A 56,590-nucleotide genomic window follows, 5' to 3' on the forward strand; every position below is an offset into this window, starting at 1 on the left:
CGGGGCGGGCGCGGGAGCCGCGGGAGCCGGTGCCGGGGCGGGCGCGGGAGCCGGGGCGGCCGCGGGAACGCCGCTGCCGATGACGCCGAGCTGACCGCCGACGGCGACGACATCGTCCTCGTTCGCGCTGATCTCGAGCAGCGTGCCGGCGACCGGCGAGGGGATCTCGGTGTCGACCTTGTCGGTGGACACCTCCAGCAGCGGCTCGTCGACCGCTACTGAATCGCCGATCTGCTTGAGCCAGCGGGTGACGGTGCCCTCGGTGACGGACTCGCCCAGCTCGGGCATCTTCACCGGGGTGCCGGAGGCGGCCGGTGCGGGCGCGGCAGCAGCGGGGGCCGGTGCGGTCGCGACGGGCTGCGGTGCGGGTGCGGGCGCCGGAGCCGCCGGGGCGGGGGCCGCCGGAGCCGGCGCGGGCGCGGGGGCCGGTGCGGGGGCAGCGGCCTCGTCGGCGGCGCCGATCACACCGAGCTCGCCGCCGACCTCGACGACGTCGTCTTCCTTGGCGACGATCTTGGTCAGCACACCCGCGGCGGGCGACGGGATCTCGGTGTCGACCTTGTCGGTGGATACCTCGAGCAAGGGTTCGTCGACCTCGACCGTGTCTCCTTCCTGCTTCAGCCACCTGGTCACAGTGCCCTCGGTGACGCTCTCACCTAGGGCCGGCATCTGGACGGAGAAGGCCATGTCCGTTGACTCCTATAACTGCTCGACGGGTTACAACAGTTGTCTCTCGGCGGACACCCACCGCGGGTTGCGGCGGAGGTCCGAGTCTATGCGGCAGGTGCGCCGTGCACAGGCCACCGACCGCCACCGAACATTGTGTGTGGCACCGGAGATCCGTGTGGGGTTCTTGTGTTCCGACTGTCCATCCTTGCACTCGTCGTTGCGGCGTGTACCACAGGGCGGGCCGTGTCCGGTGGTTGCGCCTCACGACTGCACCTCGCCGGCGCTCGGTTCCGTCGTGCGGCGGGCGAGCTGGCTCATGGTTCGCTCCGCTCACGGGTGCGAGCTCGCGCGGCCATCCGGGCGGGGTGCTGGCAGTATCGATGGATCGGGTGAGAAGGCGCCCGGGGGACGGAACAGGAGGTGGGCGGGGATGGGTTTGCTGGATCGTTTCCGTCAGTCGGCGGATCGTGTCCGGGGGCCGGGGGGTGCGGCAAACGATGCTCGCTATCTGGCCGAGTGGGTGCGGGGCCACGTCGGCGTGGAGGCGTACGTGGAGCCGAAGACGACGGTGACCGATGTCACCGTGGTGCTGGTGGCACACGACGGCGAATGGACCCGCAGGGTGGTGGGGGAGCGGGGTGCACGGCGGCTGTCCAGCTGGCTGGGCGTCCCCGTGTACGACGTGCGCCGCACGGGCTACCCCCAGCGCATGCGCGATCACAACGCCCGCAGTCGTATCCAGCGGCGGCGGGCCCTCGAGCAGGAGTTGCGCGGCATCGGGGACTGAAGGCTCGCGGAGTTCACAACTCCGCGAGCCCGTTTCGCCGTGCGGCTACTCGGCCGAGATGTCGTTCAGCACCGCGATCAGCGTGCGCACCGGAACGCCGGTGCCGCCCTTTGGGATGTACCCGAACGGGCTGCCGGTGTTGTAGGCCGGCCCGGCGACGTCGAGATGGGCCCACTGCACACTCTCGGCGACGAACTCCCGCAGGTACAGCGCGGCCACAAGCATGCCACCGAAGCGGTGCGGTGACACGTTGGCCAGGTCGGCGACCTTGGAGTTGAGGTCCGCGCGCAGCTCGGTGGGCATCGGCATCGGCCAGCCGTTCTCACCCGCGGCCTGCGAGATGCGCGCGACCCGATCGCGGAATTCGTCGGTGCCCATCACACCCGGGGTGCGGGTGCCCAGCGCGACCAGCTGCGCGCCGGTCAGGGTGGCCACGTCGATGAGGTAGTCGGGTTCGTCCTCGCACGCCCGTACGATGGCGTCGGCCAGGATCAGGCGGCCCTCGGCATCGGTGTTGATGACCTCGATCGTGGTGCCGCCGTACTGGGTGAGCACATCGCCCGGGCGCTGCGCGGTAGCCGAGGGCATGTTCTCCGCCATGGGCACGGTCGCGGTGACGGTGATCGGAAGTCCGAGCTTCGCCGCGGCGATGGTGGCCGCGATGACCGCCGCGGCGCCGCCCATGTCGGAGGTCATGTTCTCCATGTTGGCGGCGGGCTTGATGGAGATGCCGCCGGTGTCGAACGTGATGCCCTTGCCGACCAGCGCGACCTTCTTGTCGCCGCCGGCGTAGGTGAGGCGGATCAGCCGTGGCGGGCGTGAGGAGCCCTTGCCCACACCGACGATGCCGCCGTAACCGGCCGCCTCCAATGCCTTTTCGTCCAGGACCTCTACCCGCAGCCCGGCCGCCTCGGCCAAAGCCTTGGCGCGGTCGGCGAATTCGGCCGGATACAGGTGGCTGGGCGGGGTGTTCACGAAGTCGCGGGCCAGGGCGATGGCCTCGGCGACCCGGCTGTTGTGGCCGAGGTCCTTGTCCGACTCCGGATTCTCCACCAGCAGCTCCACCCGCGCGAGCGGCCCCTCGGTGGGCTTGGGCGCGGACTTCTCGGACTTGAAGGCGGTGAACGAGTACGCGCCGAGGAAGAAGCCCTCCGCGGCGGGACCGGGGCCGGTTTCCAGGCGGGACAGGGTGGTGGCAGCGGTGCCCACTCCGGACAGGGCCCGGGCCGCGACCCCGGCCGAGCGGCGCACCTGTTCGGCGTCGATGGAGTCCGGCGCGCCCAGCCCAACGGCCAGCACGCTCGTGACGGGCAGCCCGGCGGGCGCCGGGATGCGGGTGAGCTCCTCGGCCTTGCCCTTCGCGCCGACCGCACGCAGGTTCTCCACGATCGCGGCGAGCGCATCGGCGCCCAGGACGCCGGTGACCAATGCGTCGTCGCTCCCGGCCACGACCGGCCCTTCCTCGCCGGTGACGATGCCGACGACCAGCACATCGGTTCCGGGACTGAGGGAATCGACCAGAGCGAGATCCGGCCCGAGCGAACGATCTGCAACAGCTGTCATGCGGACCAATCTACTGGTGCCGCTCCCGATCCCGCCGCAGCACGGCACGGCCGCACCCCCGGCGGTGGCCCTGACGTGAGGCGACGTTTCCGGGACCGGGTGCGGACGACGCCCGTGCCATTTCGCGTACCGGCGGTCCGCAGGCAAGGAATGGTCGCCGCACCCCGTACTCGGGGCCGCACACGCCGGATGTGCCTGGCTGGACGGGGTGCGGATTTCCCTCACCGGTGCGGGTGTGCGCGGGACTGGACGAGGTGGGGGCGGCGGCGGTTAGGGTTGCGCCATGAGTGAGCCGGGCGACGCGAACCTGCTGCAGGGGCCGATCCACGATGTGCACGTCGAGCTGGGGGCGAAATTCGCGCCGTTCGGCGGGTGGGAGATGCCGGTGTCCTATGCGGGGACCGTCACGGAGCACACCGCGGTGCGCACGAGCGTCGGCGTCTTCGATGTGAGTCACCTCGGCAAGGCCACGGTCGCCGGGCCCGGTGCGGCGGCGTTCGTGAACTCGGCGCTGACCAACGATCTGGGCCGGATCCGGCCCGGCAAGGCCCAGTACACGCTGTGCTGCACGCCCGAGGGCGGGGTGATCGACGATCTGATCGCCTACTACGTGAGCGACGACGAGATCTTCCTCGTGCCCAATGCCGCCAACACCGCCGCGGTCGTCGCTGCGCTGCGCACTGTCGCACCCGAGGGCATCACGATCACCGACGAGCATCGGGAGTATGCCGTCTTCGCGGTCCAGGGGCCGAAGTCGACGCAGGTACTCGCCGCGCTCGGGTTGCCGACAGAGATGGAGTACATGGCCTACGCGGACTCGCAGTGGCAGGGCCATCCGGTCCGGGTCTGCCGCACCGGCTACACCGGCGAACACGGCTATGAGCTGCTGCCCCGCTGGGACGACGCGCCGGACCTGTTCCGTGCGCTCGTCACGCAGGTCCGCGCGGCCGGCGGCGAGCCCGCGGGCCTGGGTGCCCGCGACACCCTGCGCACCGAGATGGGCTACCCGCTGCATGGACACGAACTGTCGCTGGATATTTCGCCGGTGCAGGCCCGTGCCGGCTGGGCGGTCGGCTGGAAGAAGCCGGAGTTCTGGGGCAAATCCACACTGGAACAGGAGAAGTCGGCCGGTCCGCGCCGAATCCTGATGGGCCTCAGGGCACTCGACCGCGGTGTGCTGCGCCAGGGTCAGACCGTGCTGCGCGGCGACGAGACCGTCGGCGAGACCACCTCGGGTACCTTCTCGCCCACCCTGGAGGTCGGCATCGCGCTGGCCCTGCTGAACACGGACTCCGGTCTCGAGCCCGGCGACGAGGTACACGTCGACGTGCGCGGTCGCCGCCTGCGTGCCGAGGTGGTGCGGCCCCCGTTCGTCACGCCACATACGTCCTGATGGTCTGGAGCGGCAGTCCGGGCTCTGTGTTCGTGATTCCGCGTATGTCCTGATGGTCTGGGGCGGCGGTCCGGGTTCTGTGTTCGTGATTCTGCATACGTCCTGACGTTCGGGAACGGCGGTCGGGGCGCGTCGCTGACGCCATTGCCCTTGTCGGCGACCGCCACAGGGGGCCAGCGGCTCACCGCCGCTGGCCACTCGCCGAATACCGGGTCCGGTCGTGTTGCGGCGGATCGGGCCTCGGGCGTAGCGACATGCCTCGTGGCACGAGCGCCCGCTGGCGCCTTGCTGAGCAGTCTGCGCAGCGCCGGTCGGCGTTTTCGGACCTCGCGGCGGGCGGCCGACCGGGAGTTCTAGGATCGGGGACATGACCGTTGCCGCACAGTTCACCCGCGTTCCGCATCCCGCCCCCACCTCGGCGCAGCGACGACAGGAGATCTTGGCGGCACCGGGATTCGGTCGCTACTTCACCGACCACATGGTCACGATCGACTACGCGGACGGACAGTGGGGCGAGGGGCGTGTCGAGCCCTACGGCCCGCTGACGATGGACCCCTCGACCATGGTGTTCCATTACGGCCAGGCGATTTTCGAGGGGCTCAAGGCCTACCGGCAGAGCGACGGCAGCATCGCCACCTTCCGCGTCGATGCGAATGCCGCTCGTTTCCAGCGCTCGGCGCGGCGCATGGCGATGGCCGAGCTGCCCGAGGAGCTGTTCATCGAGTCGATCCGCCGGCTGCTCGAGGTCGACGCGGATTGGGTGCCGGCCGCCGGGGGAGAGGATTCGCTGTACCTGCGGCCGTTCCTGCTCGCCACCGAGGCCGGCCTGGGCGTCAAGCCGGCCGCGGCGTACAAGTATCTGCTGCTGGGCTCGCCCGCGGGCGCCTACTTCCCGCGCGGCCTCAAGCCGGTGCGGGTGTGGCTGTCCACCGAATACGTGCGGGCCGCCCCCGGCGGCACGGGCGAGGCGAAGGTCGCGGGCAACTACGCGGCCTCGCTGCTGGCGCAGCAACAGGCCAGCGAGAAGGGCTGCGACCAGGTCGTGTGGCTCGATGCCCACGAGCATCGCTATGTCGAGGAGATGGGCACCAACAACCTGTTCTTCGTCTTCGGCTCGGGATCGCAGGCGCGGCTGGTGACACCGGAGCTGTCCGGCTCGCTGCTGCCCGGCATCACCCGCGACTCGCTGCTGACGCTGGCCGCCGACGCCGGGTACGAGGTGGAGCAGCGCCGGGTTTCGGTGGAGGAATGGCGCAAGGGCGCCGAATCCGGGGAAATCACCGAGGTTTTCGGCTGCGGCACCGCGGCGGTGGTCATTCCGATCGCCACCGTCTGCTCCGAGGACGGCGAATTCACCATCGGCGGAGGCGAACCCGGCGAGGTCACCATGGCGCTGCGGGACACCCTCACGGGTATCCAGCGCGGCACTTTCGCTGACATTCACGGCTGGATGCGCACGCTCGCCTGAGTTTGCGGCGCCGGTGAGCGCAGCGAACGCGAACCAGTAGGCACTACGCCCTCGGGGCGCCGCAAGCCCGCCGGAGCGAAGCGGAGGCCATGTGACAGCTCAGCCCGGCATCAGCATCTGCCACTGGTCCAGGGTCTGCGGGCGCATGACGTAGTTCTTCTCGCGGACCTCGGACAGGGCGGCGCTGGGCTCCTCGGCGTACCAGTGCCCGGGATACACGACCGGATCACCCTGCAGCCCAGCCAGATAGCGCAGGCTGCGGAACATCGAGTCCGAGTCCCCGCCCGGGAAATCGGTGCGCCCGCAGCCCTGCACGAACAGCGTGTCGCCGGCGACGAGCCGATCCTCGAACAGGAAGCACATGCTGCCTGGCGTATGCCCCGGGGTATGCAGCAGTTCGATATCGAACGCGCCGACCGAGAGCTTGTCGCCGTGTTCGTGCCCGGTCAGCTCGCTGGGCGCGATCCCGGTGACGTTGGCGACCCACGGTAGTTCCTCCGCATGCACGTGCACCGGAACCTGCACCCGCTCCAGCAGCTCCCGCACGCCGTACAAGGTGAATCCGAGCATGGTGCCGCCCACGTGGTCGGGATGATGGTGGGTCGCCAGCACCCCGCTCAACCGCAGCCCGTCGGCCTCGGCGATGTCCACCAGATCGCCCGCGGCGTAGGCCGGATCCACGACCACGCACTCACCGGTCTCCCGATCGCCGATCAGGTACGCGAAATTGCGCATCTGCGTGGCGATCGGATCGCCTACGGCCCAATCCCGCCCGGCGAGCAGTTGTCGGAAGTACAAACGGTCGGATCCCATACCCACACCCTATGGGTCGCGGGCGAATCGGTCGCATCCAGGCAGTTGCGGAGTGCCCGTCGCTCGCCGGTTACGGCAGCAGCGCGCCGATCTCGGCGGCCACCTCGGCACCGTAGGCCTCGCGCAGCCGCTTGACCGCGACATCGCGGTCCAGCGTCCAGTCCTGCGGACCGATCGATTCCAGCACGAGCACCGCGACCAGCGAACCGAGCTGGGCGGATCGTTCCAGGCCGAGCCCGGCGGAGCGGCCGGTCAGGAATCCCGCGCGGAAGCCGTCGCCGACGCCGGTGGGGTCCGCTTTCGCGATGTCCGGAACCACGTCGACGTGCAGTTCGGTGCCGTCCCGGTCGACGATCTTCGCGCCCTTGGCGCCGAGCGTGGTGACCCGGATGCCCACGCGCTCACCGACTTCGGCCTCGCTCAGGCCGGTCTTCTGCAGCAGGATGCCCCATTCGTACTCGTTGGTGAACAGGTATTCGGCGCCGTCGATGAGCTTCACGATGGACTCGCCGTCAAGCAGCGCGAGCTGCTGGGACGGATCCGCGGCGAACTGGATTCCGGCCGCGCGGCACTGCTCGGTGTGGCGCAGCATGGCCTCCGGGTCGTCGGCGCCGATCAGCGCCAGCTCCAGATCGCGGTCCGCGGCCAGCGCGGTGATGTCGATATCGCGAGCCTCGCTCATCGCGCCCGGGTAGAAGGAGGCGATCTGGGCCATCGTCGTGTCGGTGGTGCACACGAAGCGGGCGGTGTGCGCCTTGGTGGAGACCAGCACCGCCGAGCAGTCCACGCCGCTGCTCTCCAGCCATTCCCGATACTCGCCCCAGTCGCGGCCGACCGCGCCGACCAGCAGCGGATTGCGGCCGAGCACGCCCATGGCATAGGAGATGTTGCCGGCGACGCCGCCGCGGCGGATGACCAGGTCGTCCACCAGGAAGCTCAGCGACACGTGCTCGAGCTGATCGGCGAGCAACACGTCGGAGAACTTGCCCGGAAAGCGCATCAGATGGTCTGTCGCAATCGATGCCGACACTGCGATGGTCACGAAACCCGGTCCTTCACTGTCGATGCGAGGTCGGCCCCCACCGTACCGCGATGATCGTCCTGCGTGGGCCGAGACAAGCGAGCGGCGCGTGCGTCACCGCACGCGCCAGTTCGCTACGGCGCGGAGCTTGGGCCCGCGCCGGTCAAAAGGTCAGTTGAAGCTGTCGCCGCAGGCGCAAGACCCGGTGGCGTTCGGGTTGTCGATCGTGAAGCCCTGCTTCTCGATGGTGTCGACGAAATCGATCGACGCACCCTGCACGTACGGGGCGCTCATGCGATCGACGGCCAGCTTGACGCCGCCGAACTCGACGATCAGGTCGCCGTCGAGGGCGCGATCGTCGAAGAAGAGCTGGTAGCGCAGGCCGGCACAGCCACCGGGCTGGACGGCGATGCGCAGCGACAGATCGTCGCGGCCCTCCTGATCGAGCAGCGCCTTGGCCTTCGAGGCGGCGGCGTCGGTCAGAGTCACACCGTGGGTGGTGGTCTCATTCTGCACAGACATGAACTCTCCTGGGGGATGGTGAGCCGACGTACCTTGCGGAGTCGGCGGGGTGGGTCGGCACAGGACCTGTGTTCAACCCGGAACAGCGCACGGCTCCTCAGCGGTCAACATCACCGGGCGGGGTGACTATTCCAATCTTGCCACTTGCGCGGACCCGACGTGGCCGTGCACCCCCGGAAACGCCGGGTTACCGGGGATTGAACGGTGCGGTATGACGCGAGACACAGCGAACTGGGCGGACCGCATTTCCCCCGAGGGTGGTCGTCGAATAGCCTGGTCGCGTGAAGTTCCTCCGCCGCGGCGAAGCAGCAGCCAGCAACGACCTCGCCGACGACACCTCGGCCGCCGAGGCCGGCGGCTCGGCCACGTCCACCACCACCACGGGTAAGGGGCGCCCGACCCCGAAGCGGCGCGACGCCGAGGCCAAGCGCCGCGGTCCGGTTGCGCCCGCCCCCATGACGCAGAAAGAGGCCCGGGCCAGGCGCAAGGCCAACCGGGGCACCAAGGCCGATCGCAAGGCCGCCTCCGCCGACCGCCGCGCGGCCTCGGCCGATCGGCGCGCCCGCATGCTCGCCGGCGAGGAGAAGTACCTGCTGCCGCGCGACCGCGGTCCGGTTCGCGCCTACGTGCGCGACCTCGTCGATGCCCGCCGCAACCTGGTCGGCCTGTTCATGCCGCTCGCGCTGGTCCTGATCGTGACGATGTTCCTCACCCCCGCGGTGCAGGCGTACGTCACGCTGGCGATGCTGGTGATGATGGGGTTCATGGCCGCGGAGGGCCTGATCATCGGCAGGACGATCAACCGCCGGGTGCGCGAGCGCTTCCCCGACAGCATCGATTCGGCGGTCTCGCTGGGCTGGTACGCCTTCGTGCGCGCGTCGCAGATCCGTCGCATGCGCGCACCCAAGCCGAGGGTCAACCCGGGCGACGCTGTCTAGATCGTCCAACCGCCGCACCCCATACGGGGATTCGCACTCGCTGATGAGGATGCGGATCCCGGTATGGGGTGCGGTTGTTTCTGCATGCGGATGTCAGCCGTGTTCGCGCGCGGCACCGCCCAGCAGGATGCCGAAGCGGGCGGTGTCGGAGGGGCGAATGCCGGGCGGTTCGGATGGTTCGTAGGTGAACATTCGGGCGGTGAGCTGGTCGACGGTGGCGTTGAAGTGGCGCAGGCGATTTCGGAGAGATATCAGCACGGCCGCCCTCACCGGTAATCGTGGATGGCGAGCAGGGCGCGCAGCTCGCTCTGGAGCCGTTGCGCGTCGCGGTCGACGACGTCCGTGGATCCGTTGAGCCCCACGCCGATTCGGCGGTACAGGACGACGGACAGTGCGGTGATGGTCAGGAACAGAAGCGCAAAAGTAAGCATGGCAGTAATTTTGCGCCCATGAACTTGGCGCCAACAGTGGCAGCGATGCCATTGTTCATAAATATTCAGCCACGTACACTGTGGGAGTGTTGTCCAAGGTTGCCGTCGTGCTCAGCGCCCCACTGGCCATGTTCGAATTCGGTGTCGTCTGTGAGGTTTTCGGCCTGGACCGCAGGGACGACGGGTTGCCCCTGTTCGACTTCCGGGTGTGCGGGGTCGAGCCGGGTAAGCCGCTGGCGTCGAGTTCGCCGGGCATCGCCGTCACGCCGGAGTACGGTCTGGATCAGTTGCGCGACGCGGACTTGGTCGCCGTGCCCGCGTTCCCCTTCGGGGCGGGGCGCGCCTTCGATCCCCGTGTGGTGCAGGCGGTTCGCGATGCGTCCGCGGCGGGTGCGACGGTGCTGACGGTCTGTTCCGGCGCCTTCCTGGCCGGCGCGGCCGGGTTGCTCGACGGCCGCAAGTGCACCACACATTGGCGCTATGTCGATCAGTTGACGCAGATGTACCCCGCGGCCACCGTCGATCCCGACGTGCTTTTCGTCGACGAGGGCAATCTGATCACCAGCGCCGGAACCGCCGCCGGAATCGACGCATGCCTACACCTCGTTCGCCGCGAGCTGGGCAGCGCCGCGGCCAACAAGATCGCCCGGCGCATGGTAGTGCCGCCGCAGCGCGACGGAGGGCAGCGCCAGTTCATCGAACGCCCGGTGCCGGAGTGCGATTCCGACAGCCTCCGCGAGACCTTGCGCTGGATGAACGAACACCTGGAGCTGCCGCACACCGTCGAGAGCCTGGCGGCCCGGTCGTCGATGTCGACCCGCACCTTCGCCCGCCGCTTCGCCGCCGAGGCCGGGACCACGCCGGTGAAATGGCTGACGAATCAGCGCATCCTGCAGGCCAAGCACCTGCTCGAAGACACGGCCCTGGACCTGGAGAGCATCGCCTCGAGGTGTGGCTTCGGCTCGGGAGCCCTACTGCGCCACCACTTTCAGCGACTGGTGGGTATCGCGCCGACCGAATACCGCCGCCACTTCGGGGTGTAGCACGTTCGGCCCGCAGGCTTGAGTGCCGGTTACTCGCGGTGATGGCGTGGCGCGCGAGATCGTCCGGCGCGCAGCGGATCCCTGGTGAGGCAGTACCACCCAACGGTATTCCGGGGCGGATCGGCGCCTACTCTTCGCCGGAGAATCGCTCCCAGGCGGATTGGCGAGTGATGCCGAGGGCGGCGCCGATGCGAGTCCAGGTGACGCCGCGGCGGCGCAGCTCCTGCACCCAGGTGCGCAGATTTTCCTCGACCTGATCGGCGACGGCGGCGACGCGGGGGATGTGCTCGAGCATCTGCTCCTCGGTCAGGGTTTCCCACAGCGGAAGGCGGGCCTGCGCGGGGTTCACCCCGTATTCCTCGACGATGGAGTCGGCCAGTGCGATGCATTCGTTGCAGATGTGCACGCCGGGACCGGCGACGAGCCGGTCTACCTCCGTATTGGCCTTGCCGCAGAAGGAGCACCGGGGAGGCTCGGGCGTGGTCGATGCGGGTGGGGTCATTGTCGTGCCTTTCGAATAGGGAGAGCTCCTCGTGTCAGGAGCGACCTGACACGAGGATAGGCCGTCAGGGGTTACCTGACAAGCACGAATCCGGACGTGATCGGTAGTGGTGCGTGGATGCTGCCATCGGCGCGTGATTGGTACCGTTCTGGCGTGTTGAACGATGCTGCGAGCGAGCTTGCGAGCGAGCCATGGGCACTGTGCGCTTCGCGCACGACGGAGCCGAGCGCTAGTGAGGTGGAGTTGTGAGCGGAGCGCAGCGGAGCGAGCCATGGGCACTGTGCGCTTCGCGCACGACGGAGCCGAGCGCTAGTGAGGTGGAGTTGTGAGCGGAGCGCAGCGGAGCGAGCCATGGGCACTGTGCGCTTCGCGCACGACGGAGCCGAGCGCTAGCGAGGTGGAGTCGTGAGCGAACGGCCCATGCGGGCGTTGGTGCTCGGTGGGACCCGGTCCGGGAAGTCGGCGTTCGCCGAGGAAATGGCCGGTCGGGCCGGGGCGGTGCGGTACATCGCGACGGCGGTGGTGGACCCGGCCGACGCCGACTTCGCCGAACGGGTGGCCGCGCACAGGAGCCGGCGCCCGGAGGGTTGGAGCGTCGTCGAGGGTGATCCGGTGGACGCGTTGAATGCGTCCGCGCCGATGACGCTCATCGACGATCTGGGCACCTGGCTGACCGCGCGGATCGACGCGCGCGCGGCGTGGGAATCGCCGCGGGGGATCGTCGCACCTGATGTGGATGCGCTGGTCGCGGCGATCGAGGGATACGAGCAGCCGCTGGTGATCGTCAGCCCCGAGGTGGGGCTGGGCGTGCTGCCCGCGACTCGGTCCGCACGGCTGTTCACCGACGAGATCGGGGACCTGAATCAGCGCGTGGCGGCGCTGTGTGACGAGGTGTATCTGGTCGTCGCGGGAGTGCCGACGCGGATCAAGGGCGCCAAGGTGGCGGCCGGAAGTGGTATCGCGGCACCGGCTTCCGATGCCGAAGCTACGACTGTGGCGGCGGCGACGGCAACGGCTGCGGCAGTTGCGGATTCGGCCCCCTCGAAAGGCGCGGCGACCCGCGTGTCCGAGCCGGGTCCGGCGGAAACATCATCCGATGTCACCGCGAACGGAACGCCCGCAACGGTTTCCGCCCCCGGGATTCCCTCCGCGACGGACCCGATGTACGACGTGTCCGGTGGCGCACCGGTTTTCGAGACGGTGACCCCGCCCGATCCGCACGTCCGGGTCCGGGCGCAGGAGCGGCAACTGCAGCTGACCAAGCCCGCCGGATCGCTGGGGCGGCTCGAGGTCCTGGGCAATTGGCTCGCCGCGTGTCAGGGGGTGTGTCCGCCGCGGCAGTTCGAGCGGGCCCGGGTGGTGGTATTCGCGGGGGACCACGGCATTGCACGGCACGGGGTTTCGGCCTTCCCGAGCGAGGTGACCGTGCAGATGGTCGCCAATTTCATGGCCGGTGGCGCCGCGGTGAACGCCCTGGCGCGGCTGTCGGGAGCGACGGTGCGCGTGGTCGATATCGCCGTCGATGCCGACACCGATCCGTCCGTCTCGGCCTACAAGGTGCGTCGCAGCAGCGGCGCCATCGACCGCGAGGACGCGCTCACCGAGGCACAGGTGCACGCCGCGCTGGCGGCCGGGCGGGCGATCGCCGACGAGGAGATCGACGGCGGCGCGGACCTGCTCATCGCCGGTGACATGGGCATCGGAAACACCACCCCCGCAACGGTTCTCATCGCCGCCATCACCGACACCGAGCCGGTGCTGGCCGTGGGCAGGGGCACCGGCGTCGACGATGCGGGCTGGATCCGCAAGACCGCCGCGATCCGCGACGCGATGTGGCGGGCCCGCCCCCATCTGAAGGACCCGGCCGCGCTCCTGCGCGTGGCGGGCGGCGCGGACCTGGCGGCGATGGCGGGGTATCTCGCCCAGGCCGCGGTGCGCCGCACGCCCGTGATCTTGGACGGCGTCGTGGTCACCGCCGCGGCCCTGCTCGCGGACGCGCTCGCGCCGGGCGCCAAGGCGTGGTGGGTGGCCGGGCACCGCTCGACCGAGCCCGCGCACCAGCTGGCGCTCACGAAACTGGGCCTGGAACCGCTGGTGAGCATGGACATGCGCCTGGGCGAGGGCTCGGGCGCGGTCACCGCGCTGCCGATCCTGCGCTCGGCCATCGCGACCCTCTCGGAAATGGCGACCTTTGCCGATGCGGGCGTCAGCACCAAGGACGAGCCCGCCACGGCCGCAACCGACGTCCCATCCTGACCGGGACACCGATGCCGACTACCCGGTCACCCATCGCCGCCGGCGCCGAGGATGCTGTGGACTCCATCGACGCTGATCGACCCCTCGCGGTGGGACATACGATAGGCCGGTCCGCTGTCAGGGGCATGGCCGATTACGGTGGTCGGCTGGGCGCGGTGCCGACGTGTGGTGCGCGACCGGCCGCACGATCGAGTGGTGTCGGTGCTGGCGACCGAGCGGTCCCGCAGCGGTGTGTCCGGCGCCGATGCGCTGACCGCGGCGATCGCCGGATTCGCCGTCGGCCCGCGGCGCAGCCGCACAGCGCGGGCGCGGTCTTCGGGGCCCGGCGACCCAGCCGGCCGCCGAGCCACCCGGCGCCGACGAGCGCGGCGCCGGCGGTGAGGCTGATGGGCGGTTGGGCGTGCGGCGGAGTGGAGTCGATGAGAGCGGCGCGGTCGGGCGGGGCGGGGGAGTGGCGCCGATGAACGGCGTGCGGCTGGCGTTCTCGTGGCTGACGGTGCTGCCCGTGCGCGGCCCGGACGACGTCGACCGGGCGGTGGCGGCGCGGGCGATCAGGCTCGCGCCGGTGGTGGGCGCCCTGCTCGGGGGCGGCGCGGCGGCGTTGATGTGGGTGCTGACGGCGGCCGGAATGGGCACCGTGCTCGCCGGATTCGTGACGGTGGGCGGGCTGGCGCTGGCCACCCGGGGCATGCACCTCGACGGCCTCGCCGACACCCTGGACGGGCTGGGCTGTTACGGTCCGCCCGAACGGGCCCGCGAGGTCATGAAGAGCGGCGGGGTGGGGGCCTTCGGCGCGGCTGCGTTGGTCTTCGTTATCGCCATTCAGGCGTTTTCATTCGGGGCGCTCGCGGAGTCCGGGCGCTGGCCCGCCATCGTGCTCGTGGTCGCTGTGGGCCGGGTCGCGGTCGTGCTGGCCTGCATGCTTCCCGCCGAGGCCGCCCCCGGCTCTGGATTCGGTGTGTTAGTCGCCAGAACCCAATCCGTGCCGATCGCCCTGGCCTGGGCGATCTTCGCGATGGGCCTGTCCGCCCTCGCGATCGCACCCTACTACTCGCTCGGCCCGCTCGCCGTCGCCCTGGCACTCATCGCCGCCCTGTTCCTGACCCGGCACTGTGTGCGCCGCTTCGGCGGCCTCAACGGCGACATCCTCGGCGCGGCACTGGAACTCACCGTCGCGATCGTCGCCGCCCTGGCCACTCTGCACCCCTGATCGCGCGCCGCGTCGGTCCTGGTCCGCGCGCGACGTCGGCTGCCGGGCCGTGACATCCTCGGCGTCCTGCGCTGCCGTCTGATCAACCGCCGCTCGGCCCCGCGGGGCGGCAATCATGGTGCGCGCCGTAGGTGAGCGTCATACCCACGCTGGCCCAAGTGCCATCATCGGCCTGCCGGAGGGGACGCGCGGGCCGGACGCGCGAAGGTAGTCGAATCCGTTCGGACCGCCGATGGCGCCCGGTCAGCGGTCGGAGCGGGGGCGGGTGAGGGTGAACTTGTCGACGACGGTCAGGTCGCTGGTAGGCCCGGTGAGGGCGTAGTAGGTGGCGGTGATGGTGGTGTTGCCGCCCGGGTGGCCGGGATCGACGTCGAAGGCGCAGAAGCCGTACGGGTGCTCGGCGTCCTTGAAGGCCGACCACGGTGCGTCCTCGAGCACATAGACCGCGGCCTTCTTGCCGGTGGCGGGATTCACGTCGCCGACGGCGGTGACCACGCGGCAGTGGTTGCCGGGGAAGAACAGCTGGTTCGAGGGCAGCGAGGTGCCGCCACCCCCGATGACCAGGTGCACCGTGCCCTTGCTGGTGTCGATGACATCGGTGCGCGTGGAAACCGGCTGCGGGGTGAGGGTCTCGGTGCCCAGGTTCCCGCGCAGCGGATGCGATCGCTCGTAGTGATGTTCGTGCCCGGCCAGCACCAGATCGACCTGGTACTTGTCGAACAGCGGCAGCCACTCCTGGCGGATCGCCAGGTCCGCGCCGTTGAACTTGTCGGCCGAGGAGATCGCGGTCTGATGCATGAACACCACCACCCAATCGATCCCGCGGTCCGCACGGGCCTTTGCCAATTCGGCCTCCAGCCAGCGCTTCTGGGCGCCGCCGGAGTAGCCGCGCACATAGCTGCTGCCCGCGTCCTGGTAGCAGATGTCGTCGTTGGCGACCGCGATCACCCGCATCCCGCCGACCGTGAACGAGTACCACAGCCCGCGTGCGAGATCCTCGCTGCCGGAGTCCGGGACGGTGAAATACGTTTGGAACGCCTGATATCCGATCGGCCCGTTGCCCAGCTCGTTCTCGTGATTGCCGGGCGCGGGCATCCAGGGCCGGTAGCGGGCCGACCGGGAGTTGTTGGCCCACCAGTCGTTCCAGGTGCGGACACGGTCGGTGGCCAGGTTCGCGTAGCACAGATCGCCGTTGACGAGGTTGAACAGCGGCGCCACCCGCTCGATCCCGGCGGTCACATCGCCCGCGAACGGGGAGCCCAGATTGTCGTTGACGTAGGTGGGCAGCGCGTAACCCAGGCCCGCATCGAACGCGGGAGTACCCTGCACCTTGCCCAGCGTGGGCGTGCCCTGATCGCCGAAGCTGGTGAACCGGAACGCCGCCCGGCCCGCGGGCGCGGTGCGCAGGGTGCCCAGATCCGGGGGCGCGCCGTCGTGCCCGGCCGCGTAGACGTAGTCGGTGTCGGGGGTCAGGCCGCTCAGCCGCGCGTGGTGGGCCTGAATCTCGATGCCGGATTTGGCATCCCGATACGTCCGGGTCTCCGCCGCCACGGTCGTGCCGAAACCCTGTGCCGCCGTGCCGTATCGCACCACTGGCTTGCTCACCGAGCCCACGGTGTGCCAGGTCACCACCGCTTCCCGCGCGGCGTCGGCCCCGAACTGCAGATGCAACCCCGCGACCCGTGGCGCACCCGCCTTGTCCGCGCCCACCGCCAGCTCCGCCGACCGCGGCCATATCTCGGACGCCCCGGTGTTGTTGTCCCGCAGGGCCACCGCCCCGCCCGCACCGACGGCGAGACCCGCCACCGCGGCCCCCGCCGACGCACCGAACAGCCATCGACGGCTCACCCCTCGCCGCCCGGACGAATCCGCCGCTACGGCATTGGCCCGGCCTGCGGAATCGCCCGCGCGATTCCCCTGCGCGCCTTGTGATTCACCGCCGCCACTCGAACCGCGACCACTCGGTTCGCTGGCGGCAACGCCCGCATCGCCGCCGCGACCCGGCTCGACCATGCTCGTCACGCCCCCTGGCTCGGGTTCGCCCCTCGCCTCGGCATCGCCGCCGCCGGGTTCGGTGCCCGCGTTCTCGACGGCGGGCCCGGTGCTTCCGCCCGAACCTGTTCCGCCCGATTCGGGTTCGCCGCCAGGCTGGGCGCCCGCTGCGCGATTATCCGGCTTGCCGTCGACGCCCTCGCCGAAATTGGGGGAATCCTCGCGGTCGGTCATGGGTATCACCTAACTCGCACACGGTTCTCCGAGTACGACGACACGGCAAAATCCAGATGAACCAACACCTGGCGATTGCGGACGGCTCGGCGCGGACCGGATCGGGCACCGCAGGTCCGGGTGCGTGCGCCGTACCTCCGACCGGCCGCGCGAGCCATCGCTCGCAATGACCACGGGAATTCACCCCCTTACCGGACAATGGGGATCGTTTGGTGATCATGTCCCGGATCCGATGGGAGCCGTCGTTATGCACGATGACCGCCGGTTGATCGAAGATCGTCTCGCCCGGGTGCTGAAGGATCGCATCACCCCGGCGATCTACCCGGAGTCGGTGCCGCTGCAGGCCTCGATGTGGGTCGCACCCGACGAGCCGGTGCCGGTTGCGGAGGGACTGGCCGCACCGCGGAAACCCGTCGAGCCGGGCGCGCGGTGGGGCGCGCCGTGGGGCACCAGCTGGCTCACGGTCCAGGGCACGGTGCCGGCGGAGTGGGCGGGGCGGACCGTGGAAGCGATCATCGACCTGGGGTTCGACGGGTCGATGACCGGTTTTCAATGCGAGGGCCTGGTGTATCGGCCCGACGGATCGCCGGTGAAGGGCCTGCACCCGCGTAACCAGTGGGTGCGGGTGGCGGCGCCCGCCGTCGGCGGAGAGCGCGTGCTGCTGCACGTGGAGGCCGCCTCGAATCCGATGATCCCGTTCTTCTCGCCGAACACCCTCGGCGACAAGGAGACCGCGACGGATGAGCCGCAATACCGGCTGGGTCGAATGGATCTGGCGATCTTCGACGAGGAGGTCTGGCAGCTGGTGCAGGACCTCGAGGTGCTCGGCGAACTCTCACACGAGCTGCCGGGGGATTCGGCACGTCGCTTCGACATTCTGCGCGCGATCGAGCGCGCGCTGGACAGCGTCGATCTGCAGGACGTGAACGCCACCGCGCCGGCGGCGCGCGCGTGCCTGGCCGAGGTGCTGGCCGTTCCGGCCGCGCCCTCGGCACATACGATCAGCGCGGTCGGGCACGCGCACATCGACACCGCATGGCTGTGGCCGTTGCGGGAGACGGTGCGCAAGGTGGCCCGAACCACCGCGAACATGACCGCGCTGCTGGCCCAGGAGCCCGAATTCGTCTACACGATGTCCCAGGCGGCGCAGTACGACTTTCTGAAACGGCACCGCCCCGAGGTCTACGCGACGGTGAAAGACGCGGTGGCACAGGGCCGTTTCGTGCCCAGCGGCGGCATGTGGGTCGAATCGGACACGAATATGCCCGGTTCCGAGGCCATGGCCCGGCAGTTCGTGCACGGCAAGCGGTTCTTCCTGCGGGAGTTCGGCATCGAGAACCAGGAGGCCTGGCTGCCGGACACCTTCGGATTCGCCGCGGGCCTGCCGCAGATCATCCGGGCCGCCGGGTCCAGATGGCTGCTGACGCAGAAGATCTCGTGGAGCCAGATCAACAGCTTTCCGCACCACACCTTCCTGTGGGAGGGCATCGACGGCACCCGGATCTTCACCCACTTCCCGCCCGTCGACACCTACAACTGCTCGATGCGCGGCAGCGAGATCGCGCACGCGGCACGGAATTTCAAGGACAAGGGCCGCGCGAGCACCTCGCTGGCCCCGACCGGCTGGGGTGACGGCGGCGGCGGGACGACGCGGGAGATGATTGCCAAGGCCGCCCGCCTGCGCGATCTGGAGGGCTCGCCGCGGGTGGCGTGGGACAGCCCGGGTGCCTTCTTCGCCAGGGCGGAGGCCGAATACGAGCATCCGCCGGTCTGGGTGGGCGAGCTCTACCTGGAGCTGCATCGCGCCACGCTGACCACGCAGGCGAAGACCAAGCAGGGCAACCGGCGCAGCGAACATCTGCTCCGGGAGGCCGAGCTGTGGGCGGCCACGGCGGCGGTCCGCAAGGGAGCCGGGTATCCGTACGAGGAGCTGGATCGGATCTGGAAGACGGTGCTGCTGCACCAATTCCACGACATCCTGCCCGGCTCGTCGATCGCCTGGGTGCACCGGGAGGCGGAGCGAACCTACGCGGAGGTGGCCGCCGAGCTGACGGCGATCATCGAACGGGCGCAGTGGGCGCTCGGCGGCGAACGAACGGGGCCGAACATCTGCAATCCGGCGCCGCATGCGTGGCGGTCGATTCCGGCGGGCGGCGCGGCCCCGGCGGACCCGCCGGAGCTGTGCTCGGTGGCCGAGCGTGCCGGCGGCGGTTTCGTGCTGGACAACGGCCTGCTGCGGGTCGAGGTCGACGGTCGTGGCCTGGTGGTATCGCTGTTCGAGGTGCGCACTCGGCGCGAGACGGTGCCGCCGGGTGCGGCCGCGAATCTGCTGCAGCTCCATCCCGATCTGCCGAATTCCTGGGACGCCTGGGATGTCGACATGTTCTATCGCAATCGCGTCGCCGACCTCACCGATCTGTACCTTCTTGCCGCCGTCACCGACACGCACGGCTCCCCGGCGCTGCGTGTGGGCCGGAAGTTCGGAACATCCACGGTCGTGCAGACCCTGTCACTCCCGCCGGGCGCGCGGGGCCTGGAGATCCACACGGTGGTCGACTGGCACGAGACCGAGAAATTCCTGAAACTGACCTTCCCCCTGGACATTCACGCCGACCGCTATGCCTCGGAAACCCAGTTCGGGCACGTATTCCGGCCCACCCACACCAATACCAGCTGGGAGTACGCCAAATTCGAGGCGTGCAACCACCGGTTCGTCCACGTCGCGGAGCCGGGCTGGGGCGTGGCGCTGGTCAACGACTCCACCTACGGTCACGACCTGACCCGCGCGGTCCGTGCCGATGGCGGCACGACGACCACCCTGCGCGCCTCGCTGCTACGGGCGCCGCGCTTCCCCGACCCGGAAACCGACCAGGGCAAGCACAGCTTCCGGCATGCCCTGATTCCCGGCGCGGAGATCGGGGACGCGGTGCGCGAGGGCTATCGCATCAATCTCCCGCCGCGCCAGGGGATCGCCGACCCCGTCGAGCCACTGTTCACCGTCGACAACGACGCCGTGGTGACCAGCGCGGTCAAACTGGCCGACGACGGCAGCGGAGATGTCGTGCTGCGCGTCTACGAGGCGCACGGCGGCCGCGCCTCGGCACTGGTGACACCGGGTTTCGGCACCACCGGATTCGAGGTCTGTGACCTGCTCGAGCGCCCGCTGGGGCAGGACGCGCCACCGAGTCCGGATGGCGCTGCGAGCCCGCAGGGTGCTGTGAGTCCGCAGGGTGCCGCGAGTTCGGAGGGAACTGGGGTCCGCCTGCGGCTGCGACCTTTTCAGCTTGTCACGCTCCGCTTCGCCCGCTCCGCAGAATCGCCTGCGGACTGATCCCGCAGCGGCGTAACGCAATCCGGCATTCCGATCTCGAGGTCATCCGGGCCGAAGCTTCCGGATGACCTCGCGGCGAAACCTACAGCCGCACCGGATACGTGGGCTGCTCGATAGCGGGCTTGATCCGGTCCTCGACGAAGATCCCGTGCCAGATCATGAAGATCAGCACCGTCCACAGCCGGCGGCTGTGGTCGACTCCGCCGGTGCGGTGCGCCTCGAGCATCGCCGAGACGGCCGCCTTGTTCAGCAGGTGGTCGGTCTGGGACTCGGCGATCTGCGCCGCGGCCCAGTCGTAGAGTTCCGGGCCGCGCAGCCAATGCCGCAGCGGCACGGGGAATCCCAGCTTGGGACGGTGCAGCACGTGCGCCGGGACGATCTCCTCCAGTGCTCGCCGCAGGGCGTACTTGGTGGTCTCCTTGGTGATCTTCTGCTCATACGGCAGCCGCTCGGCGACCGCGAACACCTCCGGATCCAGGAACGGCACCCGCAGTTCCAGGGAGTTGGCCATGGTCATCTTGTCGGCCTTGACCAGGATGTCGCCGCGCAGCCAGGTGAACAGGTCCAGGTGCTGCATGCGCGCCACCGGGTCCCAGCCCCGCGAGCCGGCGTAGATCGGCGCGGTGACGTCCCGGTGGGTCCACTCCGGGCGGAACTCGCGCAGCACCGAGCGCAGCTGGGCGTCGCTGAAGCTGCGGGCATTGCCGTAGTAGCGCTCCTCGAGGGGGAGCGACCCGCGGTGCAGCAGGCTCTTGCCACGGGTGCCGTCGGGAATCCGGTCCGAGAGCTTGCCCACGAGTTTGCGTACCCCGCCGGGCAGATATTCGAAAGGCCTGAGCGACAACGGCTCCCGATAGATCGTGTACCCGCCGAACAGCTCGTCCGCGCCCTCCCCGGACAGCACCACCTTGACGTGCTTGCGCGCCTCCTTGGCCACGAAATACAGCGGCACCAGCGCCGGGTCGGCGACGGGATCGTCGAGGTACCAGACGATCTCGGGGATCGCGGCGGCGTACTCCTCCGGGCTCACCATCCGCACGAAGTGCTTGGCGCCGATGGCGGCGGCGGTCTCGGCGGCGACGTCGGCCTCGGAGTATCCCTCGCGCTCGAAGGCGGAGGTGAAGGTGAGCAGGTTCGGGTTGTGCTGGATCGCCAGCGCCGCGGTCGCGGTGGAGTCGATGCCGCCGGACAGGAAGGCGCCGACCGTCACGTCCGCGCGCATGTGCTTGGCGACCGAATCCCGCAGCACCTCCGCGATCTCGTGATAGCGGTGCTCGGGGGAGTTGGGGCGGCCCGCGATGCGGGGTGCGTGCGCCGTCGCCCCGGACGGCTCGCCGAACGGCACCACGCGGAACGTCGGCTCGAAATACCGCGTCACCTTCGGGGCCTGGCCCGGCTGCAGCGTCGCATAGCAGCCCGACTCCAGCCGGCGGACGTCCCGGTGCAGCGTTTCGGGCTCGGGCACGTACTGCAGCACCGTGTAGTGCTCGAGCGCCCGCGGGTCGATCGCATCGGAGAGGCCCAGGGCGGGAAGCAGGTCCAGCAGGCTCTTCTTCTCGCTCGCGTAGGCGGTGCCGCCCGGGCCCGTCGCGAGGAACATCGGCTTGATGCCGAACGGGTCGCGCGCCAGCACCAGCTGCTGGGTCTCGGTATCCCAGATCGCGAACGCGAACATTCCCCGCAGCCGCGAGAACGCCTCGGTGCCCCAGTGGTGGTAGGCCGCGACGATGGCCTCGCCGTCACCCTCGGTGTGGAATTGCGCGCCGTGCTCGGTCGCCAGCTGCTCGCGCAGCTCGAGGTAGTTGTAGATCTCCCCGTTGAATGCGAGCGCGTATCGTTCGGGGCTCTCGGCGGGCCCCCAGCGCAGCGGCTGGTGCGAATGCTCGATATCGATGATCGACAGGCGGTTGAAGCCCAGGATGATGTGTTCGTCGTGCCAGGTGCCGCGCTCGTCCGGGCCACGGTGACGCCCGCACTGCAGCGCCTCGTACACCTGGTGGACAACGTCGTCGGCCGCCACATCAGCGGTCAGAAATCCGAGCAGGCCACACACTGGGTCGAGAACCTCGTTTCCGGGATCGGGGTACGTGCAGGGAGAAGTCTGAAATCCAGTCACAGAGTCTATCCAGGTTTTCCAGGGTGGGGGCGATACAGGACCGAGGGATGGGGCGCTGCGGGCCGCCGGATGTGCCCGCACCCCCGCTACCTCCACCGTTGCGATCTCTGGAGTGTCGAATCCGACCCGGGCACAACGCGGTACCCGGTTTGGTCTACGCTGCGTAGTACTCAGGGAACTCCCGGGCTGGTTCGTGCGTTAGCACCCCCGCCGGTGAGCTCCTCGAACGTGCTGAAATGTGCCGTCCGGTCGACCCGGGCGGCGCCGAGTCGGATATGACGACCAGGAAGGCGTTGAGCGTGGCGCACAAGGCGAGCGAAGCGATAGGGGCGCGGCCCGACGGGGGCGCTACCTCCGGCGGACGGGGCCGCATGCTTCGGCGGGCCGGGCTGGCGGTGTCTTTGGCGATCACCGTCATGGCCGTCTCGGGCTGCTCGATCGACAATCCCGTACTGCGGTTCGGGTGGCCCTCGGGTGTGACCCCGCAGGCGACCAAGATGCGGGAGCTGTGGACGTGGTCGGTCATCGCCGCGCTGGCGATGGGTGTGCTGGTGTGGGGCCTGACGTTCTGGACGGTCACCTTCCACCGCAAAAAACCGAACTCCCCGGAGTTCCCCCGGCAGACCGGCTACAACGTGCCGCTGGAGCTGACCTACACGGCGATCCCGTTCGTGATCATCGCGGTGCTGTTCTACTTCACCGTGGTCGTGCAGAACTACGTCGCCGAGATGAAGCCGAACCCGGACGTGACCGTCGACGTGACGGCCTTCCAGTGGAACTGGAAGTTCGGCTACCAGCACGTGACGATGACCGACGGCACGTCCTACGACGGCGTCGACAAGACCCGTCAGGGCATGGACCAGCAGATCCTCGACGAGTACAAGGACCGTCAGGCGCACGGCCACCCGCAGCCGGGCCCGGACAACGGTAAGCCCGAGAACGACATCAGCTACCTGCACTACGACAAGGTCGAGACCGTCGGCTCCAGCTCGGAGATTCCGGTTCTGGTGCTGCCCACCAACCGGGTGATCGAGTTCCAGCTCGCCTCGGCCGACGTCATCCACTCCTTCTGGGTGCCGGAGTTCCTGTTCAAGCGCGACGTGATGCCGAACCCGAAGGAAAATCACTCCGAGAACATCTTCCAGATCACCAAGATCGAGAAGACGGGCGCCTTCGTCGGCCGCTGCGCGGAGATGTGCGGTACCTACCACTCGATGATGAACTTCGAGGTCCGCGCCGTGACCCCGGACAAGTTCGACCAGTACATGAAGGCCCGTGAGGCCGGTGAGACCACTGCCGAGGCCCTGTCGAGCATCGGGGAGTCGCCGGTGGCGGTGTCGACCCACCCGTTCAACCCCGACCGCACCGCGCGGTCGGCGTCCGAGGCCGAGAGCAAGTAAGGACTGAACTGATATGAAGGTCGAAGCGCGCATCTTCGAGCTGCTCACGGTGTTCTTCATCCTCGTGGCAGTCATCTACGCCTTCTTCACCGGCCAGTCCCGTACCGGTGTGGAGTGGGCGGGCACCACCGCGATCGTGCTGACCGCGGGCCTGACCCTGATCGTGGGCACCTACTTCCGCTTCGTGGCGCGCCGTCTCGATCTGCGCCCCGAGGATTTCGAGGAGGCCGAGATCGTCGACGGCACCGGTGACCTGGGCTTCTTCTCGCCCGGTAGCTTCTGGCCCATCTTGCTGGCCGCCTCCGCCGCGGTGACCGCCACCGGGTTCGCGTTCTTCCAGCTGTGGCTGATCGCCCTCGGCGTGATCTGCATCCTGGCCGCGGCCGCCGGTCTGGTGTTCGAGTACCACATCGGTCCCGAGAAGCACTAGCCCGCAGCAGAATCCAGCAGCGCCCCGGCCGAATTCGGCCGGGGCGCTGTGCTGTTTGCGGGTGCCGCTCCTGCCGGATATCGGCACGAGCGGCGATCCGCGGACTACTCGGGCGAGTGGTATCGGCGGGCGCGCTCGGACTGGCAGATGTCCTCGATGGCCGCGGTGATCTCCCGCAGCGACTCGGTGGTGCCGGATCGGCCGGGATAGCCGGTCGCGGGCCGCAGGCGGCAGGTGAAGCTGATGAAACCGTGGTCCTCGCCCGCGAGCTCGTGCAGCCGGGGGGAGCGCACGCCGTAGGTCAGGGCGGAGATGACGGTGAAGCAGTCGCTGCGCTCGCGATACTCCGAGAACAGGTCGTGCAGGCGATGGAAGACCGAGGTGTAGGTCGACAGCGGCGCGAACACCGCCACGCGATAGGCCGGTCCGCGCTCGGACGAGCTGATCACGGTATCGGCCAGGTATTCGGCGTCGCGCAGCGTCAGCACCTTGGGGGAGAACATCAGCGCGCCCGCGGCGGCGTTGCGGACCGGCATTCCGGCACGCCCGTTCGCCGCCGAGGCGATCGCGCCCAGCGATTTGCGCGCCCGCGCCCCGAGTTCGCGCCGGGCCCGCAGCGACGGGGTGGCGGCGGTCGGATGCAGGCTGGACCACTGCCCGAAGCGCACCGTGCCCAGCTGAATGTTGCCGGTGCCGACCGGGCGTGAGACCCGCAGCGGCGCGGTGTCGACCCAGCGGCCCACCTGCAGCATCGCGTCGCCGGGGTGTTCGATCGAGGAGAGGGTGTGCTCGACGAAGGTGTCGAAATCCAGGAAGCGGTGCGCGTCCGAGGTCAGCCAGGTGTGATCCTTGTCGACCTCGACGGCCTGCAGGGTGAGTGCGGTGATGATGCCGGTGCGCCCGGCCCCGCCGAGGATGCGGTGGAAACGCTCGGCGTGGTGGTTGCGCCCGCAGGTCCCGAATCGTCCTTCGGGATCGACGTATTCGAGCCCGACGACGTTGTCGCTGAACATGCCGTAGCGGTGCGAGGCCGTGGACAGGCCGCCCACGGCGGCGAATCCACCCGCGGTGATCTCGCGGTGATCGCCCACGATGGGCAGGCCCAGCCGGTGCGCGGCCAGGGTGCGATCGATGTCGGACAGCCGCGCGCCGGCCTGCACCCGCACCAGCCGCGCCTCGGCGTCGACGGCCTGCACCCGGTTCATCCGGCGCAGCGACAGCACGATGCGCCGATCGGGTGGGGCCGGTTCGCTGTCGTGCTCGCCCTCGTGGTCGCTGCCGTGTTCGCCACCCCGGACCGTCAGCGGCTGGGGCCGTGAATCGCGCACGGTGCGAACGACATCGGCGGTATCGCGCGGTAGATATTCCTCAGGGAGGGCGGACAGCGACGTGCTCATGCCTCCACCTCGCCGGCGCTCGGCTCCGGCACGAGCACGCCCGTGAATGTGCTTATTTTCCGGTCGCTGCGCTCCCTCATGGCCACAAACTTAACCACAGTTACGCCCTCCCGTCTGCCCCGAACGTGCGGCGTTCCTGAGACACGCCGAACCGTCCACATGCCGGTGGGACAACTCGCGTCGATCCTGCTGCGCCGCAGACGAATCGGTGCTGGTCGTAAGGGTTCGGTCGGCTCTCGGCGCGGTTACCGGACCCGGCGTCCGAGGACGGCAACCGGTTGGCGTCGAGCATTGCGGCGGTGGGACTCTGGGCCGCTGCGTTTCGGCTGGTCGGGAGCCGGTCGTCGGGAATCGGAGAGCGTCGCATCGCGGGTGGTCGATTCGCGTGGTGACATGCGCGACTAGATCTTGTGAATGCGCCCGATGGGCGAGTAGGTATGTGCTATGACCACGATTCTCGTGACCGGGGGCAGCGGCGTCCTCGGCAGGCATATCGTCGAACGATTGCAGGGGCACGAGGTGCGGGTGCTGTCGCGGCGGGCCGGGGCCGGGACGCACGTCGGGGATCTCAGCACCGGGGAGGGGGTGCGGGAGGCCGCCGACGGTGCGGATCTCATCGTCCACGCCGCCTCGGACTTCAAGAAGTTCGGCAAGCCGGACCTGGAGGGAACCCGCACCCTGCTCGCGGCGGCGGGCGAGGCTCGGCATCTGCTGTATGTGTCGATCGTGGGCATCGATCGGATCCCGTTCCGGTACTACCGGAACAAGCTGGCCTGCGAGCAGTTGATCGAGGGCAGCGGCGTGCCGCACACCATCCTGCGAGCCACCCAGTTCCACGATCTGATCGCCCAGGCCCTGCATTCTGTCGAGCGGCTCCCGATCGCTCCGCTGCCGCTGGACTTCCGCTTCCAGACCGTCGCGACCGCCGATGTGGCCGCCCGCATCGCCGAGCTCGTCGTCGGTGAACCCCTCGGGCGCGCACCGGATTTCGGCGGTCCGGAGGTGCTGACGCTGGGGGAGATGGCACAGACCTGGCGTGCGGCCCGCTCGGGCCCGCGTCGTGCGGTCCGAATCCCGTTGCCGGGCACCGTCGCCGGGGATTTCCGTCAGGGGCTCAACACCTGTCCGTCCCACACGGACGGTACCCAGACCTGGGCGCAGTACGTCGCAACCTACAGCGGCAAGCCGTACCGGCTGTTCGGGTAATCGGAGGTCGCGGGCTCGCCGTGTCGTGTCCCCGACCGGGCCGTCACCCGAAAGTCGGGCGACCGGGCGGGGCACAGTTGCCGAGATGGCTATGCGGCCGCCGGTCCGGCCAGTGGTATCGCTGTCGGCAGCAGGGCTCGATTCGTAGCCGTCAGTGCTGGGCCAGGGCCGCGCTCAGTGTGTCGGCGACGGCCTTGGTGGCGGCGCCCAGAGCCTCGAGGGCGTCGGCCGACAGCAGGGTGTCGGGGCAGGCGACGACGGCCGCGACGACGGTGGGGCCCAGGAAGATCGGGGCGGCGACCGTGACGACGGCGTTCTCGGGGCCCAGTTCGTCGGGGAGGTAGTCGATGGTGATGAGGTCGGCGATCATGGCGCCCAGGCGGTTGCGCAGCGGATCGGTGACCGGGGAGTTGCGAAGCGCCGCAAGGGCTCCCAGCATCGGGGCCGAATCGTCGGCGAGGCGCTCCACGGAATAGCCGCGGGCGCGCACCGCGTCCAGGACGGCGAGGAGACGATCGCGGTGGGCCGGATCGGCGGTGGCGAGCCAGGCCGCACGCTCGGAATCCGGTGCCCACGCCAGGAATTCGCGGACCACCGGGGGCGCCAGCGGCAGGCGGCGGCCCGGGCGGATCCAGGGCAGCGGCGGGGTGCCCGCGACCTCGGTGACCACGACCGCGCCCTCCTCGCGCTCGGCCAGGAATGACGGAATGCCCTGGCGCGCGGTGAATTCCCGCAGCGGTCCCAAGGCCAGCCGGCGCAGGGGGAAGGCCGTTTCGGCGCGGCGGGCGACGGTGAGCAGGCCCAGGCCCAGGCCGTAATTGCCGTCGCTGTCGCGGATGGTCCAGCCGTCGGCGGTCAGCTGCGTGAGCACGGCGTGGGCGGTGGCGCGGGACAGGGGCGTCTCGCGGACGATCCGCGCCAGTGACAGCCGCTCGGCGGGGTGGCGGGACAGCAGTGCGATCACCCGCACGACGCGGTGCGTGGGCGGGGATGCGGGCGCTGCGGTGCCGTTTTCCGGAGTGCCGCCGCCCGAACCGCCATTTTCTGAAACAGGTTCTTGACCGGCGGGCCGTGCACGGCCTATCGTCGGTGTCACAATACCGAACAATAGCGTCGAATAGTCGACACCGCAACCCGGGATTCGCCCGGCCGTCATGATGGCGGAGGTGTTCTCTTCGATGCGGTGAGTGAGTGAGCGTGTAATGCGGACCGGATACGAGTTGTCGCATCTGGCGGCCCTGGAGGCCGAATCGGTGCATATATTCCGTGAGGTCGCCGCGACCTTCGAGCGGCCGGTGCTGTTGTTCTCGGGAGGCAAGGATTCCGCGGTCATGCTGGAGCTGGCGCGCAAGGCGTTCTGGCCCGCGCCGCTGCCGTTCGCGCTGATGCATATCGACACCGGTCACAACTTCGACGAGGTGATCGAGTTCCGGGACCGCACCGCGGCCCGGGTCGGCGCGCGGCTGCTGGTGGCGCGGGTGCAGGACGACATCGACGCGGGCCGGGTGGTGGAACTGCCCGGGCAGACCCGTAATCGGCTGCAGACCACGACGCTGCTGCGCGCGATCGCCGAGCAGCGGTTCGACGCGGTGTTCGGCGGCGCGCGGCGCGACGAGGAGAAGGCACGCGCCAAGGAACGGGTCTTCAGCTTCCGGGACGAGTACGGCGCCTGGGAGCCACGGGCCCAGCGCCCGGAGATCTGGAACCTCTACAACGGCAAACACCGTGCGGGCGAGCACATTCGGGTGTTCCCGCTGTCCAACTGGACCGAGCTGGACATCTGGGAGTACATCGACCGGGAGGCGGTGGAGCTGCCCTCGCTGTACTACGCGCACCGGCGGCGGGTGTTCCGGCGTGACGGAATGCTGCTGGCGGAGAACAGATATCTGTCCCCGGGCGCCGACGAGCCCCTCGCCGAGACCACAGTGCGCTTCCGCACCGTCGGCGACGCGACCTGCACGGGCTGCGTCGAGAGCACGGCCGCCGACGCCGCGGCCGTGATCGCCGAGACCGCCGTCACCCGGCTGACCGAGCGCGGTGCGACCCGAGCCGACGACCGAATCTCCGAGTCGGGCATGGAAGACCGGAAGCGAGAGGGCTACTTCTGATGAGCGAGCGTAGCGAGAGAATCGTGTTACAGCGTCCTCGGGTCATGACGGAGCCGAGCGCCAGCGAGGCGCAGTCATGAGCCGAAACTTGTTGCGCCTGGCCACCGCGGGCAGCGTCGACGACGGCAAGTCCACGCTGATCGGCCGCCTGCTCTACGACTCGAAGAATCTGTTCACCGATCAGCTCGCGGCGATCGAGCGGGTCAGCGCCCAACGTGGCGACGCCGCAGCGGATCTGGCGCTGGTGACCGACGGGCTGCGCGCGGAACGCGAGCAGGGCATCACCATCGACGTCGCCTACCGCTACTTCACCACGCCGCGACGGAAATTCATCATCGCCGACACCCCGGGGCACGTGCAGTACACCCGCAACATGGTGACCGGCGCCTCCACCGCCGACCTCGCACTGATCCTGGTCGATGCCCGCAAGGGAGTTGTCGAGCAGACCCGCCGCCACGCGTTCCTGGCCTCCCTGCTGGGGGTGCCGCACATGACGGTGTGCGTGAACAAGATGGACCTGGTCGGCTGGTCCGAGCAGCGATTCGACGAGATCCGCGCCGAATTCGCCGATTTCGCGGCAAAACTGACCGTCGGCGACCTGACCTTCGTGCCGGTCTCCGCGCTGCTGGGCGACAACGTCGTCGAGCCGTCCGCGCAGACTCCCTGGTACCCCGGCCCCACCCTGCTGCGCCACCTCGAGGACGTGCACATCGCCTCGGACCGCAACCTCATCGATGCCCGGCTGCCGATCCAGTACGTGCTGCGTCCGGGTGCGGCGGAGGCGGCGGATTCCGTTGCGGCACATCGGGCATACGCGGGCACCATTTCCGGCGGGATCTTCAAACCCGGCGACGAGGTCGTCGTCCTGCCGTCGGGGCGCAACACCCGGGTGCGCGAGATCTGGGCGCCGGGCGGCGCGGAGGTATCCGAGGCGTTCACCGGCATGGCGGTCGCGCTCACGCTGGACGACGACATCGACGTGGGTCGCGGTGACATGCTCGCCCGGCCCGGTAATCGCCCGCACGTGGATCGCCACATCGACGCCATGGTCTGCTGGTTCTCGGACTCCGCCGTACTGCGGCCAGGAGCGGAGTACTCCGTGCGGACCGCGGCCCAGAGCACCCGGGTGCGGGTCACGGGGCTGGACTATCGGCTCGACGTCAACACGCTGCATCGCGAGACCGGCTCGCAAAGCCTGGCGCTCAACGACATCGGCCGGTTGTCGCTGCGCGCCCAGCAACCGCTGCTGTTCGATCCCTACCGGGACAATCGCCGCACCGGCAGCTTCATCCTCGTCGACGAGGCCACCAATCAGACGGTGGCGGCGGGCATGATCGTGGCGCGCGAGACGGGGACCTCCGCGGCATCGGTGGTCTGGCACAGCTCCGCCGTCGGGCGCGCCGAGCGGCCGCACAGCGGCGCGACCGTCTGGCTCACCGGGCTGTCCGGCTCCGGAAAGTCCACGATCGCGGTGGAATTGGAGCGCCAGCTGGTGGCCGCGGGCCGTCCGGCGTACCTGCTGGACGGGGACAATCTGCGGCACGGCCTCAATGCCGATCTCGGCTTCTCCGACGACGACCGCCGCGAGAACATCCGCCGGGTCGCCGAGGTCGCGGCGCTGTTCGCCGATGCCGGTGTGGTGGTGATCGTCTCGCTGATCAGCCCGTTCGCGGCGCAGCGCGAGCGGGCGCGGGAGGTGCACGCCGCGCGCGCCCTGCCGTTCACCGAGATCTTCGTCGACACCCCGCTGCACGTGTGCGAGCAGCGGGATCCCAAGGGGCTCTACGCCCGTGCCCGGGCGGGGGAACTGCGCGAGTTCACCGGCATCGACTCCCCGTACGAGCGCCCCGAGCACGCCGAGTTCGTCTTCACCCCCGAGGACGGCACACCCGCCGAGGTTGCCGCCCGGATCCGGGACGAGCTGGAACTCCTGTAGCGCACCGCCTTTCCCACGACACGAAGCAGGTATCGAATGGAACACTCACCCGCACAGACGGCACCCGAACCCCCGTTGTCCGCGCCGCTGCAGGCCGCGATCGCCGAGGCCGAAAGGCTCATCGCCACGGCCGATTTCATCACCGACGAACACGATCTGGCCGAGGGCTACGAATACCTCGCGGGCAGTATCGCCGCGGTCACGCAGCTCTCGGGCGTGCACGGCACCAGCCATCCGCAGTTCGTCAGCTCGACCGGGCCGTATACCAAGATGGGCCTGGACAATCCGGACACGCTCTACTACCACGCGAATGTCGAACCCGGCGCGGAGTACCTGGTGACCGGCACCCGCGGCAGCACGGTGGACCTCAGCTTCCAGGTGCTCAAGGGCGATTACACCGCCACGGACGTGCCCAACGGCGACGACGCGTTCGACGATCGGCGCGTGGAGATCGATGCCGACGGCGGCTTCCGGCTGCGCTTCGGCCCGCCGAAGGAGAACCCCGGCCCGAACTATTTCGTGCTGGGCGAGGGCGCCTCGATGCTCGCGGTGCGCGAGGTGTACGGGGATTGGACGCGCGAACGCAAGGGCACCATCCGCATCGAGCGCGTCGACACCGTCGGTACCGCGCCCGTCCCGTCGGATCTGGACCGCCAGCGTAAACGGTACCGGGCGGCGGCCCGAATGCTGGTGCAGCGCATCCACACCTGGTTCAACTTCCCGAAGTGGTTCTACCTGGACCTTCCGGTGAACACGCTCACCGCGCCCCGGCTTACTCCGGGCGGGCTGAGCACGCAGTTCTCCTCGGTGGGGCATTTCGATCTCGCCGAGGACGAGGCGCTGCTGATCACCGTGCCCGAATCCGATGCGCCGTATCAGGGTTTCCAGCTGGGCAGCCGCTGGTACATCTCGCTGGACTACGTCAACCATCAGACGAGCCTGAACAGCGCGCAGGCGCAGGTGGATCCGGACGGCATGATCCGCATGGTGGTGTCGGCGCGTAATCCCGCCATCGCCAACTGGATCGAAACCACCGGACGCCGGCGCGGCATTCTGCAGTTCCGCTGGCAGCGGGTCGCGCGCGAGATGACCGCGGCCGACGGCCCGAGCGTGCAGGTGCTGGCGGTCGATGAGGTGGCGAAGTATCTGCCGCACTACGACACCAACCGGATCGACGAAGAGGGCTGGCGCGCACGGATTTCCGATCGGCAGCGCGCCTTCGCGGAGAGGATGCTGTAGTGGGACTGCTCGACGACAAGGTGGTCGTGGTCAGCGGCGTCGGTCCCGGCCTGGGACGGTCGATCTGCCTACAGGCCGCGGGCCAGGGGGCAAAGGTCGTGCTCGCCGCGCGCACTGAATCCCGCCTGGCCGAAGTGGCCGCCGAGATCGAGGCCGCCGGTGGCGTGTCGCTGAGCGTGCCCACCGACATCACCGACGACGCCGCGGTGGGGAACCTGGTCTCCCGCACCGTCGAAACATTCGGCCGGGTGGACGCGCTGGTGAACAACGCCTTCTCGGTGCCCTCGATGAAACCGCTGGAGCGCACCGATTTTCAGCAGATCCGCGACAGCGTCGAGCTGACCGTGCTGGGCGGGCTGCGGGTGACGAAGGCCTGCACCGACGAGCTCGCCAAGTCCCAGGGATCGGTCGTGATGATCAATTCGATGGTGCTGCGGCACTCCGAACCCCGTTACGGCAGTTACAAGGTGGCCAAGGCGGCGTTGCTGGCCATGTCGCAGACCCTCGCGACGGAGCTGGGGGACAGGGGAATTCGCATCAACACCGTGGCGCCCGGCTACATCTGGAGCGATCAGCTGAAGTGGTACTTCGGCGAGGTCGCGAAGAAGTACGGCAGCACCGCCGAGCAGGTGTACGAGCAGACCGCGAGCCGGTCGGACCTGAAGCGCCTGCCCGAGCCGGACGAAATCGCCCGCGCCGTGGTGTTCTTCGCCTCCGACTGGTCCAGCGCCATCACCGGTCAGACCCTCGACGTGAACTGCGGCGAATACCACTTCTGAGAAGGAATGCGATGACAGTACGTACCGATGTGGGCACGGTCGAGGACCTGCACGCCTCCGCGACCAAGGTCTGTGGTCTCACCGACTTCGGCCCGGACGACTACCGCGAGCCACTGGGCGTCCTGCTGGAGTCCTACCGGCGCGACGCGGATCTCACCGAGCTCGGCAGCAAGATGAACCGGTACTTCCTGCGCGGGGCGCTGGTGGCACGCGCGCTGAGCGAGGCGTCCTGGCGGGCGCACCCGACCTATGCCGACACCCCGGTCACCAGGCCGATTTTCGTCACCGGCCTGCCACGTACCGGGACCACCGCCCTGCACCGGCTGCTGGCCGCGGATCCGGGCCATCAGGCGCTGGAGATGTGGCTGACCGAGTTTCCGCAGCCGCGCCCGCCGCGGGAGACCTGGGCCGACAACCCGATCTACCAGCAGATCGACGCGGGCTTCGCCCGGCACCACCTGGAGAACCCCGAATTCATGGGGCTGCACTACATGACCGCCGCGGAGGTCGAGGAGTGCTGGCAGCTGCTGCGCCAGACCGTGAAATCCATCGCGTACGAGAGCCTGGCCTATCTGCCGACCTATTCGCAGTGGCTGCAGGGACAGAACTGGACGAATGCCTATGTGCGGCATCGCAAGAACCTGCAGCTGATCGGGTTGGGCGACCGGCGGCGCTGGATCCTGAAGAATCCCAGCCACCTGTTCGCCCTGGACGCGCTGCTGGCGGTCTATCCGGACGCGCTGATCATCCAGACCCACCGCGATCCGGTGACCGTGCTGGCGTCCTCGTGCAGCCTGTCCGAGCACACCACGAAGGGCTGGTCGAATACGTTCTCCGGCAAGGTGATCGGCGAGACACAGCTGGAGCTGTGGTCGCGCGGGTTGCGCGAGTTCACCGCCGCCCGTGCGCGGCACAACCCGGCTCAGTTCATCGACGTCGACTTCGCGGATCTGCGCTCCGATCCGCTCGGGACGGTCGAATCCATCTACCGTGCCTTCGGTATCGAGTTCACCGACGCCGCGCGTGCCGCGATGACCGCGCTGGACCAGGAGAGCCGAAGCGGCGACCGCAAGCCGGTGCACCGCTACGAACTCGCCGAGTACGGGCTCGCCGAGGATCAGGTGCGGGCGCACTTTCCGGGCTGATTCCGCGGTGGTGGAGGGCTATCCGATTGCACCGCCATCCGGATTCGCCTACGGTGTGGGCGATTCGGGTGGAGGGATAGCGAATGACCGAGGCGGAGCACAACCACGAGGCTGTGCCGGACGACACTGTGCCGGAAGAGATGCCGGACGAGACGGTGTCGGACGAGGAGGTGCACTTCGAGACCAACAACATCGTGTTCCAGTACGGCGAGGACGACAGGGTCGTGCAGATTCCCGTCCCGGCGCTGGCCGAGGACGGGTACCGGCAGGCGTGGCGCGGGGTGTTCCGGCAGTACCGGATGCCGGCCGAATCGGTGACGGCGATTATGTCGGAGTGGGAGCCGACCCCCACCGACGAGGCGTTCACCCAGCGCAATTTCCCCAATCTGCTCGAGCGCAGGGCGGTGTTCTCCCGGCCCGAACCCGAGGGCTGGCCCGAGGCGATCGCGGGTGCCCGGCGCCTGCGTGAGGCGGTCGCGCGCGCCCAGGAACAGCAGGAGCTCGAGAACCGGGTCGAGGAGATGAAGAACGACATCGCCGCCGCGCCGGAACGAATCGGGCTTCCGTTGCTGCGCACCGGATCCGAGCCGCCCGAGCTGCTGGCCTCGCACGCGCTCATTCCGGGCGGGCTGTACGTCGTGGTCGCGGGAGTGGCCCCGACCCCGCGCGGCACGCTGAATATGCAGTGGATCCTGCGGAACCAGCTGGAGGAGAAGAATATCGCCTTCGAGACGGTCCTCGCCGAAGCGGGCGAGAACCTGAAGCGCGGGCTGCGGATGGTGCTGCGCGGCGATGGACTCGAGGGCTCGGACGGCCGCATCCTGCACGTCGAGGGCGTCGACGCCACGCACATGCCCGCGGCCGCGGTCTCCCTGCCGGACTTCACTGAACGGGTCATCGACATTCTGGACGGCGATCGCTTCGTCGCCGGATTCCCCTGTGAGGACCACCTTTTCGTCGCCCGCGCGGACACGCCCTCGGCCGCGAAGGTCTCCGAGATGGTCAGCGCGCCACACGAGTGCGGCTCGGACGTGACCCCCACGGTCCTGCTGCTCGAGCCGGACGGCATGCGGGTTCTCGAACAGTTTCCGCGCTAGCGCGGGATCGCATCGGCGGCAGTGGAACTCGCCGCCGTGCGGTCCGTCTCCGAGTTCAGCCGGCGTCGTCCATGAGGTCGAAGGCACCGCGGATAAGTGCCTGGCCCTCGGCAAGGGGCGCGATGGCGTCCAGCGCGGTCTCCGGATCGGACATGAGCAGCGCGACGACCAGGCCGTGGCCTTGCTTGGTGCGTACCAGGTATTGCAGGGTCAGCACTCCCGGCTCTTGGCCACCCTTGTACCACACGGTGGGAAATCGGTTGCGGTCCAGGCCGATTCCGGCATCGCCCAGCGACAGGGCGTGATCGATCTCCGGCTGGTCCAGGCTCGCGAGCCCGGCGTAGGCGCGGCAGATGTCGGCCGGGGAGGCGAACCATTCGATCGAGTCGATGAACCGGGGTTCGGGCCAGATCCGGCGCGGATCGGGCAGCGGCCGAGCCTCCAGGCGCTCCAGCATCGCCAGCCGTTCCGGCTCGGACAAACGCGGATAACGGTGGGCATCACCGGAATCCGGGTCGAATTTGAACTGGAAGAACGCCTTGGTGGACGGGAACGGCCGATTCGTCTCCGGTGACGCATGGCCGAACAGCGCCAGCTGGCGTTGCACCGCCTCGCGGCCCAGGCGGTGCAGCAGGTGGTCGGTGGCGGTGTTGTCGCTGAGCGAAATCATGAGATCCGCGTACTCGGACAGCGGCGCCTCGGTGCCCGCCGGTAGATACTGCATCGTGCCCGCGGGGCTGCGGTGGTCCTCGCGGATCCTCAGCGGTTCGTCCCAGCGGGCCGAGCCCTGCGCGACGGCCTGCCCGAGCGCGCCGAGCACGTAGAGTTTGAACGCCGAGCCGGTCGGCCTGGGGACCTCGGCCTCGTGGCCGTGGATCAGCTCGCAGTGGCCGTCGGACCGAATCTCCATCGCCGCGAAGGATGCTCGTGGAGCCAGTGTGGCCAGCCGGGCGTCGAGCTCGGCCCACGAGGTGGGTGCGGGCTTGACGAGGGTGGCGGCGAGGCTGTCGATGAGTCCGGTGGGGCTCACGGTCAGATCGAGCAGGATCTCGATGTCGCGGCCGTGCATCGAGGCGTGCATGTGATCCGCTGTGCGGGTGTGTATCCGGCCCATCGTCAGCGGTCCGAGGCTCGCGAGGGCCGTCGAAATGCTGTCGCTTCCACCGTTTTCGAGCAGCGTGGGAGCGAGGTGTGTGGCGATCTCGCTCGCCGTCGGCGCTGGGTCGGCCACGGAGGCCTCGATTATCCATTGCAGTTGCGCGGCAACATGATCGGTGTCGGTGTCGGTGTCGGTGTCGGTCATGGGTCTTACCTCTCGGGTGTTCATCGAGCCAGGTGGTTGAGCAGGCGGGCGATGCGCCCGCGGTCGCGCCCGGGGGCCAGCCAGTCCGCGATGGCGGCCACGGCCTCGGGATCGACATGTTGCGGCGCTTGGTAATCCGCCGGGGTGGAGCGGCCGCTGCCGCGGAAGAACATGTGGTCGTCGGCCTCGAGAATGCGGATCGTCGTGTCCGGGTGCCCGGCGAGCCCGGCCCGCCAGCCGGCCAGGTCCTCGGCGAGCGTGACCTGATAGTCGCGGCCGCCCTGCAGGATCAGGATGGGTCGCTCCAGCGCCGCCGCGGTCGCCACCTGGTCGAATGCGCGCATGTCCAGCCAGTAGGAGGCGGGCATCCCGAACAGCAGCTCCGAGCCGGGGGTGTCGGGCGACAGGCCGGGATCCTCGGTCGCCGCGGCCGCCCGCGCGGTGGCCTCGGCCACGGTCTTCATCTCGGGGGCGGGGTCGGGTTCGAGCTCGGTCAGGTACTCGATGGTGCGCATGATCGAGCGGGGGAGCGGCACGGTGTCTCCGGCCATGATGATCACACCCGCGATCGAGGGCTCGGCCGCGGCGGCGCGCACCGCGGCCTTGCCGCCGCCGCTGTGTCCGGCGAGGTAGACCCGGTCCACGCCGGGCTGCTCCCGCAGGAGCCGGGCACCGGCGAGCGCGTGCGGCAGATACTCCTCGACCATCGTGTAGCCCGGGACGTTCTCCACCCCGGCGTGCGCGTGGCCGATCTTGTCGAAACGCACCACCGCGACACCGCGGCTGGCCAGGCCCCACGCCAGATCCTTGAACGGCTTGTTCGGCCCGGTGGTGACGTCGCGATTGTTGGGGCCGGAGGCGATCAGCACGACACCCGGACGGGGGCGGTCGCCCTTGGGCAGGGTGAGCGTGCCGGACACCGCATGCGGGCCGGATCCGAGGGTGACCTCCCGCTCGGTGAAGCGCCGTGGTGACGCGTATTTCGGTGGCGTCCAGTCCGATTCGCTCGGCGGGGCGAGCCGGAATCCGTGCAGCCTGCCCGCGTCGTCGACAGAGATGTGGACCTCGATGCCGCTGTTGTCGCCATTGACCGGAATCTTGGCCAGCATCAGTTCGTCGTGCAGCGGCGCGGTGGTGATCTCGCCCAGGCCGCGGACCGACCCGATTCTCGCGGTCTCGGACATCCACCCGAGCCGCACGGTGTTGGCCGACACCGCCGCGGCCAGTCTCGGCGCGAAGAGTTCCTCGATCTCCGAGAACCGCTCCGCGCGCAGCAGTTCCATCACGGTGGTGGCCACGGCCACGGCTTCGTTCTGTGTCGGGATCATCCCTCACAACCTTTCTCGTGTTATGAGAACGGTAGCAAGATATGAGAACATTGGGAAGTGGACGCTTTGGAACTTGTCGCGCACCCCGCCCGGATGCGGATCGTGCACGCGCTGAGCGGCGGGCACACGCTCACCACCGCCCAGCTGAGCGCGCGGATGCCCGATGTGTCGAAGGCGATGGTCTACCGGCACGTCGAGGCCCTGGCCGCGGCCGGAGTCCTGGAGGTAGCGGGCGAGCGCCGGGTGCGCGGCGCGGTCGAGCGCCACTACCGCCTGAACCGGGGCAGGGCCGTGGTCGACGAGGAGGCGGTCGCCCAGGCCACGATCGAGGACCATCGCCGCATCTTCACCACCGCGATGGCCGTGCTGATCGCCGAGTTCAACGCCTACCTCGACCGCGACGACGCCGACCCCGCCGCCGATCTCGTCGGCTACCGGCAGCACGCGGTCTGGCTCGACCGCGGCGAACTGGAGGGGCTCCTGCGCGACCTGCGCGAGGTGATCGTGCCGCGCATGCTGAACAAGCCCGCGCCCGACCGGACCCGATATCTGCTCAGCCCAATATTTTTCCCGGCTGGCGACCCCACTCCCGAACCGGAGTGAACCGCAGCTCGGCCGGCGAAAACCGTTGGCGCACGGGCGGTTGTGGATTTGGTCTTGCTATGGCCACCGGTTCTTCCTGAGCGGCAACGGGTCTGGCCGATGGATTGGGCGCCAGCTATACGATTGTGCTGGTCGTGAGCCGACGAGCCAGGATGAGAAGGGCGCGCGGCCGATCGCCGTACCCGGAACAGTCGGGACCGGGTACGGCGTCGGACTCGCCGCTCTCGTTGTGTGCGAGCTGGTCTCGTTCCAGCATTCGCGCGCACAGGCGCAGGACGACCTCGCGGAGAGTCAGGCCGAGGTCGGCGGCGCGGAATGCGGCCAGCTCCATGGCGAATTCGGTATGGACCGTGTCCGGGACGCTGAGGGTCTCGTCGAGCACCAGGCCGCTGATGGCCTGATCGCGCGTCAGCACCCGGTCGGGGAGCCAGCTCAGCACCCACATGCCGCCCTCGGCAATGGGGATCCGGTGCGCGGTCTCGGGTGTCACGGTGCTGGTGATCAACCCGTTGGTGATGTGCAGCGTCATGGGTCCCACCTCCTCGCGTGCGCGAATCGTGCTCCCGATGGTACGGACCGGCACCGGCTCGCTCAATCGAATTACCGCATGCCGCTTACTGTCTCGACGAGCGGACCGGCCGCGAGGAGTGCTGCCGGGTGAAGTCTCGTCATTCCTGGTATTGCTGCGGATCGAGAACGATTGCCGACACGATTTGAACGGTTAGTCCGATATCGGATGCGGCAGGAGTAGGGTCACCTGGGTCGATGCCGGGGATCGTGGTGGGAGGTGTCAGGGTGGGCGCAACGGGGCGAGGTATGGATCGCGGGGCGATCGTGTGGTGGTGCGGGCGGATCGGCGCCCTCGTGACCGCCGTGCTGCTGGCGGTGTCGATCGGTGCTGCGGCCGCTGCCGCGGCGCCACAGCCTGCGGGGCGGTTCGAGGAGCTGTCGGTGCCCTCGAGTATGGGGCCGATCCCGGTGCAGGTGCGGTGGGCCGCACACGGCGGGAGCGCGGCGCTGTACGTGCTCGACGGTCTGCGCGCGCCGGCCGATCACAATCAGTGGACCTCCGACACCAATATCCTGCGCCAGTTCGCCGATGACAATGTGACGCTGGTGTTTCCGGTCGGCGGCCACTCGAGTTTCTACACCGACTGGCACCGGCCCAGCAGCACCAATCATCAGGCCACGACCTACCGGTGGGAAACCTTCCTGACCCGCGAGCTCCCGGCCTTCCTGCAGGGCTATGGCGTCTCCCGGACCGACGATGCCATCGTCGGCGCCTCGATGGGCGGAGACGCCGCGCTGATATTGGCCGCCTACCATCGCGACCAGTTCCGATTCGCCGGATCCTTCTCCGGATTCCTGAATCCGACGTTCCCCCTCTGGGGCGAGGCGATGCGCGCGGCGATGTGGAACGAGGGCGGCTTCAACGTCGACGACATGTGGGGCCCGCGATCCGATCCCGCCTGGGTCCGCAACGACGCCACGGTGCAGGCCGGAAGGCTGCGCGGACTGCCGATCTACGTCTCGAGCGGCAACGGCCTGCCGGGTCCGCTGGATCTCGCGGACGGGCTCGGCAATACGGTGGGCGGGATGGGGCTCGAGGCGATGACGATGACCGCGGCCCGGATGTTCGCCGATCGCGTTGCGGCACTGGGCATCCCCGCGCGCATCGACATCGGGGCCGGCACCCACACCTGGCCCTACTGGCAGGGCAATATGGCCACCGCGCGCCCGATGATCCTCGCGGCGCTCGGCGTGCGCTGATCGGCGATCAGGCGGTCAGCTCCAGGCGCATGAAGACATCGGCCCGGTCGTACGGCATCGGCCCGATGTCCGCGGGCGGGACGTGCACGAATCCGGCCTGCTCGTAGAGGTGCACCGCGGTGGGGAGCTTGGTGCTGCTGCCCAGGAACAGGGCCGTGGCGCCCAGCGCGCGGGCGTGGTCGATGGCCGCGCTCAGCAGGGTGCGGCCGAAACCCCGCCCGCGATGCTCCGGCGCCACGGCCATTTTCGAGATCTCGTAGACCCCGTGGCCCTCGGGCACGATCGCGACGCAGCCGACGATCTGCTGCCCGTCGCGGGCGATGAGGACCTGCCCGCCCTTGGCCAGGATCGCGTCCTGCGGATCGTCGAGCACCGCGCGATCGGCCGGTTCGAGGGCGAACAGCATGGTGATCCACTGCTCGTTGAGGTCCTTGAAGGCGCGGGCGTCGGCGGGGGAGGACATCGGCCGGACGACCAGATCGCCGGAGAAGGTCTGCGGGGTCACGAACTCCAGCATGTCGTCCGCGACTGATCGCGTCCAATACTTGATAGGTCGGATTGATACATTGAACTTATGGTCGATGCGGCACGCCTGCTGGACGATGTCGAGCTGCGGCACCTGCGATATTTCCTCGCGGTCGCGGAGGAACTGCACTTCGGCCGGGCCGCCGCGCGCCTGCACATCGCTCAGCCCGCGCTGACCCAGCAGATCAAGCGCCTGGAAACCCTGCTGGGCGCAAGGCTTTTCGAACGCACCTCGCGGCATGTGGCGCTGACCGCGGCGGGGGTGGTGCTGCGCGAGCGGGCCGCGGCCATCCTCGGTCATACCGCGCGCGATCTCGACGAGGTCAGCCGCGTCGGGCAGGGCAGCCAGGGGCGGTTGTACCTGGGATACGTGCCCTCGGTGCTGGCCCTGAACACGCTGCGCGGCGTGCGCCGATTCCTGGACCGCTATCCGCTGGTGCAGGCGGACCTCATCGAGGGCTTCACCTCGCACCTGATGGCCCAGCTGAGCCAGGGCCGCCTGGACATGGCGATCGTCCGCGATCCGGACGACGAGCCGGGCACGGTCACGGTGCCGCTGGTCACCGAACCCTTCGTCGCGGTGCTCCCGGCCGACCATCGGCACGCCGCGCGCGCCAGTATCGTCGCCACGGAACTGGCGCAGGATCCACTGGTCTTCTTCCCGCGGGCCGCGGGTGCGCGGGCGCAGGACCTCAATCTGCGCCCGCTGCTGGCCGCGGACCACCGGCCGCGCGTGGTCCAGGAGGCATCGACCTGGGCCACCATCGTGTATCTCGTCGCCGAGGGGCTGGGGGTGACGATCGCCCCGCGCAGTGCGACATTCAACGCCCCGCCCACGGTACGGATCCTCGAGCTGGACGAAACCGATGCGGCGACAACGGTGTACCTCGCCCACCGCACCGACGACGATCGTCCCCTGGTCCGGAACTTCCTCGCGCTACTGCCTATATCGGGACACGCCTGACCGGCGAAACCGCGTTCCCGCGCTCAGCCTTCGGCCGTACCCCGGCGCCCGGCTCGCCCTCGCCGCGCCTGCGTGAACCGTGCCTCGAGCCCGTCCACGAACGCGGTGAGCAGCAATTCGAAACTCTCCGAGTCGATCTCGTCCGCCTTCGCGCGCAGCAGGTGGGCCTGCTCTAAATGGGGATAGCGGTCGCGATAGACCTGCACGTCGTCCACGAAGCCGCGGGAGAACGATGCGATCGTCGAGCCCATCACCACGTAGCGGGCGGCAGCGCCGATCATGGTGGCCTGGCGGGGCGGCCAGCCCGCCGCGACCAGGCCGCCGTGCACCGCGTCGGCCATGCGCAGGCTCTCGTTCCGGCGGGCGGGCCCGGTGGCCAGGTACGGCACGAAATTCGGATGCTGCGCCAGGGTGGCCCGGTACGAGCGCGCCCATTCGCGCAGCCCGTGCCGCCAGTCGCCGGTCTCGAACGGCGAGGTGTCCACGGCCGCCATGATCTGCTCGGAGATGTCGTCGAGCAGGTCGTCCTTGGTGGGGTAGTGGCCGTACAGGGAGGCGGCCTGCACGCCGAGTTCGGCGGCGAGCTTGCGCATCGACAGCGCGGCCAGGCCGTCGCGATCGATCAGTTCGAGCGCCCTCTCGCGGATGCGGTCGCGGCTCAGCAGCGGCACGCGGGGCCGGGCCATACTCGCACCTCCCTGCTGTCGGTGACCGGCGAAGGGTCGAATTTATCACCCGGTCACCGGGACGCCTTGAAGAACCAAACACTGTTAGGTTACCGTGTGGGACGTAAACCTAACACCGTATGGTTAGGAGCCGCATCATGGATTTCGAACTCGGCGAGGCGCACCGCGAACTGCGCGACGTGGCCCGCGCCTGGGTGGACAAAGAGGTCGTTCCCTACTCGCGGGAATGGGACCGCGCCGAGTCGGTCGATCCGGCCATCGTCGGCAAGCTCGGCACGATGGGTTTTCTGGGCATCGAGATCCCCGAGGAGTACGGCGGCTCCGGCGGCGACGCGCTGGCCTACTGCGTGCTGCTCGAGGAGCTGGGCCGCGGCGACAGCTCCGTGCGCGGCATCGTCTCGGTCTCCCTCGGCCTGGTCTCCAAATCGATCAAGTATTACGGCACCGACGAGCAGAAGCGGCGCTTCCTGCCCCGGCTCTGCGCCGGAGAGGCGCTGGGCTGCTTCGCGCTGACCGAACCCGATATCGGCTCGGACGCAAGCAATCTCACCACCAGGGCCGAGCGCGACGGCGACGACTGGCTGATCTCGGGCACCAAGATCTTCATCACCAACGGCACCTGGGCCGAGGTGGCGCTCGTCTTCGCGCGCACCGGCGGCCCGGGCGCCCGGGGCATCACCGCCTTCCTGGTCCCCACCGACACCCCCGGGCTGACCCGCACCGAGATTCACGGCAAGCTGGGGCTGCGCGGCCAGCGCACCGCAGAACTGGTCTTCGACCGGGTCCGCGTGCCGGACACGCTGCGCCTGGGGCAGGAGGGCCAGGGCTTCAAGATCGCCATGGCGGCGCTGGACAAGGGCCGCATGGGGGTGGCGGCCGGCTGCGTCGGCGTGGCCAGGGCCGCGCTCGAGGCCGCGGTCCACTACTCCACCGAGCGCGTGCAGTTCGGCAGGCCCATCGCCTCCTACCAGCTGGTGCAGGAGATCCTGGCCGATATCGCCGTCGAGGTGGACGCCGCGCGGCTGCTGGCCTGGCGGGTGGCCGACCTGGTGGACAGGGGCAAGCCGTTCGGCACCGAGGCCTCGATGGCCAAGCTCTTCGCCAGCGAGTGCGCGGTGCGATCCACCAACAAGGCGCTCGAGGTGTTCGGCGGCTACGGCTTCATCGACGAGTACCCGGTGTCCAAGTACCTGCGCGACGCGCGCGTGCTGACCCTCTACGAGGGCACCAGCCAGATCCAGAAACTGCTCATCGGCCGCGCCCTGACCGGCGTGAGCGCCTTTGCCTGAGCACAACTTTCACGAACGAATCGGGAGAACCCCAATGACAGAACAGCGCAGGGTCGCCGTCGTCACCGGCGCCGCGCGGGGTATCGGCGCGGCCACCGCGGCCCGCCTGGCCGCCGACGGCATCGCGGTGGCGATCGCCGACCTCGACGAGAATGCCTGCAGGGCAACGGCCGAGGAGATCGTCGCCGACGGCGGCACCGCGATCGCAATGGGCTGCAACGTCACCGACGAGACGCAGGTGGACGCGGTGTTCGATCGCGTTGCCGCCGAACTCGGTTCGCTGGACATCCTGGTCAACAACGCCGGGGTACTGCGCGACAACCTGCTGTTCAAGATGTCGGTCGACGACTGGGACACCGTGATGGCGGTGCACCTGCGCGGGGCGTTCCTGTGCAGCCGGGCGGCGCAGCGGCACATGGTTCCGGCGAAGTACGGCAAGATCGTCAACACCTCCAGCGTGTCCGCGCTCGGCAATCGCGGCCAGGCCAACTACTCCGCGGCCAAGATGGGCATCCAGGGCCTCACGCGCACGCTGGCAATGGAATTGGGCCCGTTCGGCATCAACGTCAACGCCGTGGCCCCCGGGTTCATCGTCACCGAGATGACCGCCGCCACCGCCGCCCGCGTCGGAGTGAGCCCCGAGCAGCTGCAGGCCGAGGCCGCGAAGATCACCCCGGTACGCCGCGTCGGGCAGCCCGGGGACATCGCCAACGCCGTCGCCTTCCTGGCCTCGGACCAGGCGTCGTTCATCACCGGCCAGACCCTCTACGTCGACGGCGGGCGGCGCCTGTGAGCGTGGAGTTCGTCGACGAGTTGCCCCTGGGCCCCACGCACAAGGTGCTCAAACGAGAATTGAAGGAGCGCTACCGATGACAGATTTCGCGGATCTGAACGAGCTGAAGTCGGCCGTGGGCACCGAGATCGGTGTCAGCGACTGGATGACGATCGACCAGCAGCGGGTGAACACCTTCGCCGACGCCACCGACGATCACCAGTGGATCCACGTCGACCCGGCGGCCGCGGCCCAGGGCCCGTTCGGTGGCCCCATCGCGCACGGCTTCCTCACCCTGTCCCTGTCGGTGCCCCTGGTCGGTCAGGCCACCACCGTCGCGGGCATCCGGATGGGAATCAACTACGGCCTCAACAAGGTTCGGTTCATCACCCCGGTTCCCGTCGGCGGCCGCATCCGTGCCCGCGTCGCCCTGGACGCGGTCCGCGACATCCCCGGTGGCCTGCAGGCCGACCGCACCGTCACGATCGAACTCGAGGGTGCGGAGAAACCGGCCTGCGTCGCCGAGAGCATCGTGCGCTATATGTCCTGAGTGCCGCCATGCCCACCGGCCGCCGAGTCGATCGGCTGCCGATGGCCGCGCCACGCAATCGCTAGGTGGCCGGGGTCAGTTCGAGGATGGGGATCAGGCGGTCGGTCTTGTCTTCGTAGCCGGCGTAGCGGGGCTGCTCGGCCTTGATGCGGTTCCAGGCGTCCGCGCGCCGGTCACCCTCGAGTTGTTCCACTCGCACCCGGAACGACTTGCCGCCCACCTCGGCCCACACCTGATCCGGGTGTGTGGCGATGTTGTGGTACCAGGCAGGCTGCACCTTCGCCCCGCCCGCCGAGGCGACGATCAGCCAGCCCTTCTCGGTGGGAAACCGGCTCAGCGTCACCTGCCGCTCCTGGCCGGACTTCGCGCCCACGGTGGTCAGATACAGCAGATCCATCCCCATGAACCGGTCGCCCCGGAACCGGTGAAACCGCTGCATCGCCGTGATCATGAACTGCGTGACCGGATTGATCCGCATCGCCGGATTGCCACGCTTACCTGCAGGAATCTTCTGGAAGCTCATGCCGTCGCTCCTCGATGGGTGCTGACCGCAATTCTAATGACGTTCAGCCCGGCATACACCCGGAATGCGGGCGGGGAACCGCCCTCGAGCGAGGTTCGGCTCAGTCGGCGCCGAGCTTGTTGCTCAGGGCGGCCCAGCGGTCCAGCAGGTCCGTCGCCGCGCCGGAGTCGACGGCGTCGGCGACCCGGATCAGGGCGCCGGCCAGGGCGTCGTGGATATCCACCCCCGCGCTGTCCGGGGTGAGCTCGAAGGCGACGATCGCCGCGGCGGAGTTGAGCAGTACCGCGTCGCGGACGGCGCCGGGCGCCCCGGCGAACATGTCGCGGGCAATCGCGGCGTTCACCGACGCGTCGCCGCCGCGCAGCGCCTCCGGTGGCACGCGGTCGATGCCCAGCCGGTCCGGATCGATCGCGGCCCGCGACAACTGCCCGCCCGTGACGATCCAGGCGTCGGTGGTGTCGGCCGTGGTGATCTCGTCCAGGCCGTCGTTACCCCGCACCACCAGGGCGTTCGAGCCGCGGTCGGCGAATGCGCCGGCGATCACCGGAACCAGATCGGCGAACGCGCAACCGATCAGCCCCGCCTTCGGCCGGGCCGGATTCGTCAGCGGTCCCAGCACATTGAAGACCGTGGGGATGCCGATCTCGGCGCGCGCCGGGCTGGCATAGCGCAGCCCGGAGTGGAACATCGGCGCGAAACAGAACCCGATACCCACCTCGCGCACGCAGTGCGCCACCGACTTCGGGCCCAGCGCGATCTTCACCCCCAGCGCCTCGAGCACGTCGGCGCCGCCGCTCTTGGAGGACGCGGCCCGGTTGCCGTGCTTGACCACCGGAATCCCCGCAGCGGACACCACGATCGAGGACATCGTGGAGATGTTGACGGTGCCGGACCGATCGCCCCCGGTACCGACGATATCGATCGCCTCGGCATCCAGCGGCACCTGCTTGGCGCGCCCGAGCATGCCCGCCGCGAACCCGGCCAGCTCGGTGGGGGTCGGGCCCTTCATCTTGACGGCGACCCCGAAGGCGGCGATCTGCGCCTGCGTGGCGTTGTCGGAGAAGATCTCGTCGATCACCCACGCCGCCTCCTCCGCGGTCAGATCGACCCCGTCGGTGAGGGTCCCGAGGATCCCCGGCCAGGTGCGCGCGCTCATCAAACGTCTCCTGTCGCATATTCCGCACTCACGTGCTCGTAGCAGCCTAATGCCGCAGGACAACCTTAGTTTCGCTCGGGCTGCAGCGCGTCCCACCCCGAAACCGAGCCCTCGTGCCGCTGGGCCAGGCCGGCCATCCGGGAGCGCTCCTGCGAGCAATGCAGCGCATCGAGGACCAGCACCCGCTGCAGCAGCAAATCCACTGTCGTCGCGCCGTTCTCGGGTCCGGGGATTACCAGCTCGGGATCAGGTGCGGCGGCCCCGGCGGGGGAGTAGTCGTCCTGAGCGGCGATCGCGACGACCGCCTCGACCTGCTCGGCCGGAATCCGCAGATGGTGCCGCAGCAGCGCGGGCGCGGCCGCGGTCCAGCTCACGGCCCTTTCCAACGCGGCCGAACAGGATTCGGCGTCGTCGAAACTCGACACCACGACCACCAGATCCCCGCGCGCGGGATCCCACGCCGTCGTCTCGTCCCGCCCGAGGAGCCGCCGCCACGCCGCCCGCACACCCATCCCATATCTCCCTCGCCGAAAATCGGGTACCGAACCCCGCCGGAACCGACCGTTTCCTCGGGCGGGAACCGCACGCCGCGCTCGCCCGTTGCACAACAATAGAAGCCGAATATTGCCCGTAGGTGCCAAGCCGGCCGACCCCGGTGGGTCGGTGCGGATCGACCGTGTAATCGCCGCAGAACCGGCCCCGACCTGCCAAGATCAGCGAGCCGGACGGGCACGCCGGGACGAGGATGAGACCTCGTCCTGCCCTGCGGGTTCCGACATGGAACATCAACTTTCGCACCCGGGTACTCCTGTCGTACTACGACGAGTCATACTTACCGGCGTGACGACCGCAGTAGGGACCCCAGGATCGGCCATAACTCAGCGTGTGCACTCGCTGAACCGGCCCAACATGGTCAGCGTCGGAACCATCATCTGGCTGTCGAGCGAGCTGATGTTCTTCGCCGGCCTCTTCGCCATGTATTTCGTCGCCCGCGCCCAGGCCCACGGTGTCTGGCCGCCGGAGCCGACGAAACTCGACATGAAGCTCGCCGTGCCGGTCACGGCCGTGCTGATCGCCTCGTCGTTCACGTGCCAGATGGGCGTGTTCGCGGCGGAGAAGGGCGACGTGTTCGGTCTGCGCCGCTGGTACGTGCTGACCTTCTTCATGGGGCTGTTCTTCGTCTGCGGTCAGGCCACCGAGTACCACGGCCTGTACTCCGAGGGCACCTCGATCTCGAGCAGCGTCTACGGCTCGGTGTTCTTCATCACCACCGGCTTCCACGGTCTGCACGTCATCGGCGGTCTCATCGCGTTCATCTTCCTGCTGATCCGCACGAAGGTCAGCAAGTTCACCCCGGCGCAGGCGACGGCCGCGATCGTCGTCTCCTACTACTGGCACTTCGTCGACATCGTCTGGATCGGGCTGTTCGCCACGATCTACTTCGTGCGCTAGCCCGCTGGGCGACAACTTCAGCATCAGTCGGTTCCGTCTACTCCAAAGGGACTTTAGATGAGTTCATCACCCCCGTCAGTGCCAGAAGGGCCCAGCAGCCCAGGGGTCGGCAGCGCCGGGAACCCCCAGGCAACCAAGACCCGCAAACAGCGCCGGATGCGCCGGAAGCTGGCCGGTGGGCTGGTACTTCTGATGGCTCTGGTCGGAGCCGGCTTCGCTGCCACGGCGCTCACCCCGCACGCGCAGGTCGCCACCGCGGACGAGGACCAGTCCTCGCTGATCCGCCAGGGCAAGCAGCTCTACGACACCTCCTGCATCACGTGCCACGGTGCGAACCTGCAGGGCGTGCTCGACCGCGGCCCCAGCCTCATCGGCGTCGGATCGGCCGCGGTCTACTTCCAGGTGTCCACCGGCCGCATGCCCGCGCCGTGGAACGCCGCGCAGATCGTGCGCAAGACCCCGAAGTTCGACGAGGCGCAGACCGATGCGCTGATGGCGTACATCGCCTCGAACGGCGGCGGCCCGAGCGTCGTGCGCGACGCGGACGGCAAGATCGCGCAGGAGTCGCTGATCAAGAACGCCGACCTCGGCGTCGGCGGCGAGCTGTTCCGCATGAACTGCGCGTCCTGCCACAACTTCACCGGCAAGGGCGGCGCGCTGTCCTCCGGTAAGTTCGCCCCGCCGCTGGCCCCGGCCAGCGAGCAGCAGATCTACACCGCGATGCTCACCGGCCCGCAGAACATGCCGAAGTTCTCCGACCGTCAGCTGACCCCGGACGAGAAGCGCGACATCATCGCGTACATCAAGAACCGCACCGAGTCGCACCCCGAGGCCGGCTACGGCCTGGGTGGTTTCGGTCCCGCGACCGAGGGCCTGGCGATGTGGGTGATCGGGATCGTGGCCGTCGTCGGCGCGGCGATGTGGATCGGATCCCGCTCATGACAGATAAGGAGCACAACGACATGGGCCGGCCCGAGGACGGCAGTGCCGCAACCCCGCCTGAGAACCTCAACCCCACCGAGGAACAGCTCGAGGCGATGTCGCAGGCCGAGCTGGTCGAGCTCGGCACCAAGCGGGACGGCGTCGACGTCGCCTACCGCGCGCCGCGCTGGCCGGTTCCGGGTACCCGCGCGGAGAAGCGGGCCGAGCGTCAGGTGGCGTTCTGGTTCGTCCTGTCGACCATCGCGGGCATCGCGCTGATCGGCGTCTTCCTGTTCTGGCCGTGGCAGTACAAGTCCCGCGACGAGTCCGGAGCGGGCATCTACTCGCTGACCACCCCGCTGTACGGCCTGCTGCTGGGCATCGCGGTGCTGGCCATCGGCGTGGCCATGGTGCTGATCCGCAAGAAGTTCATCCCGCCGGAAATCTCGATCCAGGATCGCCACGATGGCGCCTCGCCCGAGGTCGAGCGCAAGACGCTGGTCGCCGAGCTGAGCGACGCGCTGGAGACCTCCACGCTGGCTCGCCGCAAGCTGATCACCCGCACCGCGGGCCTGGGCCTGGGTGTGCTCGGCGTGGGCGCGCTGTTCGTCTTCGTCGGCGGCCTGATCAAGAACCCGTGGGCGCAGGGCAAGAAGTCGCCCCTGTGGGTGTCGGGCTGGACTCCGGACTACCCGGGCCAGACCATTTACATCCGCAAGGACACCGGTCGTCCCTCGGACATCGTGCTGGTGCGGCCCGAGGATCTCGACGCGGGCGGCATGGAGACGGTGTTCCCGTGGAAGGAAGAGTGGCGCGGCAACGAGGAAGAGACCCTGCAGTCACTGCGCGGTATCCGCAACGCGGTCATGATGATTCGCTTCCGTCCCGAGGATTCCGCCAGGGCGGTCAAGCGCAGGGGCCAGGAGAGCTTCAACTTCGGCGACTACTGGGCCTACTCGAAGATCTGCACCCACCTGGGCTGCCCGACCTCGCTGTTCGAGCAGCAGGACAGCCGCATTCTGTGCCCCTGCCACCAGTCGCAGTTCGACGCGCTTCACTGGGGTAAGCCGATCTTCGGTCCCGCCGCGCGCGCCCTGCCGCAGCTGCCGATCACCGTCAACACCGAGGGCTACCTGGTCGCCAACGGCGACTTCATCGAGCCGCTCGGACCGGCCTACTGGGAGCGTCGTTCATGAGTCCGAGTAAAGCGGCCGTACAGGCCAACGAAATGGACGAGCGCTACCACATGGCAGCCTTCGTCAAGCGCTCGATCAACAAGGTCTTCCCGACCCACTGGTCGTTCCTGCTGGGTGAGATCGCGCTGTACGCGTTCATCATCCTGCTGCTGTCGGGTGTGTACCTGACCCTGTTCTTCGATCCGTCGATGACCGATGTCGTCTACAACGGCGCCTACCAACCGCTGCGCGGCGTCACGATGTCGCGGGCGTTCGAATCGGCGCTGAACATCACCTTCGAGGTGCGCGGTGGCCTGTTCGTGCGCCAGGTGCACCACTGGGCGGCGCTGCTGTTCGCGGCGTCGATCATCATCCACCTGCTGCGCATCTTCTTCACCGGCGCGTTCCGCAAGCCGCGCGAGGCGAACTGGATCATCGGCTCGCTGCTGCTGATCCTGGCGATGTTCGAGGGCTTCTTCGGCTACTCGATCCCGGACGACCTGCTCTCGGGCACCGGCCTGCGCGCCGCGTTCGGCGGTATCACGATGGGCATCCCGGTGATCGGCACGTGGATGCACTGGCTGATATTCGGCGGTGACTTCCCGGGCACGATCATCATTCCGCGGTTGTACGTCGCGCACGTGCTGCTGTTGCCGGGCATCATCCTGGCGTTGATCGCGGCGCACGTGGCACTGGTCTGGTACCAGAAGCACACGCAGTTCCCAGGTCCGGGCCGCACCGAGAAGAACGTCGTCGGCGCGCGCATCGTCCCGGTGTTCGCCGCCGATCAGGGTGCGTTCTTCATGTTCACCCTCGGCATCGTCGCGGTCATGGGTGGCGTGCTGCAGATCAACCCGATCTGGAACCTGGGTCCCTACAACCCCTCTCAGGTTTCCGCGGGTTCGCAGCCGGACTTCTACATGATGTGGACGGACGGCCTGGCCCGTCTGATGCCGCCGTGGGAGCTGTATCTGGGCCGGTACACGGTTCCGGCGCCGTTCTGGGTCGCGCTGATCATGGGCCTGGTGTTCGGGGTCCTGATCGCTTACCCGTTCATCGAGAAGCGCCTGACCGGCGACTACGCCCGGCACAACCTGCTCCAGCGTCCGCGAGATGTGCCGGTGCGCACCGCGATCGGCGCGATGGCGATCGCGTTCTACCTGGTGCTGACCTTCGCGTGTGACAACGACATCATCGCGCTGAAGTTCGACCTCTCGCTGAACGCGACAACGTGGTTCTTCCGCATCGCGCTGCTGACCGCGCCGCCGATCGCCTACCTGCTGGCGTACCGGTTCTGCCTGGGCCTGCAGCGTGCGGACCGGGCGGTGCTCGAGCACGGCATCGAGACCGGCGTCATCAAGCGCCTGCCGCACGGTGAGTACATCGAGATCCACCAGCCCTTGGGCCCGGTCGACGAGCACGGCCACCCGATCCCGCTGGAGTACCAGGGTGCGACCGTGCCCAAGAAGATGAACAAGCTGGGTCTGGCGGGCAAGCCGGGCATGGGCTCGTTCCTCAAGGCGGACCCCGCGGCCCAGGCCACGGAGCTCACCGCGATCGAGCACGCCGAGCACCACAAGCAGCTGGAGATCCTGGCCGAATACCAGGATCAGGCTGCCGGTGAGGCCGGCGGGCACGAGCACTGAGTTCGATCCACAACGAAGGCCCCGAGTCGGAAACGACTCGGGGCCTTCTTGTTGAGGAGGTCAGGCGACCCCGTTGACCGGGATCCGGGGCTCGATGCCGATGGATGGCCACGACTGATGGGCCAGGCTCTCGAACAGGCAGACCAAGAGCATCTTCCGGCTGCGCTCGCCCGAACCACGGGCGGTGTCGGCCTCGGGGATCGCATCGGCGATCACAGTGCCGCCGCGGGTATCGGGTGAGGACAAGAGCCAGAACATCTCCGGTCCGAGGAGAATCGATTGGCCGCCGGTCTCGACGAACCACCGGTTGGCATACGCGATCAGAAGATCGGTGAACATCTCGGCGCTGGACATGGCCTCGATGAATTGATTCAGAGTCCCCGGGCGGTCGGAGCTGGCCTGTATCAGCGATACCACCCGGTCCGCGATTTCGCGGAATTGGCCCACATCTGGCCGGTGTGACGAGATTGATGACATGCGTTGTCTCCGTTGACGAGTCGTGACATGACGGGATCCGGGGATCAGCTGCGTTCCCCGGCGTGGACGAGAGTGTGTTTGCCGCCCAGCAAGGCATCGGCACGGTGCGGGTCGAGCGGGAGGGTTACGTGCCGTAGCCCACGTACCGGCGATGCGATCGCGTCGTGCAGCGGGGCCGTTTTCTCCTCCTGCGCAGGCTCCGAGACGAGCTGTGCAGGCTCCGAGACGAGCTGTGCAGGCTCCGAGACGAACTGCGCGGGCTCCGAGACGAATTCCACGGTGTCGACGTCGATCCGGTCGGCGGCGCCGAGCGCGGGTACGTACGTGCCGTACTTGCGGTCGTTCCAGAGCATGAGCGTGAGGTGTACCGCAAACATCATCGTGACCGGCATTCCGGCATGGAGGATGACCGCGACGATGTCCCCGCCGATCTCGTGCGCATATTCGACATTCCCCAGCACCGACACCAGCGTCGACAGGACGAAGAGACCTGTGGCGTACCACCACCCCGCTCCGCGCTTGCGGAACGACGCCGTCGCGATGACCGAGCCGACCATCAAGCCGTCGATCGCGATGGGAACATTCGATGCGAGACCGGGAGCGACCAGGTTGCGGGTTGCGAGATGATGCAGTGAGTCGTATGACATCGCGAACGCCTTGTATGCAACGACGCACGATACGATCGCCGAGGCGTGCAGGGGTCGCGGCCGAAACGACCGTAGTCGCCGCGTCCAGCTACTTCTGGGTCGTTGGTCGTCATTCAGCGTAGCGAAGTCGACCGGCAGTTCCGGTCCGATCATTGACATGCCAGGCAGCGTAGCTGCTAATTTGCCGCAAACCCGTTGATCCGGTGTCCGTGTCCGCCGCGCGCTGGGTCATCCTCCGATGCGGATGTCCCGGGCAAACGGTTCGTTGTAGTAGGTGTAGCGCGGGGAAGCTTTGGATACAGTCCAGATGTGAGGATGTCGATCGTGGGGGCGATGCTCGGATGTGCGGCCGTGGGCACCCTGGTGTGCGCCACCCCGGCGCGGGCGGCGCAGGGCACGCTGATCATCAACGGCCATTCGTATGCCCATACCTCCGGTTGTCTCACCATCCGCAAGTTCCCGCTCCGATTGCGGATCGTGAACAACAGCGCCGGTGAGGCGCACGTCTACCTGCTGCCCGGGTGCAACGGCGGAGTCACCAGCTCCGTGGACGCGGGCGCCAAGGCGTCCTCGATCGGGGCGTCCGTCCTCACCGGATAGCCGCCGGTTGTGGCTCCTCGGCGGCGGACGGCCAGAATCCCTCAGTCTCCCAGCGAGAACCCGGCCTCCACCTCCGTGCGCGCATACGACTTGAACGCGATGTGGGTGGCGGTGCGCAATACACCCGGGGTCTTGTTGACGTGGCCCGTGACCACCTCGGCGATCTGCTCGTGATCGCGGACCCGCACCACCGCGATCAGGTCGACATCGCCAGCGCACGAGTACACCTCGGTGACACCCTCGAGCTCCGCCAGGGCCTGCGCCGTCTCCGGAATCCGGGCGGCCTCGGCGTGGATCAAAACGATCGCGGTAATCATGCTGCCGAGTCTATTTGCAGGAGTCGCCCGGGCGTGCGATCGCCCTGATCCGGCCCCGCTGCGGCGATCGGCGGCGCGTCACGCCTCGGAGTGGACGAGATAGTCCCGGCCCGCCGCCTCGGTGCGCACCGCCGTCTCGGCGCGCTCCAGCCAGGACAACCAGGCACCCGCGCTCGACCGCGGTTCGCAATACCCGTCGGTGGTGCTGACGATGCGGGTTCCGGGCTGCTCGAGCCAGCGCACGAGCAGGGCCGCCTCCTCCGGGAGCGCGCCGCGCAGCGGGGGATAGTGGTCGTCCAGGTCGGCGTCCGGCCGTAATGCCGCCGGGGCGTCCGGATCGGTGTACAGCAGATCGGCGGTGGGCACGGCGGAGCGGCCGTCGAGTCGGGCGGGAATCACGGTTTCGGCCGCGGCCACCAGCTTCTCGACGACGGGCATGGGCGGTACTCCGCGGGCGCAGACACCGGCGGCGGCCAGGCGGCCGAATCGGATCACCGCGAACTCCCACCCGCCGCCCTCGGCCCGGCGCGCGGCCACGAGTTCGGCGATGCGGGCCAGGGCGGCCAGGCGCTGGGTGCGGCGCAGGGCCCGGACCACCGCGGCGGTGCGGTCCCGCATCCGGGCCGCTGTCTCGAAATTCTCGGTGGCAGAGCAGGATTCGACCCGTTCACGCATGGCGTGCAGCGTCGCGTCCGAGCGGCCCGTGAACAGATCGCGCACGGCCCGCGGCGCGGTCTCGTATTCCGCCGCGCCGGTGCAGGTTTCGCTCCGGTTCGCTGGGCACCCGCCCACCACGGCGGGCGGGCAGGCGGGGCCGTGGCGGCCGTGCGCGGGGATGCGGGTGGTGCAGGTGCGCAGGCCGCAATACTCCGCGACATGGGCGGCGACCTCAGCGGCCGAAGCTCGGGATCCGAACGGCCCCAGTGCATCCCGGGCCGGGCTACGGGTGATCGTGAAGCGCGGGAACGACTCCTCGGTGAGCGAGAGCCACCACGCGCGCTGGGGGAATTTCGAGCGCCGGTTGTACGGCGGGGTGTGCGCCAGCAGCAGCCTCAGCTCCCGCACCCCCGCCTCGAGCCCGTGCGCGCAGGGCACGTGATCGACCCGGGTGGCGAGGGTGACCATCTCCCGCATCCTCGGGCGGGTCTCCGAACCGGTGAAGTACGTGCGCACCCGGCGGCGCAGATTCACCGCCGTCCCTATATAGAGGACCTCGTCCGAGGGACCGCGGAACAGATACACCCCGGGCACGGCGGGCAGATCCGTGGCCAGCACCCGCTTGGCGCGCTGACGCCGGGTGACCGCGGGCAGATAGTCGATCAGCTCGGTGAGGCTGTGCACGCCGAGATTGCCGACCCGTCCGATGAGCGCGTGCAGCACGTCGACCGTCGCGCGGGCGTCGTCCAGGGCGCGGTGCGTGGGGCGGGTCTGCGCCCCCAGCAGTTCGGCCAATGCGGACAGCCGCACCGTGGGCGCCTCGTCGCGGGGCAGGATCCGCCGGGCCAGCTGCACCGTGCACAGCACCTGGAAGGCGGGCCACGCCGTCTGGCACGCCATGGCGGCGGCCTTCAGGAATCCGATGTCGAAGCGCGCGTTGTGGGCGACCAGCACCGCCCCGGCCGCGAACTCCAGGAATCCGGGCAGCACCGCCTCGATGCGCGGCGCCGAGCACACCATCGCGGTCGTGATTCCCGTGATCTGCACGATCTGCGGGGGAATCGCGCGGCCCGGATCCACCAGGGTGGCGAATTCGCCCAGGATCTCGCCGCCGCGCACCTTTACCGCGCCGATCTCGGTGATCGCGTCGCCGTCCGGGCTGGTCCCGGTGGTCTCCAGGTCGACGACGACGAAGGTGATGTCGTACAGCGGCGTGTCGAGCTCGTCGAACGCCAGCTGGGCCGGTCGGGGCGCGGGCTGGGGCACGGGGTGCAGCGTATTGCCGGGGTACGACAGGAAATCCGGGCGCGCGGCATGCCGGTATTTCGGCGGCGCGGTACTCGATACGTGAGGTCGATTCGCTTCATTGCACAGAAATGTGAGCAGGGTCACATTAAGTCGATTCAGTGATCAATCGTCTCGAGGATGAAGATCATCCGGATTGATCCCCGAGGCGTGCCGTCGGCACGTGCGGTCGTTCGCCGCAAACTTCGGACTGTTCGGTCGTCTTCAGGGCTGGATAATCCTGACGACATGCTGATTCCCCGACTGAATACATTCCAAACCGGCAATCGCCGACCCGGATCTACCCCCCGGTAGCCCGCCGAGAACTCCCAGGTCACGGTCGGTCGTTATGGTTCCGTGATTGGTGTGATAAATATCGCACGCCGCATGCTTCGCAAAAGTTGCGAACTCCGCTCGGGCGCGGTCACGGCTTTACAACCGACCGTTATGCGTTCGTAATCTGAGCCGGACCTTGCGGGGCTCGACGCACCATCCGGTTGCGGCGCCGCGGGGCAGATGAGGAGTCACCGCATCATGGCGATCAACCGAAGCGCCCGCCGGGCCGTTGCGGCCGGAGCCGTCGGCGCTGCCACCCTCAGTGCGCTGCTGCTGTCGACCACCCCCGCCTCGGCGGCCCCGGTCGTCATTCCGGGAGTCGGCAACTTCGATGTGCCGGATCCGGTGCTCAACGCGATCCCGAAGGGCGTGATCCCGCCGAACATCCTCCCGCCCGGCACGCAGATCCCGGGCCTCACCGCGCCGGCCCCCGCCCAGGCTCAGAGCGTCGGTCAGCGCGCGGCCAACGCCGCGCTCTCGCGCGTCGGCGATCCCTACGTCTATGGCGCCACCGGCCCGAACTCCTTCGACTGCTCGGGCCTGGTGAAGTGGTCCTACGCCCAGGCGGGCCGCGACCTGCCAC

At 68.8% G+C, this 56,590-nt stretch carries 53 protein-coding genes (1 of these 53 cut by a window edge); 29 read left to right on the plus strand and 24 right to left on the minus strand.

Going from position 1 to position 56,590, the window contains the following annotated elements; translation table 11 throughout:
• The coding region (locus KO481_RS20875; RefSeq protein WP_308166715.1) for a biotin/lipoyl-containing protein at nt 1-687 on the minus strand (687 nt) is incomplete at its 3' end.
• A 412-nt stretch (nt 688-1,099) separates the two neighbouring features.
• On the opposite strand from KO481_RS20875, the gene KO481_RS20880 reads away from it, so the two are divergent.
• The gene (locus KO481_RS20880; RefSeq protein ID WP_215918963.1) at nt 1,100-1,456 is read left to right on the plus strand and encodes an oxidoreductase; all 357 of its coding nucleotides are present in this window, start codon (nt 1,100-1,102) and stop codon (nt 1,454-1,456) included.
• A gap of 45 nt (nt 1,457-1,501) precedes the next feature.
• On the opposite strand, the gene KO481_RS20885 is transcribed toward KO481_RS20880, so the two are convergent.
• Complete coding sequence (locus tag KO481_RS20885) at nt 1,502-3,019, minus strand: leucyl aminopeptidase (protein ID WP_215918965.1); 1,518 nt, start codon at nt 3,017-3,019, stop codon at nt 1,502-1,504.
• 283 nt (nt 3,020-3,302) lie between these two features.
• Here KO481_RS20885 and gcvT point away from each other — a divergent pair, with 283 nt between their 5' ends.
• Together gcvT and KO481_RS20895 are read left to right on the plus strand one after the other, a co-directional pair.
• The gene (gcvT, locus tag KO481_RS20890) at nt 3,303-4,412 is read left to right on the plus strand and encodes a glycine cleavage system aminomethyltransferase GcvT (RefSeq protein WP_215918967.1); all 1,110 of its coding nucleotides are present in this window, start codon (nt 3,303-3,305) and stop codon (nt 4,410-4,412) included.
• Nucleotides 4,413-4,779: 367 nt separating this feature from the next.
• Nucleotides 4,780-5,880, plus strand: a complete 1,101-nt coding sequence (locus tag KO481_RS20895) for a branched-chain amino acid aminotransferase (protein WP_215918969.1) — start codon at nt 4,780-4,782, stop codon at nt 5,878-5,880.
• A gap of 99 nt (nt 5,881-5,979) precedes the next feature.
• Here KO481_RS20895 and KO481_RS20900 read toward each other — a convergent pair whose 3' ends face one another.
• From KO481_RS20900 to KO481_RS20910, 3 genes are all read right to left on the minus strand, one after another.
• A complete protein-coding gene (locus KO481_RS20900; RefSeq protein ID WP_215918971.1) occupies nt 5,980-6,693 on the minus strand; it encodes an MBL fold metallo-hydrolase in 714 nt (237 codons plus the stop codon).
• Between the two features lie 70 nt (nt 6,694-6,763).
• On the minus strand, nt 6,764-7,735 hold the full coding sequence (locus KO481_RS20905; protein WP_215918973.1) for a carbohydrate kinase family protein: 972 nt from the start codon (nt 7,733-7,735) through the stop codon (nt 6,764-6,766).
• Between the two features lie 150 nt (nt 7,736-7,885).
• A complete protein-coding gene (locus KO481_RS20910; RefSeq protein WP_215918975.1) occupies nt 7,886-8,236 on the minus strand; it encodes a HesB/IscA family protein in 351 nt (116 codons plus the stop codon).
• A gap of 281 nt (nt 8,237-8,517) precedes the next feature.
• Here KO481_RS20910 and KO481_RS20915 point away from each other — a divergent pair, with 281 nt between their 5' ends.
• The gene (locus KO481_RS20915; protein WP_215918976.1) at nt 8,518-9,174 is read left to right on the plus strand and encodes a DUF3043 domain-containing protein; all 657 of its coding nucleotides are present in this window, start codon (nt 8,518-8,520) and stop codon (nt 9,172-9,174) included.
• 93 nt (nt 9,175-9,267) lie between these two features.
• Here KO481_RS20915 and KO481_RS20920 read toward each other — a convergent pair whose 3' ends face one another.
• Together KO481_RS20920 and KO481_RS20925 are read right to left on the minus strand one after the other, a co-directional pair.
• Complete coding sequence (locus KO481_RS20920; RefSeq protein WP_215918977.1) at nt 9,268-9,432, minus strand: hypothetical protein; 165 nt, start codon at nt 9,430-9,432, stop codon at nt 9,268-9,270.
• A gap of 8 nt (nt 9,433-9,440) precedes the next feature.
• Nucleotides 9,441-9,605, minus strand: a complete 165-nt coding sequence (locus tag KO481_RS20925) for a hypothetical protein (RefSeq protein WP_215918978.1) — start codon at nt 9,603-9,605, stop codon at nt 9,441-9,443.
• Nucleotides 9,606-9,691: 86 nt separating this feature from the next.
• Here KO481_RS20925 and KO481_RS20930 point away from each other — a divergent pair, with 86 nt between their 5' ends.
• The gene (locus KO481_RS20930; RefSeq protein WP_215918979.1) at nt 9,692-10,648 is read left to right on the plus strand and encodes a helix-turn-helix domain-containing protein; all 957 of its coding nucleotides are present in this window, start codon (nt 9,692-9,694) and stop codon (nt 10,646-10,648) included.
• Between the two features lie 127 nt (nt 10,649-10,775).
• On the opposite strand, the gene KO481_RS43980 is transcribed toward KO481_RS20930, so the two are convergent.
• Complete coding sequence (locus KO481_RS43980; protein ID WP_215918980.1) at nt 10,776-11,150, minus strand: ClpX C4-type zinc finger protein; 375 nt, start codon at nt 11,148-11,150, stop codon at nt 10,776-10,778.
• Nucleotides 11,151-11,570: 420 nt separating this feature from the next.
• On the opposite strand from KO481_RS43980, the gene cobT reads away from it, so the two are divergent.
• Nucleotides 11,571-13,406 carry a nicotinate-nucleotide--dimethylbenzimidazole phosphoribosyltransferase gene (cobT, locus tag KO481_RS20940; RefSeq protein WP_215919601.1) on the plus strand — a complete coding sequence of 612 codons (1,836 nt, stop codon included), beginning with the start codon at nt 11,571-11,573 and terminating at the stop codon, nt 13,404-13,406.
• Nucleotides 13,407-13,866: 460 nt separating this feature from the next.
• Nucleotides 13,867-14,616, plus strand: a complete 750-nt coding sequence (locus tag KO481_RS20945; protein ID WP_215918981.1) for an adenosylcobinamide-GDP ribazoletransferase — start codon at nt 13,867-13,869, stop codon at nt 14,614-14,616.
• A 243-nt stretch (nt 14,617-14,859) separates the two neighbouring features.
• Here KO481_RS20945 and KO481_RS20950 read toward each other — a convergent pair whose 3' ends face one another.
• On the minus strand, nt 14,860-16,842 hold the full coding sequence (locus KO481_RS20950; RefSeq protein WP_245401276.1) for a purple acid phosphatase family protein: 1,983 nt from the start codon (nt 16,840-16,842) through the stop codon (nt 14,860-14,862).
• A gap of 247 nt (nt 16,843-17,089) precedes the next feature.
• Between KO481_RS20950 and KO481_RS20955 the strand changes: the two genes are divergently transcribed.
• Nucleotides 17,090-20,173, plus strand: coding sequence for an alpha-mannosidase (locus tag KO481_RS20955; RefSeq protein ID WP_215918982.1), 3,084 nt, complete (start codon nt 17,090-17,092; stop codon nt 20,171-20,173).
• 82 nt (nt 20,174-20,255) lie between these two features.
• Here KO481_RS20955 and asnB read toward each other — a convergent pair whose 3' ends face one another.
• A complete protein-coding gene (asnB, locus tag KO481_RS20960; RefSeq protein WP_215918983.1) occupies nt 20,256-22,226 on the minus strand; it encodes an asparagine synthase (glutamine-hydrolyzing) in 1,971 nt (656 codons plus the stop codon).
• Between the two features lie 434 nt (nt 22,227-22,660).
• Here asnB and ctaC point away from each other — a divergent pair, with 434 nt between their 5' ends.
• The gene (gene ctaC, locus KO481_RS20965) at nt 22,661-23,689 is read left to right on the plus strand and encodes an aa3-type cytochrome oxidase subunit II (protein ID WP_245401314.1); all 1,029 of its coding nucleotides are present in this window, start codon (nt 22,661-22,663) and stop codon (nt 23,687-23,689) included.
• Nucleotides 23,690-23,702: 13 nt separating this feature from the next.
• The gene (locus tag KO481_RS20970) at nt 23,703-24,119 is read left to right on the plus strand and encodes a cytochrome c oxidase subunit 4 (RefSeq protein ID WP_215918987.1); all 417 of its coding nucleotides are present in this window, start codon (nt 23,703-23,705) and stop codon (nt 24,117-24,119) included.
• Between the two features lie 104 nt (nt 24,120-24,223).
• Here KO481_RS20970 and KO481_RS20975 read toward each other — a convergent pair whose 3' ends face one another.
• Entirely contained in the window at nt 24,224-25,516 is a 1,293-nt protein-coding gene (locus KO481_RS20975; RefSeq protein WP_215918989.1) for an FAD-binding oxidoreductase, read from the minus strand.
• A gap of 444 nt (nt 25,517-25,960) precedes the next feature.
• Here KO481_RS20975 and KO481_RS20980 point away from each other — a divergent pair, with 444 nt between their 5' ends.
• Complete coding sequence (locus KO481_RS20980) at nt 25,961-26,722, plus strand: SDR family oxidoreductase (protein WP_215918991.1); 762 nt, start codon at nt 25,961-25,963, stop codon at nt 26,720-26,722.
• A 151-nt stretch (nt 26,723-26,873) separates the two neighbouring features.
• Here KO481_RS20980 and KO481_RS20985 read toward each other — a convergent pair whose 3' ends face one another.
• On the minus strand, nt 26,874-27,692 hold the full coding sequence (locus tag KO481_RS20985; RefSeq protein ID WP_308166717.1) for a helix-turn-helix domain-containing protein: 819 nt from the start codon (nt 27,690-27,692) through the stop codon (nt 26,874-26,876).
• Nucleotides 27,693-27,924: 232 nt separating this feature from the next.
• Here KO481_RS20985 and cysD point away from each other — a divergent pair, with 232 nt between their 5' ends.
• The 6 genes from cysD (at nt 27,925) to KO481_RS21015 (ending at nt 35,026) form a co-directional block, all read left to right on the plus strand.
• Nucleotides 27,925-28,830: a sulfate adenylyltransferase subunit CysD gene (cysD, locus tag KO481_RS20990; protein WP_215919605.1), complete on the plus strand. Its 906-nt coding sequence runs from the start codon at nt 27,925-27,927 to the stop codon at nt 28,828-28,830.
• 76 nt (nt 28,831-28,906) lie between these two features.
• A complete protein-coding gene (gene cysC, locus KO481_RS20995) occupies nt 28,907-30,766 on the plus strand; it encodes an adenylyl-sulfate kinase (RefSeq protein WP_215918995.1) in 1,860 nt (619 codons plus the stop codon).
• Nucleotides 30,767-30,802: 36 nt separating this feature from the next.
• Complete coding sequence (locus KO481_RS21000) at nt 30,803-32,005, plus strand: hypothetical protein (RefSeq protein ID WP_215918997.1); 1,203 nt, start codon at nt 30,803-30,805, stop codon at nt 32,003-32,005.
• Nucleotides 32,005-32,784: an SDR family oxidoreductase gene (locus KO481_RS21005; protein ID WP_215918999.1), complete on the plus strand. Its 780-nt coding sequence runs from the start codon at nt 32,005-32,007 to the stop codon at nt 32,782-32,784. The genes KO481_RS21000 and KO481_RS21005 overlap by 1 nt, the downstream gene beginning before the upstream one ends.
• 11 nt (nt 32,785-32,795) lie before the next feature.
• Nucleotides 32,796-33,929 carry a sulfotransferase family protein gene (locus KO481_RS21010; RefSeq protein ID WP_215919001.1) on the plus strand — a complete coding sequence of 378 codons (1,134 nt, stop codon included), beginning with the start codon at nt 32,796-32,798 and terminating at the stop codon, nt 33,927-33,929.
• Nucleotides 33,930-34,012: 83 nt separating this feature from the next.
• Complete coding sequence (locus tag KO481_RS21015) at nt 34,013-35,026, plus strand: hypothetical protein (protein WP_215919003.1); 1,014 nt, start codon at nt 34,013-34,015, stop codon at nt 35,024-35,026.
• A gap of 55 nt (nt 35,027-35,081) precedes the next feature.
• Here KO481_RS21015 and KO481_RS21020 read toward each other — a convergent pair whose 3' ends face one another.
• On the minus strand, nt 35,082-36,329 hold the full coding sequence (locus KO481_RS21020) for a serine hydrolase (RefSeq protein ID WP_215919005.1): 1,248 nt from the start codon (nt 36,327-36,329) through the stop codon (nt 35,082-35,084).
• A 20-nt stretch (nt 36,330-36,349) separates the two neighbouring features.
• Nucleotides 36,350-37,657: an alpha/beta hydrolase family protein gene (locus KO481_RS21025; protein WP_215919007.1), complete on the minus strand. Its 1,308-nt coding sequence runs from the start codon at nt 37,655-37,657 to the stop codon at nt 36,350-36,352.
• Nucleotides 37,658-37,714: 57 nt separating this feature from the next.
• Between KO481_RS21025 and KO481_RS21030 the strand changes: the two genes are divergently transcribed.
• Complete coding sequence (locus KO481_RS21030; RefSeq protein ID WP_215919017.1) at nt 37,715-38,260, plus strand: helix-turn-helix domain-containing protein; 546 nt, start codon at nt 37,715-37,717, stop codon at nt 38,258-38,260.
• Nucleotides 38,261-38,375: 115 nt separating this feature from the next.
• Here KO481_RS21030 and KO481_RS21035 read toward each other — a convergent pair whose 3' ends face one another.
• The gene (locus tag KO481_RS21035; protein WP_215919019.1) at nt 38,376-38,789 is read right to left on the minus strand and encodes a hypothetical protein; all 414 of its coding nucleotides are present in this window, start codon (nt 38,787-38,789) and stop codon (nt 38,376-38,378) included.
• Nucleotides 38,790-39,076: 287 nt separating this feature from the next.
• Here KO481_RS21035 and KO481_RS21040 point away from each other — a divergent pair, with 287 nt between their 5' ends.
• On the plus strand, nt 39,077-40,030 hold the full coding sequence (locus KO481_RS21040; RefSeq protein ID WP_215919021.1) for an alpha/beta hydrolase: 954 nt from the start codon (nt 39,077-39,079) through the stop codon (nt 40,028-40,030).
• Nucleotides 40,031-40,037: 7 nt separating this feature from the next.
• On the opposite strand, the gene KO481_RS21045 is transcribed toward KO481_RS21040, so the two are convergent.
• Nucleotides 40,038-40,535, minus strand: coding sequence for a GNAT family N-acetyltransferase (locus KO481_RS21045; protein ID WP_215919023.1), 498 nt, complete (start codon nt 40,533-40,535; stop codon nt 40,038-40,040).
• 69 nt (nt 40,536-40,604) lie between these two features.
• Between KO481_RS21045 and KO481_RS21050 the strand changes: the two genes are divergently transcribed.
• Entirely contained in the window at nt 40,605-41,519 is a 915-nt protein-coding gene (locus KO481_RS21050) for a LysR family transcriptional regulator (protein WP_215919025.1), read from the plus strand.
• Between the two features lie 23 nt (nt 41,520-41,542).
• On the opposite strand, the gene KO481_RS21055 is transcribed toward KO481_RS21050, so the two are convergent.
• Nucleotides 41,543-42,205 (minus strand): TetR/AcrR family transcriptional regulator, encoded by a 663-nt coding sequence (locus KO481_RS21055; protein WP_215919027.1) that lies wholly within the window; start codon nt 42,203-42,205, stop codon nt 41,543-41,545.
• A 137-nt stretch (nt 42,206-42,342) separates the two neighbouring features.
• On the opposite strand from KO481_RS21055, the gene KO481_RS21060 reads away from it, so the two are divergent.
• The 3 genes from KO481_RS21060 (at nt 42,343) to KO481_RS21070 (ending at nt 44,816) form a co-directional block, all read left to right on the plus strand.
• Nucleotides 42,343-43,494, plus strand: coding sequence for an acyl-CoA dehydrogenase family protein (locus KO481_RS21060; protein WP_215919029.1), 1,152 nt, complete (start codon nt 42,343-42,345; stop codon nt 43,492-43,494).
• 34 nt (nt 43,495-43,528) lie between these two features.
• The gene (gene fabG / locus KO481_RS21065) at nt 43,529-44,287 is read left to right on the plus strand and encodes a 3-oxoacyl-ACP reductase FabG (RefSeq protein ID WP_215919031.1); all 759 of its coding nucleotides are present in this window, start codon (nt 43,529-43,531) and stop codon (nt 44,285-44,287) included.
• 76 nt (nt 44,288-44,363) lie between these two features.
• A complete protein-coding gene (locus KO481_RS21070) occupies nt 44,364-44,816 on the plus strand; it encodes a MaoC family dehydratase (RefSeq protein ID WP_215919033.1) in 453 nt (150 codons plus the stop codon).
• A gap of 61 nt (nt 44,817-44,877) precedes the next feature.
• On the opposite strand, the gene KO481_RS21075 is transcribed toward KO481_RS21070, so the two are convergent.
• The 3 genes from KO481_RS21075 to KO481_RS21085 form a co-directional block, all read right to left on the minus strand.
• Nucleotides 44,878-45,339 (minus strand): nitroreductase family deazaflavin-dependent oxidoreductase, encoded by a 462-nt coding sequence (locus KO481_RS21075; RefSeq protein ID WP_215919035.1) that lies wholly within the window; start codon nt 45,337-45,339, stop codon nt 44,878-44,880.
• Nucleotides 45,340-45,439: 100 nt separating this feature from the next.
• Entirely contained in the window at nt 45,440-46,495 is a 1,056-nt protein-coding gene (trpD, locus tag KO481_RS21080) for an anthranilate phosphoribosyltransferase (protein ID WP_215919036.1), read from the minus strand.
• 65 nt (nt 46,496-46,560) lie between these two features.
• Nucleotides 46,561-47,007, minus strand: coding sequence for a hypothetical protein (locus KO481_RS21085; RefSeq protein ID WP_215919037.1), 447 nt, complete (start codon nt 47,005-47,007; stop codon nt 46,561-46,563).
• Nucleotides 47,008-47,335: 328 nt separating this feature from the next.
• On the opposite strand from KO481_RS21085, the gene ctaE reads away from it, so the two are divergent.
• The 4 genes from ctaE to qcrB are packed head-to-tail and all read left to right on the plus strand — an operon-like array spanning nt 47,336 to nt 51,689.
• Nucleotides 47,336-47,947 carry an aa3-type cytochrome oxidase subunit III gene (ctaE, locus tag KO481_RS21090; RefSeq protein WP_215919038.1) on the plus strand — a complete coding sequence of 204 codons (612 nt, stop codon included), beginning with the start codon at nt 47,336-47,338 and terminating at the stop codon, nt 47,945-47,947.
• A 57-nt stretch (nt 47,948-48,004) separates the two neighbouring features.
• Complete coding sequence (gene qcrC / locus KO481_RS21095; RefSeq protein ID WP_215919039.1) at nt 48,005-48,889, plus strand: cytochrome bc1 complex diheme cytochrome c subunit; 885 nt, start codon at nt 48,005-48,007, stop codon at nt 48,887-48,889.
• Nucleotides 48,890-48,909: 20 nt separating this feature from the next.
• Nucleotides 48,910-50,064 carry a cytochrome bc1 complex Rieske iron-sulfur subunit gene (qcrA, locus tag KO481_RS21100; RefSeq protein ID WP_215919607.1) on the plus strand — a complete coding sequence of 385 codons (1,155 nt, stop codon included), beginning with the start codon at nt 48,910-48,912 and terminating at the stop codon, nt 50,062-50,064.
• Nucleotides 50,061-51,689 (plus strand): cytochrome bc1 complex cytochrome b subunit, encoded by a 1,629-nt coding sequence (gene qcrB / locus KO481_RS21105; RefSeq protein ID WP_215919040.1) that lies wholly within the window; start codon nt 50,061-50,063, stop codon nt 51,687-51,689. The genes qcrA and qcrB overlap by 4 nt, the downstream gene beginning before the upstream one ends.
• A gap of 60 nt (nt 51,690-51,749) precedes the next feature.
• On the opposite strand, the gene KO481_RS21110 is transcribed toward qcrB, so the two are convergent.
• Together KO481_RS21110 and KO481_RS21115 are read right to left on the minus strand one after the other, a co-directional pair.
• Nucleotides 51,750-52,166: a hypothetical protein gene (locus tag KO481_RS21110; RefSeq protein WP_215919041.1), complete on the minus strand. Its 417-nt coding sequence runs from the start codon at nt 52,164-52,166 to the stop codon at nt 51,750-51,752.
• A 44-nt stretch (nt 52,167-52,210) separates the two neighbouring features.
• The gene (locus KO481_RS21115; protein ID WP_215919042.1) at nt 52,211-52,972 is read right to left on the minus strand and encodes a DUF2637 domain-containing protein; all 762 of its coding nucleotides are present in this window, start codon (nt 52,970-52,972) and stop codon (nt 52,211-52,213) included.
• Nucleotides 52,973-53,122: 150 nt separating this feature from the next.
• Here KO481_RS21115 and KO481_RS21120 point away from each other — a divergent pair, with 150 nt between their 5' ends.
• Nucleotides 53,123-53,413: a hypothetical protein gene (locus tag KO481_RS21120; protein ID WP_215919043.1), complete on the plus strand. Its 291-nt coding sequence runs from the start codon at nt 53,123-53,125 to the stop codon at nt 53,411-53,413.
• A gap of 41 nt (nt 53,414-53,454) precedes the next feature.
• Here KO481_RS21120 and KO481_RS21125 read toward each other — a convergent pair whose 3' ends face one another.
• Entirely contained in the window at nt 53,455-53,730 is a 276-nt protein-coding gene (locus KO481_RS21125; RefSeq protein WP_215919045.1) for an Lrp/AsnC family transcriptional regulator, read from the minus strand.
• Between the two features lie 78 nt (nt 53,731-53,808).
• Nucleotides 53,809-55,653 carry a DEDD exonuclease domain-containing protein gene (locus tag KO481_RS21130; protein WP_215919046.1) on the minus strand — a complete coding sequence of 615 codons (1,845 nt, stop codon included), beginning with the start codon at nt 55,651-55,653 and terminating at the stop codon, nt 53,809-53,811.
• A gap of 552 nt (nt 55,654-56,205) precedes the next feature.
• Here KO481_RS21130 and KO481_RS21135 point away from each other — a divergent pair.
• Nucleotides 56,206-56,590: the 5' portion of a C40 family peptidase gene (locus KO481_RS21135; RefSeq protein WP_215919047.1), read on the plus strand. It continues 203 nt past the right edge of the window; only the first 385 of its 588 coding nucleotides appear in the window; its start codon is at nt 56,206-56,208; its stop codon lies off the right edge, out of view.

Origin of the sequence: Nocardia albiluteola, from assembly GCF_018860155.1 — a bacterium.
In the GTDB taxonomy this organism is placed as follows: domain Bacteria; phylum Actinomycetota; class Actinomycetes; order Mycobacteriales; family Mycobacteriaceae; genus Nocardia; species Nocardia albiluteola.

Excerpts from the sequence above, each read along its gene's own strand:
- KO481_RS20880 (WP_215918963.1), top strand. The coding sequence starts at position 1,100 with ATGGGTTTGCTGGATCGTTTCCGTCAGTCGGCGGATCGTGTCCGGGGG.
- KO481_RS20885 (WP_215918965.1), bottom strand. The coding sequence starts at position 3,019 with ATGACAGCTGTTGCAGATCGTTCGCTCGGGCCGGATCTCGCTCTGGTC.
- gcvT (WP_215918967.1), top strand. The coding sequence starts at position 3,303 with ATGAGTGAGCCGGGCGACGCGAACCTGCTGCAGGGGCCGATCCACGAT.
- KO481_RS20895 (WP_215918969.1), top strand. The coding sequence starts at position 4,780 with ATGACCGTTGCCGCACAGTTCACCCGCGTTCCGCATCCCGCCCCCACC.
- KO481_RS20900 (WP_215918971.1), bottom strand. The coding sequence starts at position 6,693 with ATGGGATCCGACCGTTTGTACTTCCGACAACTGCTCGCCGGGCGGGAT.
- KO481_RS20910 (WP_215918975.1), bottom strand. The coding sequence starts at position 8,236 with ATGTCTGTGCAGAATGAGACCACCACCCACGGTGTGACTCTGACCGAC.
- KO481_RS20925 (WP_215918978.1), bottom strand. The coding sequence starts at position 9,605 with ATGCTTACTTTTGCGCTTCTGTTCCTGACCATCACCGCACTGTCCGTC.
- KO481_RS43980 (WP_215918980.1), bottom strand. The coding sequence starts at position 11,150 with ATGACCCCACCCGCATCGACCACGCCCGAGCCTCCCCGGTGCTCCTTC.
- cobT (WP_215919601.1), top strand. The coding sequence starts at position 11,571 with ATGCGGGCGTTGGTGCTCGGTGGGACCCGGTCCGGGAAGTCGGCGTTC.
- KO481_RS20945 (WP_215918981.1), top strand. The coding sequence starts at position 13,867 with ATGAACGGCGTGCGGCTGGCGTTCTCGTGGCTGACGGTGCTGCCCGTG.
- KO481_RS20950 (WP_245401276.1), bottom strand. The coding sequence starts at position 16,842 with ATGACCGACCGCGAGGATTCCCCCAATTTCGGCGAGGGCGTCGACGGC.
- KO481_RS20955 (WP_215918982.1), top strand. The coding sequence starts at position 17,090 with ATGCACGATGACCGCCGGTTGATCGAAGATCGTCTCGCCCGGGTGCTG.
- ctaC (WP_245401314.1), top strand. The coding sequence starts at position 22,661 with ATGCTTCGGCGGGCCGGGCTGGCGGTGTCTTTGGCGATCACCGTCATG.
- KO481_RS20970 (WP_215918987.1), top strand. The coding sequence starts at position 23,703 with ATGAAGGTCGAAGCGCGCATCTTCGAGCTGCTCACGGTGTTCTTCATC.
- KO481_RS20975 (WP_215918989.1), bottom strand. The coding sequence starts at position 25,516 with ATGAGCACGTCGCTGTCCGCCCTCCCTGAGGAATATCTACCGCGCGAT.
- KO481_RS20980 (WP_215918991.1), top strand. The coding sequence starts at position 25,961 with ATGACCACGATTCTCGTGACCGGGGGCAGCGGCGTCCTCGGCAGGCAT.
- cysD (WP_215919605.1), top strand. The coding sequence starts at position 27,925 with ATGCGGACCGGATACGAGTTGTCGCATCTGGCGGCCCTGGAGGCCGAA.
- cysC (WP_215918995.1), top strand. The coding sequence starts at position 28,907 with ATGAGCCGAAACTTGTTGCGCCTGGCCACCGCGGGCAGCGTCGACGAC.
- KO481_RS21000 (WP_215918997.1), top strand. The coding sequence starts at position 30,803 with ATGGAACACTCACCCGCACAGACGGCACCCGAACCCCCGTTGTCCGCG.
- KO481_RS21010 (WP_215919001.1), top strand. The coding sequence starts at position 32,796 with ATGACAGTACGTACCGATGTGGGCACGGTCGAGGACCTGCACGCCTCC.
- KO481_RS21015 (WP_215919003.1), top strand. The coding sequence starts at position 34,013 with ATGACCGAGGCGGAGCACAACCACGAGGCTGTGCCGGACGACACTGTG.
- KO481_RS21020 (WP_215919005.1), bottom strand. The coding sequence starts at position 36,329 with ATGACCGACACCGACACCGACACCGACACCGATCATGTTGCCGCGCAA.
- KO481_RS21025 (WP_215919007.1), bottom strand. The coding sequence starts at position 37,657 with ATGATCCCGACACAGAACGAAGCCGTGGCCGTGGCCACCACCGTGATG.
- KO481_RS21035 (WP_215919019.1), bottom strand. The coding sequence starts at position 38,789 with ATGACGCTGCACATCACCAACGGGTTGATCACCAGCACCGTGACACCC.
- KO481_RS21040 (WP_215919021.1), top strand. The coding sequence starts at position 39,077 with ATGGATCGCGGGGCGATCGTGTGGTGGTGCGGGCGGATCGGCGCCCTC.
- KO481_RS21050 (WP_215919025.1), top strand. The coding sequence starts at position 40,605 with ATGGTCGATGCGGCACGCCTGCTGGACGATGTCGAGCTGCGGCACCTG.
- KO481_RS21055 (WP_215919027.1), bottom strand. The coding sequence starts at position 42,205 with ATGGCCCGGCCCCGCGTGCCGCTGCTGAGCCGCGACCGCATCCGCGAG.
- KO481_RS21060 (WP_215919029.1), top strand. The coding sequence starts at position 42,343 with ATGGATTTCGAACTCGGCGAGGCGCACCGCGAACTGCGCGACGTGGCC.
- fabG (WP_215919031.1), top strand. The coding sequence starts at position 43,529 with ATGACAGAACAGCGCAGGGTCGCCGTCGTCACCGGCGCCGCGCGGGGT.
- KO481_RS21070 (WP_215919033.1), top strand. The coding sequence starts at position 44,364 with ATGACAGATTTCGCGGATCTGAACGAGCTGAAGTCGGCCGTGGGCACC.
- KO481_RS21075 (WP_215919035.1), bottom strand. The coding sequence starts at position 45,339 with ATGAGCTTCCAGAAGATTCCTGCAGGTAAGCGTGGCAATCCGGCGATG.
- trpD (WP_215919036.1), bottom strand. The coding sequence starts at position 46,495 with ATGAGCGCGCGCACCTGGCCGGGGATCCTCGGGACCCTCACCGACGGG.
- KO481_RS21085 (WP_215919037.1), bottom strand. The coding sequence starts at position 47,007 with ATGGGTGTGCGGGCGGCGTGGCGGCGGCTCCTCGGGCGGGACGAGACG.
- qcrC (WP_215919039.1), top strand. The coding sequence starts at position 48,005 with ATGAGTTCATCACCCCCGTCAGTGCCAGAAGGGCCCAGCAGCCCAGGG.
- qcrA (WP_215919607.1), top strand. The coding sequence starts at position 48,910 with ATGGGCCGGCCCGAGGACGGCAGTGCCGCAACCCCGCCTGAGAACCTC.
- qcrB (WP_215919040.1), top strand. The coding sequence starts at position 50,061 with ATGAGTCCGAGTAAAGCGGCCGTACAGGCCAACGAAATGGACGAGCGC.
- KO481_RS21110 (WP_215919041.1), bottom strand. The coding sequence starts at position 52,166 with ATGTCATCAATCTCGTCACACCGGCCAGATGTGGGCCAATTCCGCGAA.
- KO481_RS21115 (WP_215919042.1), bottom strand. The coding sequence starts at position 52,972 with ATGTCAATGATCGGACCGGAACTGCCGGTCGACTTCGCTACGCTGAAT.
- KO481_RS21125 (WP_215919045.1), bottom strand. The coding sequence starts at position 53,730 with ATGATTACCGCGATCGTTTTGATCCACGCCGAGGCCGCCCGGATTCCG.